The sequence below is a fragment of the Rossellomorea oryzaecorticis genome, assembly GCF_038405515.1.
GTDB lineage: Bacteria > Bacillota > Bacilli > Bacillales > Bacillaceae_B > Rossellomorea > Rossellomorea oryzaecorticis_A.
The window spans coordinates 1-51,304 of sequence record NZ_JBBYAF010000032.1; the positions used below are offsets into that span (position 1 = coordinate 1).

At 41.5% G+C, this 51,304-nt stretch carries 48 protein-coding genes, 1 rRNA gene, 2 pseudogenes and 2 riboswitches; of the genes and pseudogenes, 8 read left to right on the forward strand and 43 right to left on the reverse strand.

The features are described 5' to 3' along the window. From AAEO50_RS15165 to AAEO50_RS15210, 10 genes are all read right to left on the reverse strand, one after another. Positions 1–75, reverse strand: a 16S ribosomal RNA gene (locus AAEO50_RS15165); the annotation flags it as partial. Between the two features lie 463 nt (positions 76–538). Beyond that, entirely contained in the window at positions 539–2,617 is a 2,079-nt protein-coding gene (gene ptsG, locus AAEO50_RS15170) for a glucose-specific PTS transporter subunit IIBC (RefSeq protein WP_341985136.1), read from the reverse strand. A 306-nt stretch (positions 2,618–2,923) separates the two neighbouring features. Continuing rightward, positions 2,924–3,766: a glucose PTS transporter transcription antiterminator GlcT gene (gene glcT, locus AAEO50_RS15175; RefSeq protein WP_341985137.1), complete on the reverse strand. Its 843-nt coding sequence runs from the start codon at positions 3,764–3,766 to the stop codon at positions 2,924–2,926. A gap of 188 nt (positions 3,767–3,954) precedes the next feature. Continuing rightward, the gene (locus tag AAEO50_RS15180; protein ID WP_341985138.1) at positions 3,955–5,289 is read right to left on the reverse strand and encodes an NCS2 family permease; all 1,335 of its coding nucleotides are present in this window, start codon (positions 5,287–5,289) and stop codon (positions 3,955–3,957) included. Positions 5,290–5,406: 117 nt separating this feature from the next. Continuing rightward, a riboswitch (purine riboswitch) is annotated at positions 5,407–5,508 on the reverse strand. Positions 5,509–5,648: 140 nt separating this feature from the next. Continuing rightward, positions 5,649–7,202, reverse strand: a complete 1,554-nt coding sequence (guaA, locus tag AAEO50_RS15185; protein WP_341985139.1) for a glutamine-hydrolyzing GMP synthase — start codon at positions 7,200–7,202, stop codon at positions 5,649–5,651. Positions 7,203–7,716: 514 nt separating this feature from the next. Then, positions 7,717–7,818, reverse strand: a riboswitch (purine riboswitch). A gap of 40 nt (positions 7,819–7,858) precedes the next feature. Then, positions 7,859–10,060, reverse strand: coding sequence for a transglutaminase TgpA family protein (locus AAEO50_RS15190; protein ID WP_341985140.1), 2,202 nt, complete (start codon positions 10,058–10,060; stop codon positions 7,859–7,861). Beyond that, complete coding sequence (locus tag AAEO50_RS15195) at positions 10,057–11,274, reverse strand: DUF58 domain-containing protein (protein WP_341985141.1); 1,218 nt, start codon at positions 11,272–11,274, stop codon at positions 10,057–10,059. Before AAEO50_RS15195 ends, AAEO50_RS15190 begins: the two co-directional genes overlap by 4 nt. 1 nt (position 11,275) lies before the next feature. Further along, positions 11,276–12,232 carry a MoxR family ATPase gene (locus AAEO50_RS15200; RefSeq protein WP_341985142.1) on the reverse strand — a complete coding sequence of 319 codons (957 nt, stop codon included), beginning with the start codon at positions 12,230–12,232 and terminating at the stop codon, positions 11,276–11,278. Between the two features lie 470 nt (positions 12,233–12,702). Then, a complete protein-coding gene (gene nadE / locus AAEO50_RS15205) occupies positions 12,703–13,530 on the reverse strand; it encodes an ammonia-dependent NAD(+) synthetase (protein WP_341985143.1) in 828 nt (275 codons plus the stop codon). 72 nt (positions 13,531–13,602) lie between these two features. Further along, the gene (locus tag AAEO50_RS15210; protein WP_341985144.1) at positions 13,603–15,072 is read right to left on the reverse strand and encodes a nicotinate phosphoribosyltransferase; all 1,470 of its coding nucleotides are present in this window, start codon (positions 15,070–15,072) and stop codon (positions 13,603–13,605) included. A 981-nt stretch (positions 15,073–16,053) separates the two neighbouring features. Here AAEO50_RS15210 and AAEO50_RS15215 point away from each other — a divergent pair. Further along, positions 16,054–16,392, forward strand: a complete 339-nt coding sequence (locus AAEO50_RS15215; RefSeq protein ID WP_341985145.1) for a hypothetical protein — start codon at positions 16,054–16,056, stop codon at positions 16,390–16,392. Between the two features lie 462 nt (positions 16,393–16,854). Here AAEO50_RS15215 and AAEO50_RS15220 read toward each other — a convergent pair whose 3' ends face one another. From AAEO50_RS15220 to AAEO50_RS15320, 21 genes are all read right to left on the reverse strand, one after another. After that, positions 16,855–17,745: a sporulation protein gene (locus tag AAEO50_RS15220; RefSeq protein ID WP_341985146.1), complete on the reverse strand. Its 891-nt coding sequence runs from the start codon at positions 17,743–17,745 to the stop codon at positions 16,855–16,857. A 20-nt stretch (positions 17,746–17,765) separates the two neighbouring features. Further along, positions 17,766–18,380 (reverse strand): hypothetical protein, encoded by a 615-nt coding sequence (locus tag AAEO50_RS15225; RefSeq protein WP_341985147.1) that lies wholly within the window; start codon positions 18,378–18,380, stop codon positions 17,766–17,768. Next, a complete protein-coding gene (locus AAEO50_RS15230; RefSeq protein WP_341985148.1) occupies positions 18,377–18,955 on the reverse strand; it encodes a hypothetical protein in 579 nt (192 codons plus the stop codon). Before AAEO50_RS15230 ends, AAEO50_RS15225 begins: the two co-directional genes overlap by 4 nt. A 59-nt stretch (positions 18,956–19,014) precedes the next feature. After that, entirely contained in the window at positions 19,015–19,428 is a 414-nt protein-coding gene (locus AAEO50_RS15235; RefSeq protein ID WP_341985149.1) for a hypothetical protein, read from the reverse strand. A gap of 145 nt (positions 19,429–19,573) precedes the next feature. Then, positions 19,574–19,903, reverse strand: coding sequence for a hypothetical protein (locus tag AAEO50_RS15240; RefSeq protein ID WP_341985150.1), 330 nt, complete (start codon positions 19,901–19,903; stop codon positions 19,574–19,576). 42 nt (positions 19,904–19,945) lie between these two features. Next, positions 19,946–20,206 (reverse strand): hypothetical protein, encoded by a 261-nt coding sequence (locus AAEO50_RS15245; protein WP_341985151.1) that lies wholly within the window; start codon positions 20,204–20,206, stop codon positions 19,946–19,948. A gap of 79 nt (positions 20,207–20,285) precedes the next feature. After that, the gene (locus tag AAEO50_RS15250) at positions 20,286–20,492 is read right to left on the reverse strand and encodes a hypothetical protein (RefSeq protein ID WP_341985152.1); all 207 of its coding nucleotides are present in this window, start codon (positions 20,490–20,492) and stop codon (positions 20,286–20,288) included. 20 nt (positions 20,493–20,512) lie between these two features. Next, the gene (locus AAEO50_RS15255; protein ID WP_341985153.1) at positions 20,513–21,172 is read right to left on the reverse strand and encodes a hypothetical protein; all 660 of its coding nucleotides are present in this window, start codon (positions 21,170–21,172) and stop codon (positions 20,513–20,515) included. Next, a complete protein-coding gene (locus tag AAEO50_RS15260; protein WP_341985154.1) occupies positions 21,159–21,560 on the reverse strand; it encodes a TadE/TadG family type IV pilus assembly protein in 402 nt (133 codons plus the stop codon). The genes AAEO50_RS15255 and AAEO50_RS15260 overlap by 14 nt, the downstream gene beginning before the upstream one ends. A gap of 14 nt (positions 21,561–21,574) precedes the next feature. After that, complete coding sequence (locus AAEO50_RS15265) at positions 21,575–22,288, reverse strand: hypothetical protein (protein WP_341985155.1); 714 nt, start codon at positions 22,286–22,288, stop codon at positions 21,575–21,577. A gap of 11 nt (positions 22,289–22,299) precedes the next feature. Beyond that, complete coding sequence (locus AAEO50_RS15270; protein ID WP_341985156.1) at positions 22,300–23,136, reverse strand: hypothetical protein; 837 nt, start codon at positions 23,134–23,136, stop codon at positions 22,300–22,302. Positions 23,137–23,144: 8 nt separating this feature from the next. After that, a complete protein-coding gene (locus AAEO50_RS15275; RefSeq protein ID WP_341985157.1) occupies positions 23,145–24,404 on the reverse strand; it encodes a hypothetical protein in 1,260 nt (419 codons plus the stop codon). Between the two features lie 12 nt (positions 24,405–24,416). Further along, positions 24,417–25,802 (reverse strand): vWA domain-containing protein, encoded by a 1,386-nt coding sequence (locus tag AAEO50_RS15280; RefSeq protein WP_341985158.1) that lies wholly within the window; start codon positions 25,800–25,802, stop codon positions 24,417–24,419. Positions 25,803–25,908: 106 nt separating this feature from the next. Then, entirely contained in the window at positions 25,909–26,118 is a 210-nt protein-coding gene (locus AAEO50_RS15285; RefSeq protein WP_341985159.1) for a hypothetical protein, read from the reverse strand. 45 nt (positions 26,119–26,163) lie between these two features. Next, positions 26,164–27,099 carry a type II secretion system F family protein gene (locus AAEO50_RS15290; RefSeq protein ID WP_341985160.1) on the reverse strand — a complete coding sequence of 312 codons (936 nt, stop codon included), beginning with the start codon at positions 27,097–27,099 and terminating at the stop codon, positions 26,164–26,166. 4 nt (positions 27,100–27,103) lie between these two features. After that, entirely contained in the window at positions 27,104–28,030 is a 927-nt protein-coding gene (locus AAEO50_RS15295; protein WP_341985161.1) for a type II secretion system F family protein, read from the reverse strand. Then, entirely contained in the window at positions 28,008–29,363 is a 1,356-nt protein-coding gene (locus tag AAEO50_RS15300; protein WP_341985162.1) for a CpaF family protein, read from the reverse strand. The genes AAEO50_RS15295 and AAEO50_RS15300 overlap by 23 nt, the downstream gene beginning before the upstream one ends. 19 nt (positions 29,364–29,382) lie before the next feature. Continuing rightward, positions 29,383–30,543: an AAA family ATPase gene (locus AAEO50_RS15305; RefSeq protein WP_341985163.1), complete on the reverse strand. Its 1,161-nt coding sequence runs from the start codon at positions 30,541–30,543 to the stop codon at positions 29,383–29,385. 17 nt (positions 30,544–30,560) lie between these two features. Then, entirely contained in the window at positions 30,561–31,310 is a 750-nt protein-coding gene (locus tag AAEO50_RS15310) for a flp pilus assembly protein CpaB (protein WP_341985164.1), read from the reverse strand. A gap of 555 nt (positions 31,311–31,865) precedes the next feature. Beyond that, positions 31,866–33,068, reverse strand: a complete 1,203-nt coding sequence (locus AAEO50_RS15315) for an alanyl-tRNA editing protein (RefSeq protein ID WP_341985165.1) — start codon at positions 33,066–33,068, stop codon at positions 31,866–31,868. A gap of 337 nt (positions 33,069–33,405) precedes the next feature. After that, a complete protein-coding gene (locus tag AAEO50_RS15320) occupies positions 33,406–35,103 on the reverse strand; it encodes a transglutaminase domain-containing protein (RefSeq protein WP_341985166.1) in 1,698 nt (565 codons plus the stop codon). A gap of 258 nt (positions 35,104–35,361) precedes the next feature. Here AAEO50_RS15320 and AAEO50_RS15325 point away from each other — a divergent pair. Next, a protein-coding gene (locus AAEO50_RS15325) for an IS3 family transposase (protein ID WP_425383206.1) occupies positions 35,362–36,710 on the forward strand; the annotation gives its coding sequence in 2 pieces (ribosomal slippage) (positions 35,362–35,833 and positions 35,833–36,710; 1,350 coding nt in all). Between the two features lie 193 nt (positions 36,711–36,903). Here AAEO50_RS15325 and AAEO50_RS15330 read toward each other — a convergent pair. Both AAEO50_RS15330 and AAEO50_RS15335 read right to left on the reverse strand, forming a co-directional pair. Beyond that, positions 36,904–37,425: a DUF6143 family protein gene (locus tag AAEO50_RS15330; protein WP_341985167.1), complete on the reverse strand. Its 522-nt coding sequence runs from the start codon at positions 37,423–37,425 to the stop codon at positions 36,904–36,906. 88 nt (positions 37,426–37,513) lie between these two features. Next, positions 37,514–37,776, reverse strand: a pseudogene (locus AAEO50_RS15335) (hypothetical protein). Positions 37,777–38,025: 249 nt separating this feature from the next. Here AAEO50_RS15335 and AAEO50_RS15340 point away from each other — a divergent pair. Next, positions 38,026–38,202 (forward strand): hypothetical protein, encoded by a 177-nt coding sequence (locus AAEO50_RS15340; protein WP_341985168.1) that lies wholly within the window; start codon positions 38,026–38,028, stop codon positions 38,200–38,202. Positions 38,203–38,383: 181 nt separating this feature from the next. Continuing rightward, on the forward strand, positions 38,384–38,785 hold the full coding sequence (locus AAEO50_RS15345) for a hypothetical protein (RefSeq protein WP_341985169.1): 402 nt from the start codon (positions 38,384–38,386) through the stop codon (positions 38,783–38,785). 111 nt (positions 38,786–38,896) lie between these two features. Here the strand turns inward: AAEO50_RS15345 and groL are convergent, their stop codons facing one another. Together groL and groES are read right to left on the reverse strand one after the other, a co-directional pair. Further along, positions 38,897–40,528: a chaperonin GroEL gene (gene groL, locus AAEO50_RS15350; RefSeq protein ID WP_175986509.1), complete on the reverse strand. Its 1,632-nt coding sequence runs from the start codon at positions 40,526–40,528 to the stop codon at positions 38,897–38,899. A 54-nt stretch (positions 40,529–40,582) separates the two neighbouring features. Continuing rightward, entirely contained in the window at positions 40,583–40,870 is a 288-nt protein-coding gene (gene groES / locus AAEO50_RS15355) for a co-chaperone GroES (protein WP_175986508.1), read from the reverse strand. A gap of 456 nt (positions 40,871–41,326) precedes the next feature. Between groES and AAEO50_RS15360 the strand changes: the two are divergent. The 3 genes and pseudogenes from AAEO50_RS15360 to AAEO50_RS15370 all read left to right on the forward strand — a co-directional run bounded on the left by AAEO50_RS15360 (position 41,327) and on the right by AAEO50_RS15370 (position 42,515). Then, a pseudogene (locus tag AAEO50_RS15360) lies at positions 41,327–41,511 on the forward strand (hypothetical protein). Positions 41,512–41,568: 57 nt separating this feature from the next. Further along, a complete protein-coding gene (locus AAEO50_RS15365; protein WP_341985170.1) occupies positions 41,569–42,312 on the forward strand; it encodes a type II CAAX endopeptidase family protein in 744 nt (247 codons plus the stop codon). Beyond that, on the forward strand, positions 42,309–42,515 hold the full coding sequence (locus AAEO50_RS15370) for a YdiK family protein (protein ID WP_341985171.1): 207 nt from the start codon (positions 42,309–42,311) through the stop codon (positions 42,513–42,515). The genes AAEO50_RS15365 and AAEO50_RS15370 overlap by 4 nt, the downstream gene beginning before the upstream one ends. Positions 42,516–42,534: 19 nt before the next feature. On the opposite strand, the gene tatC is transcribed toward AAEO50_RS15370, so the two are convergent. From tatC to AAEO50_RS15385, 3 genes are read right to left on the reverse strand one after another with little or no spacing between them, the layout of a single operon-like run. Next, positions 42,535–43,311: a twin-arginine translocase subunit TatC gene (gene tatC / locus AAEO50_RS15375; protein WP_341985172.1), complete on the reverse strand. Its 777-nt coding sequence runs from the start codon at positions 43,309–43,311 to the stop codon at positions 42,535–42,537. A 20-nt stretch (positions 43,312–43,331) separates the two neighbouring features. Beyond that, on the reverse strand, positions 43,332–43,505 hold the full coding sequence (locus AAEO50_RS15380; RefSeq protein WP_175986501.1) for a twin-arginine translocase TatA/TatE family subunit: 174 nt from the start codon (positions 43,503–43,505) through the stop codon (positions 43,332–43,334). A 54-nt stretch (positions 43,506–43,559) separates the two neighbouring features. Then, complete coding sequence (locus AAEO50_RS15385; protein ID WP_341985173.1) at positions 43,560–44,237, reverse strand: redox-sensing transcriptional repressor Rex; 678 nt, start codon at positions 44,235–44,237, stop codon at positions 43,560–43,562. A gap of 222 nt (positions 44,238–44,459) precedes the next feature. Here AAEO50_RS15385 and AAEO50_RS15390 point away from each other — a divergent pair, with 222 nt between their 5' ends. Further along, complete coding sequence (locus tag AAEO50_RS15390; RefSeq protein WP_341985174.1) at positions 44,460–46,406, forward strand: ABC-F family ATP-binding cassette domain-containing protein; 1,947 nt, start codon at positions 44,460–44,462, stop codon at positions 46,404–46,406. A 243-nt stretch (positions 46,407–46,649) separates the two neighbouring features. Here AAEO50_RS15390 and AAEO50_RS15395 read toward each other — a convergent pair whose 3' ends face one another. From AAEO50_RS15395 to tsaE, 5 genes are all read right to left on the reverse strand, one after another. Next, positions 46,650–47,990, reverse strand: coding sequence for a VWA domain-containing protein (locus AAEO50_RS15395; RefSeq protein WP_341985175.1), 1,341 nt, complete (start codon positions 47,988–47,990; stop codon positions 46,650–46,652). Positions 47,991–48,214: 224 nt separating this feature from the next. Beyond that, entirely contained in the window at positions 48,215–49,231 is a 1,017-nt protein-coding gene (gene tsaD, locus AAEO50_RS15400; RefSeq protein ID WP_341985179.1) for a tRNA (adenosine(37)-N6)-threonylcarbamoyltransferase complex transferase subunit TsaD, read from the reverse strand. Continuing rightward, positions 49,228–49,665: a ribosomal protein S18-alanine N-acetyltransferase gene (gene rimI / locus AAEO50_RS15405; protein WP_341985176.1), complete on the reverse strand. Its 438-nt coding sequence runs from the start codon at positions 49,663–49,665 to the stop codon at positions 49,228–49,230. The genes tsaD and rimI overlap by 4 nt, the downstream gene beginning before the upstream one ends. A 24-nt stretch (positions 49,666–49,689) precedes the next feature. Next, a complete protein-coding gene (tsaB, locus tag AAEO50_RS15410) occupies positions 49,690–50,385 on the reverse strand; it encodes a tRNA (adenosine(37)-N6)-threonylcarbamoyltransferase complex dimerization subunit type 1 TsaB (protein ID WP_341985177.1) in 696 nt (231 codons plus the stop codon). After that, a complete protein-coding gene (gene tsaE, locus AAEO50_RS15415; protein ID WP_341985178.1) occupies positions 50,382–50,837 on the reverse strand; it encodes a tRNA (adenosine(37)-N6)-threonylcarbamoyltransferase complex ATPase subunit type 1 TsaE in 456 nt (151 codons plus the stop codon). The genes tsaB and tsaE overlap by 4 nt, the downstream gene beginning before the upstream one ends. Between the last annotated feature and the right edge of the window lie 467 nt (positions 50,838–51,304).

The window sequence follows — 51,304 nt, forward strand, 5'->3', positions numbered from 1 at the left end:
TTTGATCCGCTCGACTTGCATGTATTAGGCACGCCGCCAGCGTTCGTCCTGAGCCAGGATCAAACTCTCCGATAAAAGTTTGAATAGCTCTTTTTTGTAACGATAATCGTTACGGTAAATCTAGAATTAACGTTGACGTATTGTCTTGTTTTGTTCAGTTTTCAAGGTTCAATTTGTTGCGCGCTCCGTTTGAAGCGACCTAACCATCATAACAAGAATGCGACGCTCTTGTCAACAACTTTTTTTAGAAGTTTTTCTATCAATTCAAGTTGTTTTGCGTCTCACTTGCGACGGTTTTTAAAGTATATCAACCATTTCGAGTTCCGTCAACAGTTTTCGCTAAATTAATTTAAACTTTTTAATAGAGTCTTTTCCCATCCACATTCCTCTACTTTTACGCACTTCTCCTAATAGTGTCGACCCTCAGAAGGCCAAGCCCTTCCATTGTACATTTCCACTCTTTTTACCTTCTTTCTTCTATATAAAACAAAACCCCGCACCGATACTTTACACTCGGTGCGGGGTCTCTCATCTTTAATTAGTCGATCTTGATAATATTTTCATCGTTTCGATTCACTTTACCTGTCTTTTCAACAGTCACTTGCTGACCTTCTTTAAGGTTTGTGAAAACGATAGGCGTCATAATAGAAGGTGCGTTCTCTTTGATGTAGTCTAAGTCTACTTCTAGTAATGGTTGACCTGCTTCTACTTGGTCTCCCTCTTTTACCAGTGCTTCAAAGCCTTTACCTTCCAGTTTGACTGTATCGATTCCGACGTGGATCAGTACTTCGCGGCCGCTCTTGGATTCAAGTCCTAAAGCGTGCTTGGTAGGGAATACATTCACGACTTTACCATCTACAGGAGAAACGATTGTTCCTTCTGTTGGTACGATTGCGAACCCGTCTCCCATCATTTTGCCGGAGAATACTTGATCCGGTACTTCCGTGATTTCTTTGATTTCACCCGTGATAGGCGCTACGAATTTTTCGTTCTTTTCTTCTTCTGTCGTTTGAAGAGCATCTGGATTCACTTCTTCAATCTGTTGTTCTACTTCTTCGTTTGCACTTGTTTGTGCTTTGCGTGGAGCTTTCCCGCGCATGATGTCTTGCATTTGCGATTTCAATGTATCAGATTTAGGACCAAAGATCGCTTGAATGCTGTTACCTACTTCAAGCACCCCTGAAGCACCTAATTTCTTAAGTCTTGGTTTATCTACGCCTTTCGCATCGTTTACCGATACACGAAGACGAGTGATACAAGCATCTAAATGAGCGATGTTTTCTTCTCCGCCCAAAGCTTCAAGAACATTGTATGGAAGTTCTCCAGCTGTACCTGCACCTGCTGTTTCTCCGTCTTCATCTTCCACTTCTTCTCGACCAGGAGTCATCAGGTTCCATTTGCGGATCGCAAAACGGAATCCGAAGTAGTAGATGACTGCAAATACCAGACCTACAGGGATGACAATCCATGCATTTGTCTGCGGGTTGATGAGACCAAATAAGATATAGTCAATCAGACCGCCTGAGAATGTCATACCAATTTTAACATCCAATAGATGCATCGTTAAGAATGACAGACCTGCAAAAATCGTATGGATACCGAATAGTACCGGCGCTACGAATAAGAATGAGAATTCAATCGGTTCTGTGATACCTGTTAAGAATGATGTTAAAGCTGCAGATCCCATGATACCTGCCACTACCGCTTTACGCTCAGGGCGCGCTTCATGGTAGATTGCAAGTGCCGCAGCCGGAAGACCGAACATCATGAACGGGAATTTACCAGTCATGAAGGTACCGGCAGTAAGATCTTGCACACCATCTTGGATTTGTTTCATGAAGATGGCCTGGTCACCACGAATGATGTTACCAGCTTCTGAAGTATACGTACCAAACTCAAACCAGAATGGTGAGTAGAAAATATGGTGAAGTCCGAATGGGATAAGAGCACGTTCGATAACACCAAAGATGAATGCCGCAAACGCTCTGTTTTCACCCAGCATGAAATTCGAGAATGCATTCAGACCGTTTTGAATCGGCGGCCAGATTAAAAGCATCAATAAACCTAGAACAACTGCAGACGCAGCAGTTGCGATCGGCACGAATCGTTTACCAGCGAAGAATCCTAAGTAAGAAGGAAGTTCGATTTGGAAGAAACGATTATACATATACGCTGCCAGTATACCGACGATGATACCGCCGAATACCCCGGTTTGCAGTGTAGGGATTCCAAGAACCAGCGCATAGGCAGGGTCTACCCCTTCACCCGTTACATCGCCAATTCCTAATCCTTCCACCGTACCCATTGTTACGTTCATAATCAAGAAACCAACAATGGCAGCGAGTCCAGCAACACCTTCACCGCCAGCGAGCCCGATGGCAACACCGACTGCGAAGAGGAGTGCCAAGTTCCCGAAGATAATTCCACCAGCTTGTTCCATTACGCTAGCGACCATTTCGACACCGCCGCTTGCAAGGAATGGAGCAATTTCTAATAAAGTAGGATTCTGCAGAGCATTACCAAACGCAAGCAGAAGTCCGGCAGCCGGCAAAATCGCAACAGGAAGCATTAACGCTTTACCGACTTTTTGTAAGACGCCAAAAGCCTTTTTAAACATATGAGTTTTCCTCCTTTTGATAATTGGTTTTTTATTCAGCAGATTAGATGATAGCAAACACGAAAAGAGCAGGCGACTTGTTCAGCCCCGACAAGCGTTTTTGGGCCGACCAGTGAAGTCGTTCTTTGACTTCATTGGGCGGTCCGAAACGCCTCGAGGGGCTAGGCGCCGGATCTGGCCATGAAAAAAGGCATGAGAAAAGAGGACATTGAACGTATAAGGATAGACTACCCCAATTCATACGTTTCAATTATCTTCTTTACTCATGCCTGATCGAATCAGTAACACGTAAGATAGATAAGTACATTATTTAACTTTGGTCTGTATACGCTGCAGATGCATGGTCAAATACACTGCTTCTGCATCATAAACAGGTTTGCGTAATGTTTGCTGCATCATCTTGATCAGCTTCCAAGATAAATTATAGCAGAGAGGGTATTCCTCTTTCAACAGTTTTGCGATTTTTTCTGGTTCCTCCACACGTTCTTCACGAAGGACACGCTCGATTGTATATCGTATGTGACGGACAAGCCTCATATAATCGACGCTTTCTTTGTTAATTGTCACGTCCAGCTGCTGTTCGATCATCGAAGTCAGTCTGGCAATCAGCTGAGAATGCTGATTCACTTCAGAAAGATCTTTATTCATCATTGCACTGTGAATATGAAGGGCAATGAACCCCACTTCCCCTTCAGGCAGGTTCACATCTGTCATATCATTGATCATCCCTACAACTTCACGGGCTATTTCATATTCAAATGGATAGAGAGTCCTTGTTTCTACTAAAAAGGGGTTTCGTATTTCCATCCCTCTCATCAGTCTGTTAATGGCAAAGAGAATATGGTCTGTCAGCGCAATGTGAATATGTTCATTCAAGAAGGAATTCGTCCGCTCACGAATCAATTCGATTGCAGAAATGATGACATTCGAAATATCTTCATTCAGGAGTGGCAGCAAGTTTTTATACTGTTCCTGCTCCTTTTCTCCTTTCAGGACGAACATTTTTTCTGCGATATCGTTCTGGATCGGGTCCCCGCTTTTCCGGTTAAAGCCTATCCCTTTTCCAATCAGAACGACTTCTCCATAGGCATCATGCTGCGCGATCAGGACATTATTATTCAATGTTTTCTTCACATTTAAAGTAGACATAAGTAATTCTCCCCATTAATTCGACCATTTCCGACATTATCCGATTACATGATTTTAACGAAAATGAACATTTATTTCAATTAAATATAATTCCCTTTAGTATTACATTCTCTTCCGCCCTCCCACATCCTCTTTTTCAAAAAGAAAAAACTGACCTCAAGGTGAGATCAGTTTTGAATAATCGATAATTAAGCAATGAATACAAAATACAGTACGAAGATGCCAAACAACGCATACATGATCGGATGAATTTCTTTTGCACGGCCCTTCATGATCATGGTGATCGGGTAAAATATAAATCCGATTGCGATACCTGTAGCAATACTGTAAGTCAACGGCATAGCAACGATCGTCAAGAATGCCGGAACGGCCACTTCGAACTTCTTCCAGTCGATTTCACCTAATGACGACACCATCAGCACACCGACGATGATAAGTGCCGGAGCCGTCACCGGTGCAGTAATGACCTCAAGCAGCGGGAAAAAGAATATGGACAGCAAGAATAGCACGCCCGTAACAACGGAAGCAAATCCGGTTCTCGCTCCAGCCGCAACCCCTGCAGACGATTCAATATAAGATGTAGTCGTTGAAGTACCAAGAATGGCCCCTACTACAGTCGCACAAGAATCAGCGAATAGCGCTTTGCCTGCACGCGGAAGCTTGTTATTTTTCATTAACCCTGCCTGATTTGCCACCGCTACAAGTGTACCTGCTGTGTCAAAGAAATCGACGAATAGGAAAGTAAGGACGACAACAAGCATCTGGATTGTAAAAATGCTGCCTGCATCACCAAACAACGGTTCAAGTGCTGCACCAAAGGTCGGCGCAAGGCTAGGTGCCGCGTCCACCACACCATTTGGAGTGTCAATAAGACCGACAATCATACCAACAATCGCAGTCGCGACCATCCCAATGAAAATGCCGCCTTTAACACCTCTTGTCATCAAAATCACCGTGATGACGATCCCGAAAATCGCGAGTAATGTATTTCCATGAGTCAAATCACCAAGCCCTACAAGTACTGCATCATTGTTCACAATGATGCCCGCATTCTGAAAGCCGATAAATGTAATAAACAGTCCGATACCCGCTCCAACTGCAAATTTTAATTCAGAAGGAATGGAATTAATAATCTTTTCTCGAACACCCGTCAAGGTTAATAGGATAAAAATCAATCCTGATATCAAAACACCAGTAAGGGCAGATTGCCATGAAACGCCCATTGTCAAAACAACCGTATAAGCGAAAAATGCATTAAGCCCCATTCCCGGCGCAAGTGCAATCGGATACTTCGCGAGAAGCCCCATAATCAGTGATCCGATTGCAGCAGCCAAAGCTGTCGCTACGAATACCGCACCCGAGTCCATTCTCATACTATCCGGAAGATCCGGCACTGATTGAAGCGTCAACGTCAACGGGTTGACAACCAGTATATAAGCCATTGAAAGGAAGGTTGTCAGTCCCCCGATAAATTCTCTTCTGTAGTTCGTCCCCAGTTGTTCAAACTGAAAGAAATTCTTCATTTCTGTAGTCCTCCCTTGTGCGTCGCAGATTCCAAATAAAAAAACTCTGAACTACCAAGAGTTCAGAGCTTTGACTGTAAGATAAAAAACAGATAGGACGACAATACTGATATGAAGTCCTTCCATCAATCACCTCGTAGTCAAGCCATTTACGGTAGCTTGGTAGAAACGCTCGGGCCCTATTCCCGAAATTATACGACGTAACAATAAAATATTTAGATTTATTATGACATGACTATTGTACCAACGATCGACAGAGTGGTCAATAGAAAAACCGAACATTTTATAAAATTAATTATAAAATGTTCGGTTTGAGTTCGGGACGTGTATCATTTACCCGGATCTATTTTACCGATCGCTTATTCCCATTCAATCGTAGCAGGCGGCTTACTCGTCACATCATACACCACGCGGTTAATATGATCGACTTCGTTTACGATTCGGGTTGAGATTTTCTCAAGAACATCCCAAGGGATGCGCGCCCAATCGGAAGTCATGCCGTCAATTGACGTAACGGCGCGGATCCCGATTGTATAGTCATATGTTCTGGCATCTCCCATGACGCCGACACTGCGGATATCAGGAAGGACGGTAAAGTACTGCCATATATCACGGTCAAGGCCGGCTTTCTTGATTTCTTCGCGAAGGATGTAGTCTGATTCGCGCACGATTTCAAGTTTCTCTTCTGAAATTTCCCCAAGGACACGGATACCAAGACCAGGACCCGGGAACGGCTGTCTCCAAACGATTTCATCCGGAATGCCAAGCTCAGAACCCAGGACACGTACTTCATCTTTAAATAACGTGTTTAAAGGTTCGATCAAGGTGAACTGCATATCTTCAGGCAGTCCGCCGACGTTATGGTGGGACTTGATCGTCTGTGCAGTCGCTGTCCCGCTCTCAATGATATCCGTGTACAGAGTACCTTGAGCAAGATAATCGATACCTTCCAGTTTCGTCGCTTCGTCATCAAACACATAAATAAATTCGTTGCCGATGATTTTACGCTTTTGTTCCGGATCGGATACACCTTTCAGCTTGTCGAGGAATCTGTCCTGCGCATCCACTTTGATTACGTTCATGTTAAAGCCATCAGCGAATGTTTTCATGACGCTGTCCGCTTCCCCTTTACGAAGAAGTCCATGGTCAACGAAGATACACGTTAACTGATCGCCTATCGCTTTATGAATAAGAACCGCTACGACAGAAGAATCCACACCGCCGCTAAGGGCACAAAGGACTTTTTTGTCTCCGACTGTCTGACGGATTTTCTCCATTTCCATATCGATGAAGCTTTCCATCGTCCAGTCACCTTCACAGCCGCACACTTCGAATACGAAGTTCTTAAGCATCTCATTACCATGAACAGAGTGGCGGACTTCCGGATGGAATTGCACGGCATAAAGACCTTTTTCTTCATTGCTCATCGATGCAATCGGACATGATGGATTCGTAGCATTCACATCAAAGCCTTCAGGCGCTTCCATAACAAGATCCCCGTGACTCATCCATACAACCTGTTCATCTTCCAGGCCGGAGAAGAGCTTCGACGTTTTCTCGATTTGTATAGCCGCTTTACCGTATTCGCGGTGTTTGGCACGTTCCACTTTACCGCCGAAATGCATCGTCATCAGTTGCATGCCATAGCAAATACCCAGGATCGGAATATCCAAGTCGAAGATGCGCTCATCACAACGGAATGAATTCTCTCCATATACGCTGTTCGGTCCGCCTGAGAAGATGATTCCAGTCGGGTTCATTTCCTGGATTTCTTCCAGCGTGATTGTATGAGGGTGAAGTTCACTGTACACCCCGAACTCACGGATTCTTCGTGTGATCAATTGATTATATTGACTTCCAAAGTCTAAAACGACGATCATTTCCTGATTATGCAATTCTTCTTTTCCTAGCATTCAGTTCACCTCATCCAGTTATTATCTCTCTTTTGTGTATGATTCCCTTACCATCCACAATTACATCCTTTTTGTTAGCATTCTTTTAAAAATTGTTCTGTTTACGATCGAGACCGTTCCTTTCCGCTGCAGGCACTTGCTTTCCGCGGGGAGGAAGTCGAGCCTCCTCGGCGTTCCGCCTGCGGGGTCTCGACCTTTCCTCTATATCCCGTCGGAGTCAAATGTCTTCCGCTCCAATCCACTCTTGGTTACTTTAAGAGAATGGAATTCTGGAAACAAACAGTTGTTTTAACCTGTCCCAGCTGTTGATTGGAGTGCAAGACGAAGACTCCTGCGGGAGAAGTGGCCAATGTGAGACCCCGGAGGCGATAGCCGAGGAGGCTCACAGGTCACCCGCGGAAAGCGAAGTCTTGCACGGAAATCAACAGCGGCAATTAATGGCCAAAAAAGCAAAAAAACTAGACTCCGCCTGTGAAAAAGGCAGGATTCTAGTTTTTTGGCATGCAGAGATGTCTAAATAGAACACTGCCTTCATAGTCCAGTCATTTACGGTGACCGGGTAGAAACTTTCGAACCATATTATCGAGGATATACGAAGGATGCTAACGAACTCTATTATTAATTTGACATCATTTTAAACCTTGTTGATGAAGCGGTCAACCTGTTGTCCTTTTAATTAAATTTTCCCATAATTCTCTCATCTTCACCCAATCCTCCCGATCAGGCTTGTGACCGTACAATGTTCGTTCATAACGGTTGGTCAAACTCGTCATTTCATAGGTTCCAAAGAAGGAATCGATATAACGGGAAAAACTTCTGAGGGTCTGTCCGTCTTCCATTTTCAACCCATATCTTCCTAATTGTTTCACCAATGAAATATATGCTTCAGAATAAACATCGTCAGACTTTCTTCTTCTGTAATAGATAATCAGGAAGTAAGGGAGCCAGCGTCTTCTCAAAATATAGGCCATCACCGCTGCAAAAACCAGAAGCAAGAAACCGACCATGAGTTTACCCCAGTTCTCTGCAAAGAACGTTTTTATATTGTCCCAAAGGTCTTTAAAAGAAAAACCAGTGCTTGCCGCACCCTCTTCTTGAGGCTCCAACGGCTTTTTAGGCGTTTCTTCCTTTTCTGGTACCGGCGCCTGATCTTCATCGGAATCTTCAAGGTCTAGATCATACTCATATGCAATGTTATTGCTGAACCCGACAGTCGGTTCAAACGGAACCCATCCCACTTCCGGGAAAAATACCTCTACCCAGGAATGGGCGTTATTATTAGACACTTCATAGAGCCTGTACTCCGAATCAAGTTGACGGCTGTACTCCCCTTCTGTATACCCTTTTACCCAGCGGGCAGGAATACCAAGGGATCTGACCATGACGACCATCGAAGTCGAGAAGTTGTCACAATATCCCCGTTGAGTCTCAAACAGGAACTGATCCACGTAGTCCTGTCCCTCTTCTGGAACAGGGACATCAAATTGATCATATACGTACGCTTCTTTCTCAAAATACCCTTCAATGGCACGGACTTTATCATACCAATCTTCTTCGTCTAGAGTAATTTCAGCAGCTAAATCTTTTACCCGCTGCGGAGTGGAAGGAGGTATTTGGGTGTATCTGTCCACAAACTCAGGAACCTGCATGGCTTCCTGATCTGCATTCGCCGCCCTCATTCCTTTTTGTGAATAAGAGGGTGAACGATAGGTGACGGCATACTCTTCTAATTTAACAGCGTCTCCTTCTCCATCAAGACTTCTGATCTTCTCGTTGACGGGCATAAATTCAAAGGAACCTTCTTCATTACCTGTCACCTTTTCAATCCCGTAAGGATACACCACATGAGAATACGCTTCTTCTATCATGACTTTTTCAGTTTGAAGGTCGCGGTCTTCGTTTTTAGGGGTGAGTGTATACGGAAGCTCTTCATCCGACCGGAAAGGCATTCCGGAATCCTCGTCCATTGATTGCTCCCACCCTTTTCCGGTATACAAATCTTTGGTTTCGATTCTCCAGTAATGTTCCTTGGTCACCTCAGCTGTGAAGACCACGGTCGGATCACCGATGAACGGACCTCCAAGCTTCGAGTCGTCAGAATCATACCCAAGCTTACTCACGCCCTGCAGCCCGCCTGAGCCTTCTGCAAAGGATTGAATATATGGAACAGGGTCCGGCCAGATCGGGTCGGCTTTCGGTGCGGCAAAAGCCACAATCGAGCTGACTCCGAGCATCACCGTAAGCGGCACAATCCACCGGTGCCTGCTCATGTTCGACCCAAGCATTTTTTCACTCTGAATCAACCTCTCAAGAGCGAGCAGTCCCATGAGCAGGAAGCCAAACACAACGACACGGATGATCGCTTTGTCGCCTTCATACACCGTAAACGTATCCATGACACTGATATACGTTACTGTCATCACATAGAAAAGCAGGATCGCCTTCCTGATCGACAGCCAGTAATAAATCAGATACGTCATAAGCCATAACAAGATGAAGAACAATAAACTTCGAAAGACAAAGGATAAATTCGACCAATCCCTGCCCAGCGTTAAACCTGCGTTATGCCATAGATCTTTAAGGAATACTCCCAGCCATGTGAGATCGAACAAGCTTCCTTCAAAATAGAGGGCATGCAAAGAAATCATGATAAAGATGGCTTTCACTGTTCCTGACAGCAAATAATGGACCCTAAAATAAGATAATGCGAGCGCAAGTGCACTAAACATGATAAAGAATGTCAAATCCCCTGTATCGGTTACGACCTTCAATGGTTTCAACCATTCCCATAGGAGCAGGAATCCGAACAGATAGATCAAGATAGAATAAAATTCATTGGTTGATGCTCTTCCCCTCATGCGCGCTTCACCTCCGAAAAGGCAGATGAGAATTCCCCGTCGTAACATACCTTCAGCCAGATACCGCGTGAGGATGCATATGCTTTCAATGCTTTTTCCTCTGAAGTGTAAGATTCCCCTTTCGCCTTGACCAGGAAAATAACCACTGAACTGTTTCGCTTGGAATAATTATTGACACTCATGATCATTTTTTTCGAAACGGAAGCCGTAACAAAAAAGACCGCTGCAGATTGAGAGTAGTTCAATCCTTCGCCCTGCAGGATTTTTCCCAGCGCAAACTGGCTGTCAGGCTGTACTTTTGCCAAGTGATGGTAGAGCTGCCCTTGATGCTCCTCTCCTCCTCTGATCGCAAATGAGTGATGCTCTTTCCCTATTGAAATCAACCCGACCTGCGCCCCTTTTTTAATAATGGAACGTATGACGGAAGCGGTGAAGGTGACCATCGGCTCAAAAGCGGCAGAATACTCACGGTCGAGAACGATGAGTACATCGTGGGACTGCCGTTCTTCAAATTCCTTTGTCATCAATTCATTGGTCCGGGCAAAGGACTTCCAATGGATCCAGGAAAAGCGGTCTCCCGGCTGATACGAACGGACACCCGTTGCCATCGTTGTATCCTTTTGTATTTTCACATTGGATGAAGTCATCCCTTGGTCGTAACGATTCTCGAGCGGTCTGTATTGAACCTCGACGAAAGAAGGATAGACCAGCAGCTGGTCCTTGCAATCAATGACAGTGTCTTTCTCAAATACCCCGAAGAAGTCTCCCGTTTTAAGACGGACCGCAGAGTAGATATGCTCGCCTCGCGGAAGCTCGTCTATGTAATAGGACAGCTTCATTTCCCTTCTGAACCCTGGATAGATCATTGATTTTGCTTTTTGAAAGGAAGACTGCTGGAAAAGTGACTCTGTTACGACATCTTCGAGCACCATATAAAACAGCGGAAAAGGAACCTTCCTTCTCAGCGTCAAAGTCACCTTAAGCTCATCCCCCGCTTTGTATTCAGCAGATTCAAACGTCCTATCCACATAAAAATCGGAAAGCGGATAAATGAATACGAGCAGCGAATACAACGCAAAGGGAAGAAAGCTGTAAAACAAAAACCAGCTGACAAATCCACCCTGAAACATGGCATATATAAAGGTGATGGCGATTAAAAGAAGAAGAAGCAAAAACTTGCCTATTTGCTTGAAAAACTGAAGTTTGGTATTCATGCTATCTCACAAGCCTTTGAACCGGAACAGGAATACGTGCCATCACTCTCTCGACTACTTCCTCCGGCGTAATCCCCTCATAACGTGCTTCCGATTTCATGATGATTCGATGTGCAAACACATAAGGCGCAAGGAATTGCACGTCATCAGGTACCACATAATCTCTTCCTCTTAAAAACGCATACGCCTGACACGCCTTCATCAATGCAATCGACCCGCGGGGACTTGCTCCAAGATACACATTCGCATGGATCCTCGTACGGCCCGCTATATCCACGATGTATTTTTTTATGGTGTCATCCACCAATACTTCTTTCACTTCTTCCTGAAGATAACGCAGCTCTTCGAGGGTCATGACCGCCTCCAATTCATCGATGGGAGGATTCTTCTGCGCACGGTGCAGCACTTCCATCTCTTCCGCAGGCTCCGGATATCCCATTTTCATTTTTAAAAGAAAACGGTCAAGCTGGGCTTCAGGCAATGGATACGTCCCTTCATACTCAATCGGGTTCTGTGTAGCCATAACGAAGAACGGCTTATCAAGCCTGCGCGTATTTCCGTCGATGGTCACACTCCCTTCTTCCATCCCTTCAAGCAGCGCTGATTGCGTTTTAGGAGACGTACGGTTGATTTCATCCGCTAAAATGATATTCCCCATGAGCGGGCCCGGCCTGAAATTGAATTCCATCTCTTTCGGATTATAGATCGACACCCCGATCACATCCGACGGCAGAAGATCCGGCGTAAACTGGATTCGCTTAAAGCTTGCCCCGACAGATTTCGCAAGCGCCCTTACCATCATCGTTTTCCCGACGCCGGGAACATCTTCAAGCAGCACATGACCGCCGGCCAGTAAAGACACCACGCTCAGTTCCGCTACCTTTCTCTTTCCAATCATAACCTTCTCTATATTTTCAACGACATTTTGCAGCTTCGGATTTACATCCTCAAGTGACATATGACCCCTCCTGTATCCCTTTTAAGTTGATTGATTTTCTCTCTTTAACTATTAATACTTTCGTTTCAAATTTCAAAAATCCTCCATTTCGGGGTAAAATAAAAAGAAATTTTAGGAAATTTGTCATATTACCTGTTATTCAGCGTTGATTTGAGTTAAATTACTTGCAAGGAGTATGCTTTTTGTGGAGTTTCATTTTGAATGGTCATTTTAACTGGCTGTCCTTGCCCCCGGGAGGTTCTTGATTGAAGAAATCTTCGAGTTTTGTGCGGTAATCTTTGAGTTTCACCTGATAATCTTCGAGTTTTACCCAATAATCTTCGAGTTTCCATCGATAATCTTTTAATTTTCATTAAAAATCTTTCATTTTTGTTTTAACGTGCGACTGCGCCACACCCTCACTTCACCTTCATGAATGCACAATAAAAAAGCCAACTCTCATTCATATGAGAACCGGCTTTTCTTTAGGCTTATTTCCAGAAGTCATCAAACACTGTAACTGCAAGATGACGCTTATGCTGTGATTTCAGGTAGTGTTTCCCGATCGTTTCCCTTGCTTCCTGCGGGACTTCTTTTCCTTCGAGGAAATCATCGATCTGGTCGTAAGTCACACCCAGCGCTTTCTCGTCCGGAATCAGCGGCTTATCATCTTCCAAATCTGCTGTAGGGATTTTATTGTATAGATGCTCGGGACAGCCAAGCTCTTTCAGCAGTGATTTCCCCTGGCGTTTATTAAGGCGGAAGAGAGGCACAAGGTCGGCCGCTCCATCACCGTACTTCGTATAGAAGCCGGTGACCGCTTCTGCTGAATGATCTGTTCCAAGCACGACACCATTTTTCATCGCGGCAATCGCGAATTGTACCTTCATCCGCTCACGCGCTTTCTCATTCCCTTTAACAAAATCAGACATCTCGATGCCTTCTTTTTTCAAAGAGGAGAAGCTGGCATCCACTGCAGGTTTGACATTGACGGTCATGGATACAGACGGACCTATGAACTCCACTGCATCGATAGCGTCCTGAGCATCCCCTTGTTCACCATAAGGAAGACGGACTCCGTAAAATTCATATTCAGGCGAGCCTGCTTCTTCGTTTAATTCATCGACCGCCATCTGAGCAAGTTTCCCTAGAAGAGTAGAGTCCTGCCCTCCGGAAATACCAAGCACCATACTTTTTAAAAATGAGTGCTTCTTTAAGTATTCTTTCATGAAATCTATACTGCGGCGTATCTCTTTCTTAGGGTCAATATCGGGGGTTACCATCATTTCTTCTACAATCTGTTTCTGAAGAGAATCCATACTTTCACACTCCATGTTAGGTTTTATTACATCATAGTATACCTGTTTATCTTACCCAATCACAAATCTTAACTACCTGCCGGAATGAAACCTTTCCTTCACTTCGGCTTTCACCTGCTGGATGAGGTTCATCTTGTTCGTCCAGCACTCATCACTAAGATCCACCGGGTATTCCTCCGGGTTCATCGAACGCTTGTATTCATCCCAAAGCAAATCAAGGTTCTCGTTGACAAACTCCCTCATATCCTGAAGGGGCGGTGTTTCATATACCAGTTCCCCATTTCTGAATACATCGACATGAAGCTCTCTCGCCTCAAAGTTCGTCACAAACTTACTGATATACGTGTGAACGGGATGGAACATCTTTAAACGGTCCTCGTTTTGGGGATCTTCATGCTCAAGAGTAATATAATCCCCCTCTGATTTATGATTAACCTTATTGACGATGCGATAAACCTTTTTCAAACCGGGAGTAGAAACTTTTTCCGCATTACTGGATATCTTGATGGAGTCCTCCATCTCGCCTTGTTCGTTTTCAATCGAAGCGAGCTTGTACACCGCACCGAGCGCAGGCTGTTCGTACGCCGTGATCAGCTTTGTACCTACGCCCCATACATCAATTTGGGCTCCCTGTGCCTTCAAGTTTAGGATGGTGTATTCATCCAAGTCGTTGGAGGCAATGATCTTTGTTTCGGTAAAACCAGCTTCATCAAGCATTTTACGGGCTTTCTTGGATAAGTAAGCCATGTCACCGCTGTCGAGGCGGATGCCTTTAAAGTTGATCTTATCCCCAAGCTCTTTCGCCACCTTGATCGCAGCAGGCACACCGGACTTCAACGTGTCATACGTATCCACGAGGAACACGCAATCCTTATGGCTCTCCGCATACTTATGGAAGGCAGTGTAATCATCCTGATACGCTTGGACTAATGAGTGTGCGTGTGTACCTGAAACAGGCATTCCGAAAATTTTCCCTGCACGCACGTTGCTGGTGGCATCGAATCCGCCGATGAAAGCTGCCCGTGTTCCCCAAACCGCTGCATCCAGCTCATGCGCACGGCGGGTACCGAATTCCATCACCACTTCATCATGGACCACCTGCTTGATCCGGTTCGCTTTTGTCGCGATCAATGTTTGATAGTTAACGATATTCAGAATTGCCGTCTCTAGAAGCTGTGCCTGGGCAAGTGGCGCTTCGATCCTCAAGAGAGGCTCATTCGCAAAAGCAAGCTCCCCTTCCCGCATCGACCGGATTGTCCCGGTGAAGCTGAGATCACTTAAATAATTGAGGAACTCTTCCTCATATCCAAGCTCACTTAAATACTCGATATCACTCTTACTGAAATGAAAATTCTTCACAAATTCAATCACACGTTCCAACCCGGCAAATACCGCATATCCATTCCCAAAAGGCAGCTTTCGAAAGAACACCTCAAAAACCGCCTTTCGATTATGGAAGTCATCATCCCAATAAGCCTTCGTCATATTGATCTGATACAAATCTGTATGTAAAGCTAAGCTATCATCTGTAAAATGTGTCATGATTTCTCTCCTTCTACATTCCAACCGTTAGTCAATAAAACCATTGTTTCTATTCTACCCAATTATAGCGGTTTTTCCGAATGTTTTGGTTGGGGAAGGATTTCGAAAGTGTAATACTTCTTTTAACTTGCATGGGTCTACTGAACACCGCAGTTGATTTCCGTGCAAGACTTCGCTTTCCGCGGGTGACCCGTGAGCCTCCTCGGCAAGCCTGGTGGGGTCTCACATTGGCCACTTCTCCCTCACGAGTCTTCGTCTCGCACTCCAATCAACTGCTGGAACGAGTTAAAACAAAAAATCTTGAAGGCATTCTTCAAAAATTTAAACAAACGTTTGATTAAAAATACGAGTAGTAGAAACCGTAACTCTTGCTGTTTTTTGCTAACGGTCATTGAAAGAAGGTTTGATGTTAAATATTAGAGAAATCACCCCATAATTTTGAACTGTTTCTTCGAATCTTTTTTATAGACATTTATCCCGATAGTTCTTATTCTATTGAATTTGGTTGCATTTTCCATTTAATAGAACTTGTTGTCCAGCTTTATAAAGTTATAATTTTATATAGAAGTAATTGTATGGTTTTTCATACTTTTACAATAAAACGAAAAAATCTTTGCTGTTTAGGAGGTTGAAATGAGAGAAATCACGCCTGGATCTATACTATCATCTACTCAGTACGGTTACTTAAAAGTCCCCAAAAAGGTCCGGACACAGTGCCCGAATTGCCGGAAACAAGGAGAATTTGCATTAAAAGCTAACTTTTATCAGATAAAAACCGGGGTCTTCTCAGATGGAATTTGTTCTGCGTGCAAAAAACCCTCTACTTTTATTTTAATGATCAAGGAAAATTCAACGAACCAGACGAAAGAAGTCACCGTCCACGTCTACGATCCACATGTAACAAATGGTCCTCTCGATAAAATACAAGATAACAAGCGAATTTCGCAGGATCTTGTGAGGTCTTATCGATCCGCTCTAAATGTGAACCAGTCCAATGATCACTCAGCTACAGCGGTCATGACAAAGCGGGTTCTTGAAAGTTTAGTGAAAAACCTGAACGCGGAAAAAGCTAAAAGCCAGACTTTAGCAGAGCAATTTGAGCAGCTGCCAAAGAATGTTGATTTATCATCACCCATTCAAACATTAAGCCAACTCACCCGCCCGGAAAGCCCATTTTTCCAGATGCTTGAGCTGGAAAAGGAGATTGATGATAAAACAGCAGAACTGCTGATAGAATTGTTGGAGGCTTTGATAGACTATTTGTATGTAGTTCCTGAAAAAATCGAAACGATAAAGCAAAAGATTGAAAAAAATTATTGATAGTTGATTAGCTTTGGAGAAAATTAAAGTGTGGGCTCTTAATACCGCTATTGATTTCCGTGCAAGACTTCGCTTTCCGCGGGTGACCCGCGAGCCTCCTCGGCAAGCCTGCGGGCCGAAAAGCGGAGGGCTTTGCTCAGAGGCGGGCGGCATAAGGCGAACCGGACACGAAGGCGTTCTTTGCCTTCTTGGTCGGTTTGACTTATGACATGTGCCTCTAAGCCCCAGAGCTGGACACGTCTCACATTGGCCACTTCTCCCGCAGGAGTCTTCGTCTTGCACTCCAATCAACCGCTGGAATGAGCGCATACTTTAGAAAAAAAGAATCCGAACTATTTTGAATCCTAGAATTCAACATAATAGTTCGGAGTTTTCTTCGACTAAAAACAGTTTTGTCCCAACCTCTTTCGAAGTTTTGCAGTTCACTTACAAAGGCTTCAATCTTTTTAAACAAACGTTTGATTAAACTCTTAATTCTTTCGGTATTTCTGTATTTTCCATGAGTGCCATCAGCTTATTTTTGATGTTCTCTGGATCCTGAAGTTCTTCTTTAGTGAAAGACAGCCTATGGATTCTTTCATCCCGGTCGCTTTCACTTATGGCAGCACGCTTGAAGTATCCCCCAATTTCTTTCGGAATGATAAATTGAAGCTCCACATACAGATCCAAGCTATCTTCTTTTATATCGTAAATAAATTCAATTTCACGGTATTTGTCCCGGTATTCTTCTGGAGGAAAATATTCGATCTCATGAGCTACCGGCACTTTCCTGCTTGAAAGCATCGGGTAAAGTGGATGATTCAACACCTTTTGATCAATGACCCACTTAGGCTGGAATTGCGGGTAATGAATGACTTCTTCTCTATTTGTTTTAAGAAAACCCAACTCTTCCGTCACGATTTTATTCACATACGGAAGAAGCGGATGTTCATTTACCTCGATGAAATCCATGTCTCTCGGATCCAGCTTATAAGGAAGATCGATGTCCGTCTGAATCCAGCATTTTCTGTTCACGGCACTCTTCGGTGTAAAATAAGGGACTTTCAATTCAAATGGCAACGCCAACTCATTGAGCTCTTTCTGCTCCTCTGACAGTCTCATTTCGGCAGTGATCAAGGAAAGATTGGCCACCGTATCATCCGAAAAGAGGAACTGCTGCATAAGAGAAACACTTACCTTCTCTATCTCTTTAAACCCTTTCTTGCTCGACAGCTGAACTTCACCGATAAGTGTATCACCAGGCGTAACTTGCTCTTCAGTAAGCACAGTGTCCACCTTGACGTGTCCGATTGTCCTGGTGATCAGCTTTTTGAATTTGGCGTTGCGCATGGCTTTTTTGTGTTTGTTGAACATTGGGGAATCTCTCCTTCTAATCAATTAGTAGATTCATATATTTTGATCTCTTCTGGTCTTTTAAGAAAGGCCGGAAGTGTCACAAGTAGGATAATAGACAGCACATAGAGCACCATTCCATACCCTATATTGATATTCAGTTCATTAACTGTAATAATGGTAACGATTATTGGAACCAACAGCAAAAAGCTAAATACAACTATGTGGTAGCCAATGCTAAACTTGCTTTCATAAATTTTTGAAAAAGCCTGAAATAGACCTTCCCTGAAAAAATGCAATATGATAAAGCCGACAATCCAACAAGACGCAAAATAAATCCAGGCACTATTACCCTCCTGCCAGAAATATTTAATGATTGGCTGAGCAGATAAGTGGGACAAACAGAAGATCAGGCAGTAACTCTGAATGGAAAAATACCTTACTTTAAGTTCTACTGCCTTCCAAGATACAACAATGACCATCATTAATAAGAAAGAGATAACCGCATTTACTTTAAACTGAGGTGCAGACCATTCAGGTAAAGCACTGAATAGAAAAGTAACAATCACAATGGAAAGAGCCACATGAAGTATCCGGCTTTCTTTAAAGGATAGGTCGTTTTTCTCTAACAAGCGCGATTCGTCATTCTGAATCATTTCTCCAGCTCCTCTACCCGACTTGGCTTAATCCACATTATTGGGGCTATAAACAGGAATAACAGAGCAAAAATGAAAAAGAAAGACGAAAGGGCAATTGCATTAGGATTCTCGGAGAAGTTTATGGTAGAAAAGAAAATTACTCCAAACCCGAAGATCAAGCTGAAAACGGTATAAAAGTACTTTCCAACGGGATTTTTAGAAGGATTTACAAACCCTGTTGCTATCGATTCCCTATTAAGAAAGGGCAAAACAATCATAATGATAATCAATACCATTCCAAGCCAAGAGATAAGTTGACCAGCGAACACCCTGAAAAATGGAATGACAAAGTAGATGGCCAAAGTAATAATCATTACATACGACAATAAAGAAAAATATCGTTTACTCTCATGTTTGGTCTTTAACCAAAAAACAAAAAATAGTAAGCAGCATAATCCAGCTATGCCCATATTCATCGCTAGAAGGGACCAGTTCTCGTCTGGTATAAAGCTGAATAGAAAGCCCATTAAAACCAGCAGGAACGTTGTTTGGATAATTCTGCTTTCTTTGAAGGGGACTGGTTTGTTTGTCATACAATCACTTCCTAATACGCAAATAAAATTTATACTAGTAAAGTTTTATATATTAAGAATTAAGAAGATATGGATTCGTTTGTACTAGCCATGTCTTTTTTGTTATTCAGGCGATGGTAAACAAATGCTGCATGCACACCACGAGAGTATACAGTAATGAATAAAGCCATCATAATTAACCTACCTGTCCAGAAGCCCACTGTTGTATTTTCTAATGAAAATAGCATAAGAATCTGTGCTAATAAATACATAAGGAGAAGACCGACCGCTGCTGTCCTGCTTTTCTTAGCAAACAGCCAAATGACTAATATGAGCCCGATTGCCAAATCAATAAAGCTCCAAATATTCAATCCAGGAATTATCGACTGCCCAACCCCTATGGTAATAACAACAATCAATAGCTGTATTCCCAGACTAATTGAAGCAATGATCCCCATTAAGTTTACTCGTTTCTTTGCATCTAATGAGTTCACCTAAATCACTCCTTATTAATTTCAATTTACACCACTTATGGGTATTTTGAATCTTAAACATTACTTAAAATGGAAGTTTTGTTCTATAGAAAAAGCTTGAAAATAGTATCAAGCTTTTATTTCTATGAGAATACTGGGATTTAAACTATTGCAGCGACAACTCTTCCCCATCAATCGTTTCAATCTTAAATGTCTTACCATCTAATATTCCTTTTTCAACGAGAAGATATTGTCTTGGGAATTTCCCTTCAGGATCTGTTTCTCCATAATAGAAATTAACCTTAATCGTAATCTCATTCTCATTGAGCATAAGGCTATCAGTCTTATAAGACTTTCCTTTCATTTCTTCATCCGAAATCTGCCACAAGAGCATGTCGTATTTATCCCAATCATACTGCTCGTCATCGAACATTTCTGGATGATCTTCCTTTGTATAAATCCAAATTCCTGGTTTTGGCTGACGGTCTGGTGCCATATAATCGTGGAAGAAGCTAATCCGAGTAAAGCGAAGTTGTTCCTATGGAGTCGTTTGATTAGGTTCAACACCAGTACTCTCATTTTTTTCTTCTTTTTCTTGATTATCTTCTTCCTTCTCTTCAACTATTTTTTCCTCATCATCTTTTTTGCTCTCTTCAGATTCCTTTTTTACTTCTTCGGTTTTCTTTTTTTGATCTTTTTCACTTTTGGATTCAGAACTTGCTTCTTCTGAACTGCATGCTGCAAGTAATCCAACCACGAATACGAGGAGCAGCGTAAATAATTTGTTTTTAGTATTCATAATAAATCTCCTTGTCTTCTATAATTATTCCTTAAAATGGAAGTATCATCTTGTGAAAAAGAGCTTGAACATATATTTTTCAAGCTCCCGTATTTTCCCTCATTTGTATCTGGTGAATATGATTCTTTCTCATATATGGCATTGCTATTCCCACTACTACTGCCGTCAGAGGGAGTCCGCCATCTCCAGCCAGCCATTCTATTACTGATACCGGTACATAAATTGCATAGAAAAAAATCATCAGGAATAAGTAAAATCTTCTCCAGCGTTTTTCTTTTTTGGACATTCTGCAACCCCCTTAAAATATTAGTAAGATGAAATCATTCGATTTTCAAAATCTAGTTCATCAATAAATGGAATTCTAGGACCTTTTGAAACCTGTTTTATATTTTTTGTAAAACTACCAATAAAATTGTCAGCTTCAACTGAGTTGAATTCCCCGGTCCCTTCTATTACAACCCGTTGATCACTATCAAAAAGTTTAACTTTATAGTTAGTAGAACTAACATTATTAGAATAAAGTTTATTTGAGACTCTACTAGGAATTTCATCTACAGCGTTGTTGACTTCATTCTTCACGGCATCTCTTAACTTGTCGTTACCTGGAATCTCCTCTCTGAGTATCTCATTTACCGAAAGCCTTAATGCTTTGTTTTCAGAAATATCCCTTGTCCACATATATTCTTCTTTTCGGTCTTTAATTTTCTTCTCAATGGATTTCCCTTCAATCATTCCTTCTCCAATACCTATTAACGTCTCATCGTATTTCTTTACCCCCAGCAGAGTATAGTCATATATGATATCCGTTGCGGTTAAAGCAGCTTGTTGAGAGGCGGTCGATGTTTGTTGTTTTACCGCAAAGGCCCCCATGATATTAACCGAAAAAACAATGACCAACCCAGTTAATAGGAGCAGCCAAATCATCAATATACTGATATGTCCTCTATCATTCTTAATTAAATTCACTGTCGATCACCCTACTGCTGGCAGACTGGTTAAATGTAATGGAAGAAATATTTTTCCACTTATCAGGTATAAACATTAAGTCAATAGACACATTTGCTCTAACTTCAAAATCCCCATCACTGCCTTGAGAAGGAATGGTTAAACTATTTAGGGTTAAATATGAGCTATTCCCAACAATTTTCTGCGCTGCTTCTCTACTTTCAATAAGTGTATCTCCTTCTGCGTACACCTTGGCCGCTTCATTAACTGCAGACTGTGATGTGATTAAGGCATATCCTAAAACAAAGCCCTGAAAGACCAGCATCATAAACAGGAAGAAAAAAGGTAAGACTCCTATAAACTCAAGACTGATAGAGCCCTTATTATCTTTTAAAAGTCCTTTAAGCATGATTTCATCTCCTGTTATACAGGTACTTCACGACTTTGTAATTTTCCTGAATAAAAATCAGCCATGTCGTACCATTTTTTTATATTTGCTGAAATGATAATGATTAGCAGTGGGAATAACAATAGATTAATAAGCATGTTGCAAATGACAAAAGCCAATGTGTTTTGTGTAATAAAAGAAATTCCTATATTTACTGCGTAACCCAGGAGCATTTCAATAAGAGAGATTGATACAAGTAACATCAATAATTTAAAGAAATGCTTCTTAGCTAATAAGAAGGCAGTTCTCCATACTTTCCTTATCGGCTGATCCTTTAAAACAGTGATATAAGGTAAAGGAAATAAAAACACCATGATTAAGATACCTGGTATCACGAAAGCCAGAAGTCCTAAAATGCTTAAAACTGTATAAAGGATCGCAAATAAAAATACAGAAAACCCAAATTTCAAAAAGACGCCAAAGGATTTTTTCAGCTTATTTTCTTCATCTTCCATTTCACTAAACGTAAAAGCTATGAAAGGAATTTGACAAATCATGAATAACAGTAATAGAAACAATATATTGGTCATGTCTCCAAAGAAAGGGTTATCGTAGATCGCTGCGATATAATAACTTACACTTGTGACATAGTTATGGAAGAGTAAGGCAGGTAACAGCACTATAATAGAAATCAGTAGAACTGATTCAATATTTTTAAAATAGATTCTGAGTGGTAATTTGAACTCCATAGTTCATCCCCTTAGTTTCTAATATCTGGAGCAAGGTTTGTCTCAAACCTTTGATATCCTTCTTTAATCTTCAGTTGTCTAAAAGCTTCAAGGTCTTCTGGAGAGTAGGACAAATTACTAATATCCCCTACCTCCTTGTGAATAACGCCTTCTAAAAAGTTAACAAACGATTTTCTTCTTTTTTCCGTATGCATATTTTCCAATGTTTTATTTAATTTCTTTCCCTTTTCACTCCTGTCCACATGTTGCTGGATTAAAGGGATATCATTGAAATTTAGTAGCTGCATACGCTGCTCTTTATATAAAAGCACATGCCATTCAATAAAGATTTCATGTAGCCTATCAAATGTCTCCGCATTTAATACTTTTTTTACTTCTTGAGACTCCAAAATCGCGAATATTTCTTTAAACATTTGTTCAAATTTCGGTTGGTTATCCTGCATAGTGTGACACAAGCTAATTAACAAGGTTAATTCTTTATAGAGTGGATGTTCTAAAGGAATCACCTCACCAAAATATTCTTTAACCTGTTTCTCAACCGTATTCATTGTTTTAATTGGCCGCTTGACAATATCTTTCATCCCATCTTTAGCCTGACCAGCAAAACGCATAATATTATTATAGGAACTTACTTTAAAAACAACTTTTTTTGCAATGCTTCTTTCAGGCATATAACCATCATTTCTAATTGCTACTGCTCCTTGAGGGATACCAAATAAATTTAAGAATAGAACATAGTAATATAATTCTCCATTTATTTCTGCAATATGACGAGAAACTTCTATACGTTCATTCCATTTTTTCTTTTCTTTTATTGCATTTTTTGACTTTTTGTTTAATTTACTCATTGATTAGCCTATCCTCCGAAAAAAGTTTTCTTAGTCCAATCCCAAGCTTTTTTACCGGCTTCTTTAACTTTTTTTACAGGTTCAGAGTCTAAGATTTTATTTCCTAATTCAGTACTTCTAATGAATTCCGAGATTTTTTTTCGGTATTTATACGCTGTTGCTCCTAGCCACATGATTCCACCTACCGCTGCCATTCCAGCACCAATTACTTGTGCTCCAGGGATCGGTGTAGCAGCAACCAGTACACTAGCATTCATTAACGTTTCACCCATAGATCCGATTGTTTCACCCATCAACTTATTTCTTTCTGTATCTGAGCTTGCATTGTATGCTGCATACCATTTTGATCCTGTATCTATACCAGATGTTACAGTTCCTATTGCTGCAACCCCGATATTTAATCTGCTTATAGGTTTCCAATTAGGTAATGGAATATCTCGTCCAAACCTTTTTGCAAGTTCACTGTAACCAGCTTTACCAACATTGTACATGTTTTGTGCTGTTGTATGACCATTGACTCCCGTATCATAGACATCACCAGTCCACTCAAGGCCAGTCCCTTTGGTAGCCATCTTATATAGACCAGTAGTCATATTCCACTTAAAACTGCCTACTGTTCTCCAGCTTTGCCTATTCAAAGCTGCGGTATCTACAGTATTTGCAGGGTTTAGAGCGTCTGCGTAGGAATTACTAATAGCAGTCATCTCTCCTGCAAAACTCACTGTCGTTCCACCGATATCATTAGCCACAAACTTCATGGCATCCTGCCATGAAACCTTCGGCTCGTCATCGGTGACTCCACCCGGCTTACCTGGCTGGTTTCTAACTTCTAACCTAGTCATGAGGTCTTGATTATCATTTATGTATACAGTTAGATCGTTATTAAAGTCAGGGTTATTTTTCAATGGAGGCCCATTTTCTGGTTGAACAGGTGTGAAGGTGCCATCCCCGTTCGGTTTCAATTTCACTCCATTCGGTAGTTCAATTGGTTTTACAGGGCCTACAGGTGATAGAATTGGAGTTTTACCAATATTCGACCATGGGTCGCCAGCTTCACCGACCCTGCTTTCAAGGGAAAAAGGGTCTACTTCCAAATCAAAGCCTTCAACTTCTAAGTTAAACCCTTCCTGTTCTAAATTGAATCCCTCAATATCTAAATTGAATCCTTCAATTGCGTTAGCAGGTGTGAGAAAGGGCACCAAGTTTAAAGAAAGCAGAAAAACAACTGCTAAAAGGGCCAAAACTTTTTTTAACCTTCTTTTGAACATCTTTTCCTCCCCTTAATCTTGATTTGAATTAAATTTTTCATTGATTAATTTTTTCGCTTCTTCGTAAGTAGCTTTATTTACCTTATGGAGTTCATTAGCAATTTCCTTAGAGTAATTTACTATAGTTGATTGTCTTTCATTGGCTTTATCAGATAAAAATTTATGGGCTTCATTAGTTAATTTACCTTCTGCTTTAAGGTAGAGAATCGCTCCCAAAAGGTTGTTGTTTTCTTTAATGTGCTTAGTAGACCAATCACCTTTATATTCAAATATCTCACTTGTATTTAGATATTCTTGAAGATCGTTTTCATTAAGTGCTTTCTTTTTCCACTGTTCCCATTGCTCAGCAATTTCTTCTGCTCGATTAAACTCATCGTTTAATTCATCTAGATCGTATACGTTGGCATAAGAACCTGAGGCACTTTCAGCCACATCCTGCAACTGTCTTTGGCCTGCAGCATCAACGTCGAATCCAATAATATTTACAATTGGACTTACGTTAGAATCTTTTAATGACTTTGCTACATCAACAGGATTTCCATCGCATGTTTCTATTCCATCACTCACAAGGAAAATGATATTGGTGTTTTGTTCTGCTGGAAATTGAGACAGATCTTTTTGAGCTTCCTCCAGCGAAGCTGCAACCGGGGTCCATCCTTTTGCGTTGACACCATTCAGAGCTTGATTTAATTTGCTTTTATCGTAGCTTTGAAAATCATAAATCTTTTCGTTTGCCTTACAGGACATTTCTTTGTCTGCGTCGCTCCCTGTTCCCCTATGACCATACACCCTAAGTGCAACTTTTGCCTCTTCGGGAAGGGAAGACGCAAAAGTATCAATGGCTTCTTTTGCTAAATCGATTTTGGTTCTTCCGTTTACTTGCCCCTTCATGCTGCCGCTTGCGTCAAGTATGATTTCTACATTGAGATTATCTTTGAATTGATAACGTGGATCTTCTATATCTGGACTCCCAAATGACTTAACCTTCAGTTTTTCTAATATGACTTGAGGATCCTTGTAATCTAAAGCGAATAGAGAAAGTAGTTGATTCCAATAAGCTTCGAGGAACTCTTCCTCTACCTTCCCCTTAATTACAGGAAGTTCATTTACAGCGTCTATGACTTCTTTGTTTTCTTCATCAAAATCCGCATTTGCAAACGGACCCGCTGGATAATCAATTACTTCTTCCAATGTTTCAGGGGCCTCCGGCGCTGATGTCAAATCAGGATACACAGAGAGTGAATCTTTTTCTTCTTCATCTTGTTTTTTCTTTGTAGGCTCTTCGGATACCTTATCTGTTTTATTATTACCGTCAGATTTCTCACTCTTTGATTCACAACCTATGAACACTAAGGATAAACATAAAATAACTATTGAAATAATATATTTCTTACTCAAGTAATACGTCTCCTTTATACAGTAATAATAGTAGTTTTCTTGTTGAAATATAGAGTAGGCCCAGAAACACTTCTGGGCCTGTAATTAGTAAGGAGATTACTCCTCATTAACTACCAATCATGTCTTGAATTTTCTGGAAAATAGATCCTACCATACCTTCTACGCCATCCCCGTTACTACTAACTGCAGCAGACAACAAAGTCACAATCGTAATAATAACAGCTGCAACCCCGATCCACTCTAGAGCCTGCGAACCTCTTTCATTTCCTGTATAAGTTTGTACCTTGGAATATAATTTTGCGCATAAGTTTTTCATGTTTGTTCCTCCTAGAAATGTTTTTAATATGTTCACCCATTCGGGTTATTTCACTAGATCAAAAATATTATTATCTCCGAATAGGAGATTCATCACCATCAATCCACCGACGAGAAGCATTGCTGTAGGGGCGATGATAAATGTTGTAATTAATGTTATCTTTGGCGAAGCTTTAGCCGCCTTTTCTTTTACTTGTTCTTTTCTGATTTCCCTCATGTCATCTGCCTGTATTTTAAAGGTAGTGGCTATCGGGACCCCGAGTTTTAATCCCTGAATCAATGACTTTATTAAGTTTTGAAACTCAGGATTGCTGTTTCTTTCCATCAACTGCCGATATGCTTCTTCCCTGGGGACTCCTAGATTAATTTCATGCAGGAACCTTGAAAACTCTTCTCTAAGCGGGCCATCAAAGAATTGAATCACCTCCCGAAGTGCCTTATCCAAATCAATTCCCGCCTGCAGGCTGACACTCACAGTATCCAGAAAATCCGGTAAATCATAACGAAGTTCCTCTTGCCTCTTTTTCGCCTGATTTTTTAATAGGATAATAGGGATGAAATAACCTGCCACCGGAAATAACGCTACTGCGAATTGAGATAATGGGAATTGAATGATAAAAAGAATGATTCCACTTACCAACCCAATAAATGCTAGATAAATCTTGATTCCTTGAAACCTCTCAACAGTCAATTCGAGACTGTTTCCAGATTTACGAAGCCAATCTTCCACGTCTTTTTCTTCACTGAAGAAGTTAACCCTTTGACCAATAGACGAAAAATCATCACCGTATTTTAGTACTTTCTTTAGAATCTTTGACGTCAACGTTTCTTTTTTTCTAAGTGACTGTTCAAAGTTTGCAACAGACTCATTAAGATGTACTTGCAGTTCTTGTTTCTTTTGCAGATAGACATATAAATGCCTCATGCCGAGAATAAACATAAACCAAAAAAGTATAATGCAAACAAGAATTAAGGCATCCATCTTCTCACACCCTTATATTGGAGACTTTTCTTATTAATACAAATGAGAGGACAGTTCCTGCTATAAACATGAATCCAAGAATTGCCCCTGGTATAGTAAACAGATTATCCAGAAAACCGTCTACCATCTGGTTCATCATCAAGAGAATAAAGACTGGCATGGCTGGAAGGATATAAGACACAAACCGTTGCTCGGCAGTCATTGTCTTGATTGTTTGTCCCAGTATCTTTCTTTCTTCCAATGTCTTGGACATCTCATCCAGGACCGCATGAAGGTTACCACCTGCATTTTTCTGTATCAGGAGGGTAGCTATAAAAAGCTTAAAATCCCTCGAAACATTTCGGTTTTGCATTTCCCTCAGAGCCTGTTCGAAATCAACCCCCAGTGCTAATTCGTGAGATAATTTTTTGAATTCTTCTTTTGCCGGAGAATTTACCTCATGACTTACTAATGCTAACCCTTGCTGGATTGTCATCCCTGCCCGGACGGAGTTACCGAGCAGCCGGCATACTTCAGAAAGCTGCTCATTCAGTCTCTCTTGATGTTTATTCTTTCTTAGTGCAAACAATAAATAGTAGATGATCACTACCAACACAACCGCAATAATTAAATTAAAGGGAAATGAAATGCCGAAAAGACTGTTTGAAAAAACGGCGATTGCCATACCTCCGACGATTAACATCCCGTAAAACTCTGAAGGAGTCAGGGGGACATTTGCTTCCCGTAACTTTTTTTGCATTGGCTGTGCCAGCTTAGTTTGATCAAACCGATCCCCTAAAAGAACGATAAAGCTTTTTCTTTTTTCACTTCCTTCGAACCACTTACCGACTTTCTGGTTCCACTTCCTTTTTTCAGAACGATAGCCGAGATAGCTGTATACGCCGAAAATCCCTACTAAGACAGCCAGGCTATATAAGATTGCTGGAAGCATAGCTCTCCCCCTCTTCAAACAGTTTAGGAGACAGGTCCTGACCGAAAATCTGCAGTCTTTCCAAGCACCTAGGTTTATAACCTGTAGCAACGAAATCCCCTAACACTTTGCCAGAATCATTAAGTCCGTATTTCTGAAACTTAAAGATTTCATGTACATGGATTTTACCGTTTTCATCTACAACTACTTCTGAGATTGAGGTGATTTTACGGGAACCATCTGTTAAGCGTTCTCCTTGTACGATAATGTCTAGTGCACCTACAATATACTCTCTTACTATATGAGTAGGCAGGTCCATCCCGGCCATCACAACCATACCTTCAATACGCCTTAATGCATCTGATGGGGTATTCGCATGGACTGTTGTTATTGAACCTTCATGCCCTGTGTTCATAGCTTGGAGCATATCAAAGGCTTCAGGTCCCCGGACTTCCCCTACAATGATTCTGTCCGGTCTCATTCTAAGCGCATTTTTAACCAATTGCCTTATGGAAACCTCTCCTTTTCCTTCTACGTTTGGAGGCCTGGCTTCCATTCCAACTACATTAGATTTATCAAGTTTCAGCTCAGCAGAATCCTCTATGGTAATAACCCTCTCACGAACAGGAATTGAATTACCAAGAACATTTAGCAGAGTGGTTTTCCCACTGCCTGTTCCTCCTGAAATTAAGATGTTCATCTTGGACTTTACAACCGCTTGAATGAATTCACTCATAGCTTCGTTTAAAGAATTGAACTCTAGTAAGTCATACATCTTAAAGGGATCTTGGCGGAACTTACGTATTGAGATAAGTGTCCCATTTAAACTGACAGGAGGAATAACCGCATTCACACGGCTGCCATCCGGTAATCTTGCATCAACCATTGGAGAGCTTTCATCAATTCTTCTGCCAAGAGGAGCGACGACTCTGTCAATAATATGCCTGACGTGCTTTTCATCCCTAAAAGTTATATTTGTAAGTTCGAGTGTACCGCCCCTTTCAATGAATACCTCTTGACTGCCATTGATTAATATCTCTGTGATCGACTCATCATTCAGCAACGGTTCTAAAGGTCCGTAACCCACGGATTCATCTATCAGTCTAGTTAATAAGAGCTCTTTATCGTGACGGGGAATGACAACCTTTTCTTCGGTCATAAATTGACTGACAAGCTGTTCAATTCTGAGCCTCATTTCTCCTTGAGATAAATTAGTAAGCGCCTCTAAGTTCGCTTCTCTAAGTAACCTTGCTTTATAGTGGCTTACCAATTCATCAACATACGGATTATCCAGACTGGACACTCTATGATTTTCTTGTTCTTTTTGTGTTCTGCTGTTTTTAAATAGAGCCATTAGAATCACCTATCTTTAGTTATCCCAGCTTAGAAATTACCCATTTGTGAATATCTTTTGCAAACGGAGGCAATTTCTTTTCATTGGCTTCCTTCCTTACAATCTCACCTTTATTGACATAGGATTGAAGTGCACGGGAATCATTTTTTATCTTTACTTCTATAGGATAGCTGGTGAGGTTTTTGACATCTCCTGGTTGGATTTCATTGTCCTTACTAACCTTATTTATAACCAGTCCCATTCTTTCTTTAGCGTCGATGCCCAATCTATTAAATAAGAGTTCTACCTGCCTTAATACTTGCAAGGAAGGTGTATCCAAATTCAGTACATAGCAGATACGGTCAGATTCTTCTAAAGCCCGATAAGTTTGTTCATTGATTTGAACAGGAAGGTCTACCACAACAAAGTCGTAATTCCTTCTGCATGTTCTTAATAGCGTTGAAATAAAATCTTCAGTCACGCTTTCCCCAACTTCTGCATCCCGTGGACTCAGCAGTACTTCGAGCTTTGAATGCTTCTCTTTCTCAGATACATTCCGGATATGGTTTTCGTTTAATTCATCGATGACTGGAGAAAGGTCAGCCAGTGATCGATTGCTCTCAATTGATAAAAATGTTTCGCTTCCCCCAAACTGAAGATTCAAATCAATGAATATGACTTGTGCGGTAGACTCGAGTTTCAACGTTTGTGCAAATGTGGAAGATACAAGCGTTCTCCCTGAACCTCCCTTGCCACTGTAAAAGGAATAAATCATTCCTCTTCCCTTTTTAAAAGACTTTGTGTTTGTTGCAGCTGCTTCATCAGTTGAAGCCCTTTTTTCCTTCGCTAGGTGATCAATTTTATCCAGTTTGCTTGCTAACGAATTAAGTTCATCAGGTATCACAAAAAAGTCTGCAACCCCAGCCCTCGTAGCGGCCCTTAACGTCTCGAATTCTGTATTTATAGCTATATAGATTAAGAGATGATCGCTATTTATACTCTGCATATACTGAATTAAGTCTATTCCGCTATCTTCTTCACTTTGAATCAAGAAAACTACATCTGGTGCAAGCCGGTCAAAATCTGATTTCACGTCATCGTATTTGATGGCCTCTACACTAGTAAAACCGGCAAGTAAACTTATAAATTGCTTTGTAACAGACTCATTGTTACTAATAATTAAGTACTTGTTTTCATTCATTATGTGTGCCTCCAACATTACTGCTGTTTCTTCTTATCAGCATCTTCTTTCTTGGGTTCTTGTTTTGGCTGTTCTTCTTTTTCAGGTTCTTGCTGTGTTGTTTCAGCAGTTTTAGATTCTTCTTGTTTTTCTTGGGGCTCCTCTTCAGCTGAAGCTTTCCCTACGTTGGCCTTAAGAATTCTTATACTGTCAGCATAGTTTTGCATATGAATTAAATTTGGTGCTTCATCAGCTGCTATCTCCAACTTCACACCAGCGAACTTCTCTTCTTTATTTGAAAGGATATTCGCCACTCTTACATCCTTCATGAAGAGTTCTGTTTTTGGCTTCCCCTCGAGTGTTTGAGAAACAATAATATCAACACGATCGAGGTTTTCTAACTTCTCATCAAAATAAACCTTATCTGAACTGACCATCGTTACCAATCGATTGTTTGCGTCACTAACGTTGGAATATGGCTTGATCATATTCTTAGTGATGATGTCCCCTTCTTTCAGGGCCACAACGGAAACACTGTTTTTGAGATCTTTTCCCTTAGTTATATGGGACCCTGTTACAAACTTATTTGGAATACTCATGGTTGTAACTTGGTTAGGTTCTAGCAATGTACGAGAATTAATATTTTCACCCGCTACGATAACTTCAGTCATCCCGCCTAGCTGTGTATTTAGAGCTCTGACTTTTTGTAAAACGAAAAAACCTGCTGTAAGAGCTAGCAATAGTGATAAAACAATAAAAATAATGGCCTTCCTCTTCGATTCAAGCATTCACAATGTTCCTTTCTTTCTATAAATACGAAAAATAGATTTTAGATTGTTACATAGCTAAGTACCTTGGAAGCTGCTCTCCTCCCTCTTGTTGTATTTACGATTTAGAAACTCTTTCGATGTCAATTCCACCCATAAATGATACAAATGTATTACTTTTCAATATTTTGGAATTAATTCAACTCTTATTTACCACAGATTTCAGGTTTAAAAACCTGAATGTCTTATTTTGTTCATAATTTTTTCCTATATATTAATTATCACCCCATCCTACTAACGTCAATGACTGCAGGAATTTGTCGAATATTGTCTGTTATTTTAGAACTATACGAAGGGAAATTAATCATGAAAAAACAGGTATTAAGGTGTGTGCCAAAAGTTTATTATCCGTTAATTCAATAGAGTGTTTTCTTTTAAATATGGTAAGTTTTAGGTGAATTATTACAAATGTTAAATTTAGTGGGTAATTGGAATTATTTATGAAAGTGGAATTTTACTAATACCCCAGGACATATTGAAAGCTCCCCATCATTGAAGAGGAGCTTTCCTACCTGTTTATAAAAGAAGCTTTTGGATGTGATTGATTAGTTCTTCAGGGGAAAGAGCCGCTTCTCCCCCTCCTTGGATAAAGTCTTCTTTGCCTCCGCCTTTTCCGTTGATCATGGAGAAGATCTTGGGGGCAAGCTCCTTTAAGTGGACGTCTGGCTGCTTGCCTTTAGCTCCGACCAGCTGAAGCTTGTCACCGTTTTGGACTGCCAGGAAAACTACAGCTTCATCATGATCTGAAATGATCTGGCGGGCAAGCTTTTGAAGTTCCTGGATAGGACGATTTTGATAGGCTTTTTGCATGAAGGTTGAACCTTCTGCGAATGCAATCGCTGTTAGAGAAAGTTCCTTTGCTTCATATGTTAAAAGTTTCTGTTTCATTTCTTCCATCTCTTTGTCCTGTGTTTTCATTTTTTCCAGCAGCTGCTGAGCAGCCTCTTCCATCTTATCCTGGGGTGCTTGGAGAATTCCGGTGAGTTCCTTTATCACTTGGTGTTTTTGATGTAATTGAGCCAGCACCCGGCTGCCGCACACAAACTGTAAACGGATATGTCCTTTATGCTTTTCCCAATCCAGAATCTTGATTGCCCCTACTTCAGAAGTGAAGCGGGGATGCGTTCCGCCGCAGCCGTTATAATCAAATCCCGGGATGATGACCAGCCGGACATCTTCAGCTACAGAAAGCTGCTTCCGAAGAGGATAAGTAGCTGCTTCATCCGCTGTCATCCACTTCGTTTCGATCGGCCTTGCTTCACCGATGATTTTATTCGCGAGGTCTTCTGCTTGAAGAGCTTCTTCCTCTGTCATTCCCGCTACATCGAGGTCGATCGTCAAGATTTCTTTTCCGAGATGAAAGCTGATCGTTTCATAGCCATGGGCTTCAGCAAATGCAGCTGATAATATATGCTGCCCTGAATGCTGCCGCATATGATCATAGCGTCTGTTCCAATCGATTTCCCCTTTTATATTGGCAGAAGGATTTTCAAAAGGATTATCAATATAATGACGGACCTGGCCGTCCACCTCTTCTACATTGTTCACTGGTATTCCATTAAGGACACCCTCATCAAACGGCTGGCCCCCGCCTGTCGGGTAAAAAGCCGTCTGTTCCAACAGGACGAACCAGCGCCCGTCTTCCTCCTGTCCCTGATGACTGATGGTCGTTTCAAATGTGGTTAGGTAAGCATCTTCATAATAGTACTTCTTCGTCATATAAATCCCTTTCCTCTCCTTTTTCTATTACTTTATCATATCCACTTGCAGGGCCTGCACACAACCACCCAGGCCGCCGTTCCTGATTTCACCCCTGTAGCTCCCGACAACACCCCTGCCCTGGGCTGGCAGACAGTACGGCATCGTTTCTCACGCTTGTCATATCGAAACGAATTTATTAGATGGGTATCTGCTCAATTTCCTTTACTATGAATTCTTTAGCTTAGCATAAAAATAAATGCAGCTAACCCTTAATAGAAGGCTGGCTGCATTTTATTTTTTCAACGTTTCCATGATTGGTTTCTGAATCTTTCTATCATTCTTCTAATCTCCGATATTAATAAGCCACTCCTGTCCGGGTATGTGTCTTTTCAAACTCGGCCGGATCCGGGTCGAAATATTTCTCATTGAAATCCGCTACAAACTTATCATCCTTGATGTAGCCGGATCCCCACGTCGGATCCATCGTCAGCCACTTGCCGTTCACTTTCGCCTCGACCCAGGCATGCCGCTGCGGCCACCAGCCGCCCCTTGCCATCCCTTCAACGAATCTCGCCTCAATATCGCTTGCCCTTAAAAGTGCGATGGCGAGATAAGCATAGTCCTGGCAGACGCCCGTTTCCTCGTCGAGTGTTTTCATGGCACTGTCATCCCACTCGAAATCTTCATTTTCAAGCTTTTCTACATCATAGCTGACATTCTTCGCTGTGTAATCATAGATTGCCTTCACTTTTTCACGGTCTGTCTTCTTACCGGCTGTCAGCTTTTGAGCTAATTCTTCAATCGCTGGATGATCGGATTCCACACCTCTTGAAGGCAGGAGGTCCCTTTTATCCTCACCAGTCGACTCCACTTCGAACTTGGCAAAGCCGTAGAACCTGAAGGAATCACTATTTTCTTCCTTGATTTCCGGTACACTCAAGGTCACCTCGTATGTACCTGGACCAAATCGGAGGTAGAAGGAATCATCGAATGTGAAATCTTCCACAGGAATGACATCAAGCGCTTCATCCTCTCCTTTTTTCGTCTTGATATAGATATGATCGGTTTCCGGACCGAACTCGTCTCTCCGATCGATTGTCCCTTTTACCGTGTACAATCCATCTGTCTCTTCCCCTCCATATTGCGGGGATTCCAAGGTGACCCCACGCTCCATGTAAGTCTCGGAGTACTCAATCGGACTCATCGTTCGATCAGACTCGTTATCGATTAGAATCGTTGTTGCTGTCTGATAGTAATTCTCCCTTTCCTCATCAGGAACAAGCACTTCAAGCTCATGAACCCCTTTTCCATAAAATAGAGGCACGTCATAGGAGAATGTTCCACCTTTAACCGGAATGACATGCGTCCAAGTTTCACTATCCTTTTTCAACTTTAGCATGATAGTATCGCTATCCGTCAACTGGCCCGCTTTACCTTGCAGGGCGAACACTTCATTTTCCTTCGTATAGCTGGAATCGACACTAACTTCCAAATCGGCGCCGCGGCCAAACGGAGTATACGTCACATCCCGCTTCTTGTTAGGATTGACATTATGTACAGTGAAAGATGCCGTATCATAAAAATAGTTCTCTTGATCCTTACTAGGCAGCTGTATCTTCACGCTGTATTCTCCCTCACCGTTGAAGAAATGCATCGATTGCTTGAACTTCCCGTCCTCGATAGGTGTATAATACTCAAGCTGATCCCCGGCCGGACCTTCCTCCTTCGACCGAACCTTGATCCAGGCATAGCCCGATTTCAAATCGTTGTGCTTCTCGATCTCTCCTTCCACGACGACCTTTCCATTTGCGGCAAACTCTTTATATTCAGGGTCCGCCAGCGTCACACCGATTTCTTCACTATAGGAAGTCAATTCAATCGGTGCAAGCTCCAATTCTTTATTTTTTTCCTTCACGAGCTTTTCATATTTATCTTCTTCTTTCGCTTCTTCCTTCTCGGCTTTGGTATCAGCAGAACTGCTGCAGGCTGAAAGAAACATCAGACTTACTGCGAAACACAACAGAATGACGGCAATGGGATTCTTCCGGTTCATACGGTTCTCCTCCAGATTGTTTTGTATTTTTTGCATCCTCACTTATGTACGAATTAGACAATATTTGGTTTCTGATGCTTTTTTCCCATTCTACCTTATTCTTCAAACCTGTGAGTGGAATTTTTTAGAAAAAACCTTGATCACCGCAGTTGATTTCCGTGCAAGACTTCGCTTTCCGCGGGTAGCCCGTGAGCCTCCTCGGCTTTTGCGCCGCCCCCCTATTGTTGGACACCCACCAACAATAGGAGGCGTGCACTTATGGCCAAATTTAGTAATAAAGAAAAACTTAAAGCTGCCAAACGTTATATTCATGAATTGTTTAGCTATCGAGAATTAGCCACTCATGTAGGAGTTGACGAAGCCGTACTTAGGTATTGGGTGATGTTATACCGTCATCATGGAGAACAAGCATTCTCCTTTCCCTATACAAACTATCCATCAGCCTTTAAACTGAGGGTAATTCAATTTATACAGGAAACGAATTACTCTATTCGAGAGGCATCGGCCATATTTCATATCCCGGATCCATGTATGGTTCGTAGATGGATTAAGAAATGGGAGCTTGGTGGATTAGATGCCCTTAAATCCACTAAAAAGGGGACATCCATTATGACATCTCGCAATCAAAAGAATCGTACCGATACCGAATCTTCTAACCAATCCATAGAAGAGATGAAAAAAGAGTTGGAACACCTTCGTATGGAGAATGCGTATTTAAAAAAGCTGAAAGCCTTAGTTCAGGAAAAGGAATCACCCAAGAAATCAAAGCGAAAGTAGTTTATGAGCTAAGGCATGAATTTCCGGTCAACCAATTGGTGAAGGTAGCGAAGCTACCAAGAAGTACTTATTACCATGTGATTCAATCCTGGGAAAAGCCAGATACCGATCGTAAATGGAAAAGAAGAATTCAATTCATTTACCGTAGGCATGGTGGACGTTTAGGGTATCGTCGTATCACCGATACTCTACAGGAAAAAGGACACGTGATTAAAGTGTACCGAATCATGAAAGAACTTGGTCTCCAATGCATTGTTAGGATGAAAAAATATAACTCTTATAAAGGAGAGGTCGGCAAGGTAGCTCCAAACATCCTAAACCGTAACTTTCGGGCAGATAAACCAAACCAAAAGTGGGTGACGGATATTACTGAATTTAAATTGTTTGACCAGAAATTATATCTTTCGCCCATTTTAGATCTATTCAACGGGGAAATCATCTCCTATACGCTTCAATCAAGACCTACCTTTGACTTAGTGGCGAAGATGTTGAGACAAGGACTCGTTAACGTATCGAAAGATGACGAACTCTTGATTCATTCGGATCAGGGATGGCATTACAGAATTCCACGATATCAACGAATACTTCAAGAAAACAACATTACACAAAGTATGTCTCGAAAAGGAAACTGTTACGATAACGCAGTGATGGAGAATTTCTTTGGCATTCTTAAATCAGAATTTCTTTACTTACAATCATTTGAAAATATCGAGCATTTTAAAGACGAACTTGAAAAATACATTTACTACTACAATCATTTAAGAATTAAATCTAGATTAAAACGTAAAACACCGGTAAGTTATCGATCTGCATTCGAATTAGCTGCATAGAAAAATAGTGTCCAACTTTAAGGGGTCAGTTCACTTTTGCCTGCGGGGTCTCACATAAGCTACTTTTCCCGCAGGAGTCTTCGTCTTGCACTCCAATCAACTGCTAGAACGGGTTAAATCCAACATTAAGCTCACTAAAGCCAATAAAATAGATCTCTCATATCTTTATGATGAGAGACCACTTATAAATACGCTACTTCCCTGCTTTCTTTTCAAACCAGCCGAAAGCTACTTCTGCATTCACAATTTCATTATTCGGTGAGACTAAAAAAATCACGAATGACCCGTCTGATGGAAAGATGAATTTTCCATCTTCATCACTCGTTAACGTGCTTTGCGGGGGTACAATTCGCTTAAATGCATTGATCCCTTTTCTTGGGGACTTACCGACAAGCTCAGCAGATAAGATTTTTACTTCCGGCTTCGGAAGTGGAGAAAGGGATGTGTTTGCAGGGGTCACCAAATCTGAGACTTCCGGTTTCCCAGGAAGTTTAGGATTGAAACAAATTTCAGCTATAATCGGTTGATTGGAATAGTTCGTGACAGTAAATGCATTGACGAATAAATCCACATCTGAATCAGCAGGGTTAAACAACCCTCCCCAGGCATTCTTTCCTTTTCCCAACCGAAGAATTTCAGTCTGTCCAACAAAATAACGTCCCTGTAAAGATTGATATAAAGGGTTGGGAAAGTTGACAGACTTAGTATTGCTCATGATTAGACTTTCCCATGAGATCACTTCACTCCTTTCTGTAGTTAAGTAGATTGAGGGAACTCATAGAGAGGTCAGTGGAATAAGCAGCTTAAATCATAATGGTTTTATGTGGCTTGCTGAAGTGAGTGGTTCCCTCGCCTCCGACTTTCACCGTGCCTTTTTCGGGAAAATGACCAGCCTGCTTGAGCCATCGTTTAGTAAAACTTCCATTTGAGAACGTTCAGCCAATGCAACATAGATCACATAGCCTTCGGGGGAAGTAGTTGTTTTCCAGTTATCATCAAACTCTGCTCGTTCCACAGGATTTGAAAAGGTTTGATTGGTTAGAACTTTGGTTTTTGATTTTTTCATTTACTTACCTCCCTTCGTTTTACGGAAAACTCTCTATATAGTATTCATGATTTGAAATTTCGTATGAACAAGTATACCTGCAGACGAACCATACTTGGGTTGACTTAAGTAGTTTCAATCTATTTAAAAATTGGACAGCCCTTTTTTGATTCTTGTTATGTTCGCTCATACCTTCTTTCTTTTATTTCATAGTATGTACAATATAAGAGGCCTCTTATAAAAATAAATTTAAGAGGGAGGTGAAGTTAAATGGATGCTTCTGTTCAACAAACAGATACTCTAGGTACTTTACTTTGTCTTCTTGGAAGATTCTTAGTCTATCTTCTGTTGATTGTTGTAGCTCTGCTTGCAGACTTATTAATCAACACAGCTACTGGAGATGCGATTAGAGAACTTGCCAATACTATTGCTAGTGAAGGTTGTTAATTTTAAAAAACCTTTGTAGCAATAAAACCTAGAAGATTAGCAAATGATCTTCTAGGTTTTTTAATCTATAAAGAAAAATACTTCCTTACATATGATAGATACACACTACTTTTTTATAAACGAGCATAAGATATAAGGAAGTTCCAGCATGCTTATTATCAACTAAAGAGGTGGTTATATGATGAATGAAAATAACGAGGAAAAGAGTGTCGTAAAAAACGACGTTTCTTTAGAGAATGAAGCTTTCAAGAACCTGGCCGGCAATTTATTAAAGAATGAAAAATCTATGGGTTCTCTTATGAATCTGGCAACAACTTTTCTTAAGAATGACTCTCTCTTAAATTCCCTAGAAACCAAGGGAAGTCTAAAAAATCCAGCAACTGAAAATGGAGAAGAACAAGAAGATAAATTTACTTCCCTAATCAAGATGCAAGAGAATTTAGCTAAGGAGATCTCTTCTTTATCTCAGAAACTTGATACAATTACTAATGATATTGCAGAGTTTAAAAAAGAATGGCAATCCTTAAAAGAAAACAACCGGAAATTATTTAAAAAAAGCAAGGGAAAGGTAGAGAAAGAATAGAAGTTAGATTTTTATATTCAAGTAAATTAAGAAACAAAAAAGAAGCTTCCCATTAGTTTGGTTACTAATGAGAAGCTTCTTTTGTTTCGCATTAAAGATTGAGGGGGCAGATTACATCATGCCGCCCATGCCACCCATGCCGCCCATATCAGGCATGCCTCCGCCAGCATTCTCTTCAGGAATGTCTGCAACTACTGCTTCAGTAGTCAGGAACATTGCTGCAACGGATGCTGCGTTTTGAAGTGCGGAACGAGTAACTTTGGTTGGGTCTACGATACCTTTTTCGATCATGTTCACCCATTCGCCAGTTGCTGCGTTGAATCCTACACCCACTTCTTCTTTCTTCAGGCGTTCTACGATGATAGAACCTTCAAGTCCTGCGTTGTGAGCGATTTGACGGATTGGCTCTTCAAGTGCGCGAAGCACGATGTTGATACCAGTCGCAACGTCTGCGTCAGCTTCGATTGAAGCGACTTTGTTGTATACGTTCACCAGTGCAGTACCACCACCGGAAACGATACCTTCTTCTACTGCTGCGCGAGTAGAGTTCAATGCGTCTTCGATGCGCAGTTTGCGCTCTTTAAGCTCAGTTTCAGTTGCAGCACCGACTTTAACGACTGCTACACCGCCTGCAAGCTTAGCAAGACGCTCTTGTAATTTTTCTTTATCGAATTCAGAAGTAGACTCTTCGTGTTGAGCACGGATTTGGTTCACACGTGCTGCAATCTTTTCTGGATCTCCAGAACCTTCTACAACTGTTGTGTTTTCTTTTGTTACGACAACTTTCGCCGCGCGGCCAAGTTGAGTAATGTTTGCAGATTTAAGGTCAAGACCTAAATCTTCAGTGATGACTTCACCGCCAGTAAGGATGGCAAGGTCTTCAAGCATTGCTTTACGACGGTCACCGAATCCAGGAGCTTTAACAGCCACTGCATTGAATGTTCCGCGAAGTTTGTTTACTACTAATGTTGCAAGTGCTTCACCTTCAACATCTTCAGCAACGATCAACAATGGCTTGCCTTGTTGTACAACTTGCTCAAGAACAGGAAGTACTTCCTGGATGTTTCCGATTTTCTTATCAGTGATCAAGATGTATGGATTTTCAAGAACCGCTTCCATCTTGTCAGAGTCTGTCACCATGTATGGAGAAGCATATCCACGGTCGAATTGCATACCTTCCACCACATCAAGCTCAGTTGTGAATCCTTTAGATTCTTCGATAGTGATGACACCATCATTTCCAACGCGCTCCATTGCTTCAGCGATCAATTGACCGACTTCTTCGTCAGCAGCTGAAATCGCAGCAACTTGAGCGATTGAATCTTTTCCTTCGATCGGCTTGGAAATTGCTTTTAATTCTTCAACCGCAGTTTGAACCGCTTTTTCAATCCCTTTACGTACGCCTACAGGATTAGCACCCGCAGTTACGTTTTTAAGACCTTCACGGATCATCGCCTGTGCAAGAACCGTTGCAGTTGTTGTACCATCACCGGCAATTTCATTTGTTTTGCTTGCTACTTCAGCAACAAGCTTTGCACCCATGTTTTCGAATGCATCTTCAAGTTCGATTTCTTTTGCAATTGTTACACCGTCATTTGTGATAAGTGGTGAACCGTATTTCTTCTCAAGTACCACGTTACGTCCTTTTGGTCCAAGAGTTACTTTAACTGCATTTGCTAATTGATCTACCCCGCGAAGCATGGAACGGCGTGCTTCTTCGCTAAATTTAATATCCTTAGCCATATTCAAAGTCCTCCTCTTATTGTTTAAAGTAATGTTTTATAATCGATTCGTTAATTATTCGCCAACAACAGCCAGAATGTCACTGTCACGAAGGATCAGATATTCTGCGCCTTGGTATTTCACTTCTGTACCAGCATATTTAGAGAAGATGATTCGATCGCCGACAGACACCTCAAGAGCAACGCGCTCACCGCTGTCAAGAACGCGACCTGTACCTACAGCAACAACTTTACCTTCCTGCGGCTTTTCCTTTGCGGAATCCGGAAGAACGATACCGCTTGCTGTTTTTTCTTCTGATTCGACTAGCTCGATAACGACGCGATCACCTAGTGGTTTTAACAAGTGAAACAACCTCCTTGAAATTATGTAAATAGTTTTTTATTAGCACTCGTTCACTGTGAGTGCTAACACAACTATTATAATAATTAATTCGTTTTCATTTTGCAAGAGTCCTGCTTAAAATTTTTTTCGTCATTTTCCTCCTTTTTTCACACTTCTCTATACTATGTCCGGGTTTGTCTTTGTATTCCTTTTTCTTCTTCTAATATGGTCCGTTGATTTGACGCAATCATGAAAGTTTAAAATAGACCGTTCCTTTTCGCTGCAGGCACTTGCTTTCCGCGGGGAGGAAGTCGAGCCTCCTCGGCGTTCCGCCTGTGGGGTCTCGACTTTTCCTCTATTTCCCGTCGGAGTCAAGTGCCTTCCGCTACAATCCACTATGGTTTTTATATGAGTTCGAAAATTTAACAGCTTGACTTTACTTAAAAGCTTATCGTTGTTACGAACTAGTTCTAGCTGTTGGTTGGAGTGCAAGACGAATACTCCTGCGGGAAAAGCGAGACAGGTGAGACCCCGCAGAAGCGAAGCGACGAGGAGGCTCACCGGCCGCCCGCGGAAAGCGAAGTCTTGCACGGAAACCAACAGCGGAATTAAATCCACTAACAATAATCTTAAGAAAGCCGGTAAAAAAACCTACCATTTGAACACTCCACGATTTCTTAGTAGAATTGAACAAGATGACGATTAAAGGAGACGAAACGTTGAAAAAACATTTTGGATATATATTGATCGCATATATTGTGATGCAGCTTTCGAGTATTGTAGGAGTTCCTCTTCTATATAAAATCGGGGTGGACGTACTTGGCGAGCCTGCTAATCAGGTAAAGCAGCTTGTTCCGGGATATTGGCTCATGATCAGCTTTACGTTGACGCTGATCGTGGTGTGGGCGATTCTCCGAAAAAGTGAAACAAGCACGAATCTTGAACGAAGTGCCCCCCTCAATGCCGGAAGCTCCATAGGCTGGGCGGTAGCAGGTATTTTCATTGCCTTCTTTGCACAGTCGATTGCGATCCAAATCGAATATGCACTGGGAATCGAAATGGGTTCTGAAAATACGCAGATGATCATCGGAATCATCGAGAAGGTACCATTGACGATGCTCGTGGCTGCTGTGATTGGACCTATCCTGGAAGAAATCGTGTTCAGGAAGATCATCTTCGGCGTACTGTATGAAAAGATGAATTTCTTCTTTGCCGCGCTGGTAAGTTCAATCATATTCGCACTTGCCCACTTTGAACCGGAGCATGTCATCTTGTATTCGGCAATGGGCTTTACATTCGCGTTCCTATACGTAAAAACAAAGAGAATACTCGTGCCAATTTTTGCTCATGTGGCGATGAATACATCTGTCGTGCTGATACAATCTATCTATAAGGACGAAATTCAGAAAATCATGAAAGAAGCAGAACAAATTCAAGGATTTATTGGAGGATTATTTCTATGAGAAGATCACCGCTTTTCTCTGGAGTGATCTATCTCCTGCTCGGAATACTTTTCACATACTTTGCAGTTCAGAGTGTAAGAGATGATGGTTGGGGATTTTTCACTTATATGCTTGTCTTTCTGGCTACCCTTGACTTCGGGTCAGGACTCAGAATGATTATGATTCATTTCAAAATCAGAAAACAGCTTCATAATAAAAAATAAGGATTGGTCCCAAAAGGGATCAATCCTTATTTCTTTCTTCTTCATATTGTTCCATCTCAAGCTTCTGTTCCGCTTCAAGTACCTTTTTATAACCGATCTTTGAAATCCAGATACTGATTTCGTAAAGGATGAATAAAGGTACGGTCACCATCAAGTGAGAGACGATGTCCGGCGGTGTGATGAAGGCTGCGATGACCAGCAAAATAAAGTATGCAACCTTACGTACTTTCGCCATCACCATCGGGGTGATGATCCCCAGTCTCGTTAAGAACAGCATCGCGACAGGCAATTGGAATAATAGACCGAATGGAATGGTTAATTGAAACAAGAAATGAAAGTATTCATTTATCCCTATTACTTGTTGAATTTCAAGACTATCAGACAACGTCATCATGAATTCCACGATATACGGAAATAGGATGAAGTAAGAAAAGGACAGTCCGCCTAGAAATAATAACAGCGAGATAGGAATATAGCTGAGGGTCACCTTACGCTCCGTTTCATATAATCCAGGGCTGATAAATGACCAGACTTGGAATAAAATGAGCGGTGCAGTGAGAATCAGCGAAATGAATACCATCATTTCCATATAGATCTTAAGCGGATCTGTCAGACGAAAAGCATTCATCGTAAGCTCTTTCGCTTCGTCTGCATGCTGCAGATAACGAATCAGCGGTTCTGCGAGAAAGAAGCTTGCTACAAACGCTAACAAGAAGAAAACGACTACAATCATGAGTCGTTTTTGCAGTTCTCCTATATGTTCATACATTGTCATGTCTTTTTGACTTTGACTCATGGCATTCATCCTACTCTACTCTACTTAGCACTTTTGTTTTTATCGTCGTCGTCATCTGCTAAGCCTTTTGTTGCGTTTTTAAACTCACGTAATGTATTACCGAAAGCTTTCCCTAATTCAGGCAATTTCTTTGGACCAAAAACTAGTAAAGCGACAATTAAAATGATTATGAGGCTACCTGGACCTACTGGCATAATGAGACACCTCCTCTTGTACTCTTCTATCATAACGTAAAGCAACAGAATTTTCTATTCCGTAATAATTCCATCTTGTGACATTTCCGTGTCATCTTCAGAATAATGCTTCAAAAAGTAAACCAGTGATTGAAGTTCTACAGCCAAGTCTATATGGTGAACCCGGATATGATCCGGTACAGTCAGCCTGGCCGGCGTAAAATTGAGGATTCCCTTGATTTTTGAAGAAACCAATCTGTCTGTGATATTTTGAGCAGAAGAAGCCGGCACAGTAAGGATTGCCACTTCTATATTCTGACCCTCAAGCTTTTCTTCCAGATCATCAAGGTTAAATACCGGTACATCCCCGACCTGAGTGCCAACTTTTGACTCATCCACCTCGAACGCCATCTCGATTTTCGTATTATTGTTTTTTATAAAATTATAATTAAGAAAAGCGGTTCCCAGATTTCCGACCCCGATCAGCACTACCTTGGTCAATGCATCCTGATCCAGCGTCTTTCTGAAAAAAGAGAGAAGATAGTTAACATTATAGCCATAACCCTTTTTCCCTAATGCCCCGAAATAGGAAAAATCCCTGCGGATGGTTGCCGAATCTACCTTCACTGCTTCGCTTAATTCCTTCGATGACACCCTCTGCTTTCCAGATGAGTATAAATTCTTGATAAAACGGTAATAAAGCGGCAGCCGCTTAGCCGTTGCCTGTGGAATTTTCGTTGTATCCTGATTCATATTGCATTCCCCCACATCTATTCAAAAGCCTGTTGCTTTGACCGCCCGCATAACTGTGAACGCTTCCAAAATAACAGATAAACATTTTTAAGTCTCTCTACCCATCATACACTATATTCTATCCTATATGTGTGAAGATTAATAGTCATTCATAGACATGTATGATTGCCGTTTTCCTCTAATATACGGTACACTAGCACTATGAAATAGAGGTGAAACGTCATGATTCTACTACAAGTGAATCAACTTAGCAAAAACTTTGGTGCAGATACTATTTTATCGAATATTAAACTTGAAATACAGACTAGGGACCGTGTCGCACTTGTTGGCCGAAACGGTGCAGGAAAATCGACCCTTTTAAAAATAATCGCAGGCCAGTTATCCCATGATGGCGGGGAAATCACAAAACCTAAAGGTGTAACGATCGGCTACCTGGCCCAAAACACCGGACTCGAATCAGACCTGTCCATTTGGGCTGAAATGCTGACCGTATTCGAAGGGCTTCGTGCTCAGGAGAAGCAGCTCCGTGTCCTGGAAAAACAAATGGCCGACCCGTCTGTCTATGAGAATGACGAGGTGTATCAGCGTGTATTAAAAGAATACGACGAACTGCAGGTAAGCTTCAAAGAATCCGGTGGCTACCAATACGAAGCAGATATCCGCTCAGTGCTTCACGGCCTGAATTTCGCTGATTTTGACTATGAGACGAAAATCTCTGCGTTAAGCGGCGGTCAGAAGACCCGCCTCGCACTGGGTAAGCTTCTCTTGACCAAGCCTGATATATTAATCCTTGATGAACCGACCAACCATCTTGATATCGACACCTTATCCTGGCTAGAAACCTATTTGCAAAGCTATGAAGGAGCCGTTCTCATTGTTTCCCATGACCGTTACTTCCTAGACAACGTCGTCAACCAGGTGTATGAAATCTCCCGGAAACGGAGCAAGAAATTCATCGGAAACTATAGTAAATATCTTCAGCAAAAAGCTGAAGACTACGAAAAAGATGTTAAGCTCTTTGAACGTCAGCAGCAGGAAGTAGCCAAGCTTGAAGATTTCATCCAGCGGAACATCGCCCGTGCCTCAACAACCAAGATGGCACAAAGCCGCCGAAAAAAACTGGAGCGAATGGAACTGATGGACAGGCCGCTCGGCGATGAGAAATCAGCCTCCTTCTCATTCCAGATCGATCGTCAAAGCGGAAATGATGTACTGAAAGTAAACGATCTTTCAATCGGGTATGAGAAAAATGATGAAATATCCAGCCATATCGATTTTTCAGTAAAAAAAGGCGACAGCATCGCGCTCGTCGGTCCAAACGGTATTGGAAAATCCACTTTGCTTAAAACGCTTGTAAATAAGCTTGCACCTCTCTCAGGTGATTTTAAATTCGGATCGAATGTATCAATCAGCTATTACGATCAGGAGCAAGCAGATCTTTCATCAAACAAAAGCGTCCTCAATGAACTGTGGGATGAATATCCGATAAAAAACGAAAAGGAAATCAGGACAGTCCTCGGGAACTTCCTGTTTTCAGGGGAAGACGTACTGAAGCCGGTGTCTACATTAAGCGGTGGAGAAAAAGCGAGGCTTGCCCTTTCGAAATTGATGATGGAGAAAGGAAACGTACTCATCCTTGATGAGCCTACCAACCATCTCGACCTGGATAGCAAAGAAGTGCTTGAGAATGCCCTTATCGATTATCCAGGCACCATCTTATTTGTCTCGCACGATCGTTATTTCATCAACAGAATCGCGACCAAAGTGCTTGAACTCTCTAAAAATGGGTCCACCGAATACCTCGGAGATTATAACTATTATATGGAAAAGCTGCGACAGCAAGAAGAGCTGGCCGCCTTGGAATTAATGGAAAAAGGTCAGACTGGCCCAGGGTCGGCAACTCCGCAGAAGCAAAACCAAAAAATCGATAAAGAAGCAAAAAAGCTTGAGCGACAGCGTAAAAGAAGAGTAGAAGAAATTGAAGCTCAAATGGAAGTCCTTGAAGCTGTCATCGAAGAACAAGAAGAACTGCTTTGCGACCCGGACATCTTCCAGGATCACGAAAAGGTTCAGGATATCAATGACAAACTGAATTCTTCCAAGGAAGAACTTGATGAATTATTAGAAGAATGGACAGAATTAGAAGAACTTCTCCAAGAAGAACAGTAATCCACAGGTTTGGATAACACCACGTTATCCAAACCTTCTTTATTCCACATGATTATCCACATTATAAATGTTGATTATTCGTTATTCACAGGAGTTTTCCACACTATCCACAGAAAAAGTTGTGGTTATACACAATCTTCCACTCAACTACCCATACTTTTTTCACAGGGTGTGCACATTTATCCTTAAGTTATTAACAACTTATCCACAAACTGTTGATAAAACATATGTTCGTTCGTACATTTACTCCTCGTTTCTCAATTTCTCACGTTCTTCATAACCCTTATCACGTGCTTTCTCTCGATTTTCATAGCCTTTCTCTCTTAATTCTTCGCGGTATCCATAAGCAGTATCCCTAGCATATTCCCGCAGTGAATATCCCCTGTCTCGAATTAATTCCCTTACTTCATAGAAGTTTCCATCAATCTTACTTTCAAGATACTCCGATAGCCCAAGTAATCGGTTCTCTTCGTCTTGAGCCAAATCCACCATCTTCGCTTCTTGGTCGAAGAGTTCATCCACACGTTCTGTCTGGCTCTTAAAATATTTATCCACATTTTCATTTTCCCAATTAAACCATTCATGTATTAACCGGTTTTTTTCTTTCTCAAAAAAATCATCAAAATCTTGTTTGGTTTTTACAGTCTGATACTTACCTTTGCCAGCCTCCGCTACTTGCTTCAAGGCTTTTTGTCCCTCATTATCCACATTAAACCCAATGATATTAACAACGGCTGAAATATCCGATTCATTTAGCTCTTTAGCTTTTTCGACCGGGTCTCCATCACAAGTCTCCACACCATCACTTACGACATATACGATATTTTCCACATTGTCGCCGGTTTGCTTCTTTAAATCCTCCCCAGCCGATTGAATCGACGCTGCAAGAGGAGTCCAGCCTGCAGGCGAAAACTTTGAAAGTGCATCATTGAAACCACTCTGGTCATACACAGAAAGGGGATACACCACTTCTGAGCTGCCGCAAGAAAGCTCTTTATCGCTGTCATCACCTGTTCCTTTATGTCCATACACTCGCAGTGATACATTGACTTGTTCAGGCAGGCTCGAAACGAAAGTCTGAATTGATTCTTTTGCCAGTTCCATTTTAGTCTTACTTCCAATTTTCCCATTCATACTGCCGCTGGAATCAAAGAGAATAGCTACATTTACTTTCTTTCCAGCAGGTTTCTTTGCATCGGATTCCCCCGGGGCTGCGCTTGCCTCTTCATAACTGGTATCCACTCCATCGAAGAACTCCTTAAATCCTTGATAGTCTTCCGAAGTCAACGCCAAAAGACTCTGAAAATACTCTTCTTTGGTTAGATCCTTAGGCAGTTTATCGAGTTGTGCTTTTACCTTGTCTTCATCATATTTTTCCCCAGAATATTTACCTGGAGGCTGAACTAATACATCTTCAACCTTTGTTGATGCATATTCCTCCCTATTAAGCTCCACATTCTTTTCCTCCGACTGCTTTTGTTCTGCAGCCTTCTCGGAATTTGTTTCCCCTACAGGTTCATTACCTGAACAAGCTGTTAATAAAAAAAATACTGATACCAATACAAACAAGATACGTTTACCCATATTTTCCTCCTAAACCATTTTTATTTAATTATCTGTTTAACAACTACCCCTTGTTCTCATGATTTATTCTAAATTCAAAGGTAAATTTTTACTATCATTAAGAATATACAACGTTTGTTTACTTGAAACTTGAATTTATCCACAATTATTCCACAATAAAAAAGAGGCCATCTCTAGAAGGTTAATTTGCATTTAACCTTTTGAAACGACCTCTTTTGAATTTCTCAGAAATTCTCTATATCCAATCCGGGATTAGCATTCATCGCCATATCTCCCCTTTTTCCCTGTTCAAACAATATCGTGCCTGCAGCAGCAATCATTGCTGCATTGTCTGTGCATAGGGACAATGGAGGGATGATCAGTTCTGTATCCAACTCTTTAAACACTTCTTCTAAAGCAGCACGCAGTCCTTTATTGGCAGCAACTCCCCCAGCCAATAATAACTGTTCTACCTTATATTCCTTTACTGCTTTCACCGTTTTAGTTACTAACACATCAATCACGCTCGCCTGGAAGCTTGCGGCAAGATCTTGTGGATAAATCGTTTGGCCTTTTTGCTTCGCATTGTGTAAAGTGTTGATAACCGCTGATTTCAACCCGCTGAAACTGAAGTCATACGAGCCTTCTTCCAGCCACGCCCGAGGAAGGTCCAGTGTCGCCTCCCCTTCATGTGCAAGCCGGTCAATATGGGGACCTCCCGGATAAGGAAGACTCAAGGTCCTTGCTACCTTATCATAGGCCTCACCTGCAGCATCGTCCCGCGTTTCACCGATGACCTCGAATGAACCGTGCTCCTTCATCAGCACAAGCTCTGTGTGCCCCCCTGAAACGACGAGAGACAAGAGAGGGAACTTCATTTCTTTCACCAGACGATTCGCGTAAATATGTCCGGCAATATGATGAACACCGACCAACGGCTTGTTATGAGCAAACGCAAGGGCCTTGGCAGCATTCACACCAATCAGCAGCGCGCCTACCAACCCGGGACCTTCCGTAACAGCAATGCAATCAATCTCTTCCATTGTCATGTCTGCCTGTTCCAATGCCTCTTCCAATACAAACGTCACTTGCTCGACGTGGTGACGGGAAGCTATTTCCGGAACAACTCCGCCAAAACGTTTATGACTTTCAATTTGAGAAGAAACAATATTCGTTACAATCTCCGTACCATTTTTAATAATGGCTACCGCTGTTTCATCACAGCTCGTTTCTATTCCTAACACATACGTATCTTTTATCATAAATTCACCCACATCACTAAAGCATCTTCTTGATTATCTGAATAATACCTTTTCCGGATTCCGCCATCTTGAAAACCCATCTTTCTATATAACCCTTGTGCTGCCTTATTGCTTACTCTGACTTCAAGTGTCATCACACGAGCACCCACCTCTTTAGCAATCTTCATGATCCTCTGCATAAGAGCTTCACCGAGACCCTGTCCTCTGTAATCAGGAAGCACCGCCACATTGGTGATATGCGCTTCATCGACGACAAGCCAAACACCGCAATAACCGGCTACTCGTTCCCCGTCTTCCACCACGAGATAAGTAGACAAGTGATTCTGTTCAATTTCATTATAAAAAGCTTCCCGACTCCACGGAATACTGAATGAACGATGCTCAATCTCCATCACAGCATCCAAATCATCAACCGTCATAAAACGAATTTCCATATTTCAAACGATCCTTCTTCTCATTTAAGAGTTTTTTTGAGACTCTAACCAATTCACTTCCGCCTCAGCTAAGCGAATATAATTAGGCAAGACTTCATGAGCCGTATTTTCTTCTAAATCCGCCCCTATGAAAGCGAGCTCGGATGGTCTGGGATTGTTACTGACAAAAGGAGCAACCCTTGCCTGATCTCCCAGCACTTCTTTTATCGTTTCCTCATGAATGTTTACATCATTTCCGATAAACAAAATATCACCATCATACTCTTTCAGCTTATTCGCCCAATCTGTCATTAACACATTCCGGTCCTCTCCCACTTGAATGATCCGGTCACCCTCGAACTTATACAGTCCCGTATAAACCTGGCCCCTTCTCGCATCAAAAATCGGAGCGATATATCCGCTGAAATTCCTGCCGGATGCAGCAAGTACAGCCAAGCTCGATACGGGGATAAGTGGGATATTCAACGACCAGGCAAGCGTCTTGGCCAGCGTCACTCCGATGCGGACACCTGTGTAAGAACCAGGACCATTCGCCACCACAATCTTGGTCAACTCTTTCGGATCTGTATCACAGTCTTTCAGAAGCTGCTCTATGGCAGTCATCGCCCGTACAGAATGATTCTTCTTCAGATTGGTGATATATTCACCAATCACCTTACCCTCTTCAATCAACGCAATCCCTAACGGATAATTGGAGGTATCAATCGATAATAGTTTCATGAAACAATCTCCTTACATAACTCATTATACCTTTCCCCGTAAGGCTTTAACACAATCCTGCGTGTCGTATCGCCCTCTCTGTAAATCGACAGACTCAATAAGTCCTTAGGAAGCTGGTCTTCTATCAAGTGGGCCCACTCGACAACCGTCACTCCCTCCCCTTCAAAATACTCATCAAATCCCAAGTCTTCAAAGGAATCATCCATGCGGTACACATCCATATGATAAAAAGGCAAGCGTCCTTTATATTCTTTAATAATTGTGAACGTAGGGCTGTTCACCGTCTTCTTTACTTCAAGACCCTTCGCAAGCCCCTTCGTAAACGTCGTCTTCCCTGCACCCAAGTCACCTTCCAATGTTATCACATCCCCAGGTTGAAGGTAATTTGCCAATCTCTCTGCAAATACACCCGTCTCCTCAGGGGTTCTCGTTATTATTTCAAACTGATCCATATTTATCTCCTCAGCTTAAGTAGAGTATAAAAAACCCTTAGGAGAGCACCTAAGGGACAATGTATATATGTAGTTTACCCTTTTTGGGGTATTTGAGTAAAGTGCAGGTGCCGGGATGTTGGGTAAAAAGTGTATCTATACGGTCCTTTTGGATTTCGTTGGATTGATAAAAGATTTTTTTGGGTAAATCGTAATTTAGTTTGGCTAATGAGTGTGAAATATTGTGAAAATGCATTACCTTTGATTTTGGAGGAGTTCTTTTAAGGAGGGATAAGCTAGTTAACAGAGGTATCAGGTTTTTATGATCCATTTTAAGGATTTATGATCCATTCTGGAATTTTATGATCCATTTTCCAGATTTATAATCCATTCCTCTACGACCCCCTAATTCCTTTGGACATATTTGTACCGAAAAAAGTACACTAGAAACATAAATATGTCAGGAATTAGGGAGGGATATTTTCAAT

Bases quoted from the DNA above. Each gene is read 5' to 3' on its own strand.
- ptsG (WP_341985136.1), bottom strand. From the start codon at position 2,617: ATGTTTAAAAAGGCTTTTGGCGTCTTACAAAAAGTCGGTAAAGCGTTA.
- AAEO50_RS15285 (WP_341985159.1), bottom strand. From the start codon at position 26,118: ATGAAAAACTTATGCGCAAAATTATATTCCAAGGTACAAACTTATACA.
- glcT (WP_341985137.1), bottom strand. From the start codon at position 3,766: ATGTCTACTTTAAATGTGAAGAAAACATTGAATAATAATGTCCTGATC.
- AAEO50_RS15330 (WP_341985167.1), bottom strand. From the start codon at position 37,425: ATGAGCAATACTAAGTCTGTCAACTTTCCCAACCCTTTATATCAATCT.
- AAEO50_RS15265 (WP_341985155.1), bottom strand. From the start codon at position 22,288: ATGGAGTTCAAATTACCACTCAGAATCTATTTTAAAAATATTGAATCA.
- AAEO50_RS15240 (WP_341985150.1), bottom strand. From the start codon at position 19,903: ATGGCACCAGACCGTCAGCCAAAACCAGGAATTTGGATTTATACAAAG.
- AAEO50_RS15190 (WP_341985140.1), bottom strand. From the start codon at position 10,060: ATGAGGGGAAGAGCATCAACCAATGAATTTTATTCTATCTTGATCTAT.
- AAEO50_RS15245 (WP_341985151.1), bottom strand. From the start codon at position 20,206: ATGAATACTAAAAACAAATTATTTACGCTGCTCCTCGTATTCGTGGTT.
- AAEO50_RS15260 (WP_341985154.1), bottom strand. From the start codon at position 21,560: ATGCTTAAAGGACTTTTAAAAGATAATAAGGGCTCTATCAGTCTTGAG.
- tatC (WP_341985172.1), bottom strand. From the start codon at position 43,311: ATGAGTCAAAGTCAAAAAGACATGACAATGTATGAACATATAGGAGAA.
- AAEO50_RS15340 (WP_341985168.1), top strand. From the start codon at position 38,026: ATGGATGCTTCTGTTCAACAAACAGATACTCTAGGTACTTTACTTTGT.
- AAEO50_RS15180 (WP_341985138.1), bottom strand. From the start codon at position 5,289: ATGAAGAATTTCTTTCAGTTTGAACAACTGGGGACGAACTACAGAAGA.
- AAEO50_RS15370 (WP_341985171.1), top strand. From the start codon at position 42,309: ATGAGAAGATCACCGCTTTTCTCTGGAGTGATCTATCTCCTGCTCGGA.
- AAEO50_RS15395 (WP_341985175.1), bottom strand. From the start codon at position 47,990: ATGGGTAAACGTATCTTGTTTGTATTGGTATCAGTATTTTTTTTATTA.
- AAEO50_RS15200 (WP_341985142.1), bottom strand. From the start codon at position 12,232: ATGTCACTTGAGGATGTAAATCCGAAGCTGCAAAATGTCGTTGAAAAT.
- tsaD (WP_341985179.1), bottom strand. From the start codon at position 49,231: ATGATAAAAGATACGTATGTGTTAGGAATAGAAACGAGCTGTGATGAA.
- rimI (WP_341985176.1), bottom strand. From the start codon at position 49,665: ATGGAAATTCGTTTTATGACGGTTGATGATTTGGATGCTGTGATGGAG.
- AAEO50_RS15195 (WP_341985141.1), bottom strand. From the start codon at position 11,274: ATGAATACCAAACTTCAGTTTTTCAAGCAAATAGGCAAGTTTTTGCTT.
- AAEO50_RS15310 (WP_341985164.1), bottom strand. From the start codon at position 31,310: ATGCTTGAATCGAAGAGGAAGGCCATTATTTTTATTGTTTTATCACTA.
- AAEO50_RS15300 (WP_341985162.1), bottom strand. From the start codon at position 29,363: ATGGCTCTATTTAAAAACAGCAGAACACAAAAAGAACAAGAAAATCAT.
- AAEO50_RS15270 (WP_341985156.1), bottom strand. From the start codon at position 23,136: ATGAGTAAATTAAACAAAAAGTCAAAAAATGCAATAAAAGAAAAGAAA.
- AAEO50_RS15220 (WP_341985146.1), bottom strand. From the start codon at position 17,745: ATGTTCAACAAACACAAAAAAGCCATGCGCAACGCCAAATTCAAAAAG.
- nadE (WP_341985143.1), bottom strand. From the start codon at position 13,530: ATGGATTCTCTTCAGAAACAGATTGTAGAAGAAATGATGGTAACCCCC.
- AAEO50_RS15230 (WP_341985148.1), bottom strand. From the start codon at position 18,955: ATGACAAACAAACCAGTCCCCTTCAAAGAAAGCAGAATTATCCAAACA.
- tsaB (WP_341985177.1), bottom strand. From the start codon at position 50,385: ATGAAACTATTATCGATTGATACCTCCAATTATCCGTTAGGGATTGCG.
- AAEO50_RS15385 (WP_341985173.1), bottom strand. From the start codon at position 44,237: ATGAATCAGGATACAACGAAAATTCCACAGGCAACGGCTAAGCGGCTG.
- AAEO50_RS15320 (WP_341985166.1), bottom strand. From the start codon at position 35,103: ATGAACCGGAAGAATCCCATTGCCGTCATTCTGTTGTGTTTCGCAGTA.
- AAEO50_RS15275 (WP_341985157.1), bottom strand. From the start codon at position 24,404: ATGTTCAAAAGAAGGTTAAAAAAAGTTTTGGCCCTTTTAGCAGTTGTT.
- groL (WP_175986509.1), bottom strand. From the start codon at position 40,528: ATGGCTAAGGATATTAAATTTAGCGAAGAAGCACGCCGTTCCATGCTT.
- AAEO50_RS15305 (WP_341985163.1), bottom strand. From the start codon at position 30,543: ATGAATGAAAACAAGTACTTAATTATTAGTAACAATGAGTCTGTTACA.
- AAEO50_RS15295 (WP_341985161.1), bottom strand. From the start codon at position 28,030: ATGCTTCCAGCAATCTTATATAGCCTGGCTGTCTTAGTAGGGATTTTC.
- AAEO50_RS15210 (WP_341985144.1), bottom strand. From the start codon at position 15,072: ATGACACATTTTACAGATGATAGCTTAGCTTTACATACAGATTTGTAT.
- AAEO50_RS15345 (WP_341985169.1), top strand. From the start codon at position 38,384: ATGAATGAAAATAACGAGGAAAAGAGTGTCGTAAAAAACGACGTTTCT.
- AAEO50_RS15380 (WP_175986501.1), bottom strand. From the start codon at position 43,505: ATGCCAGTAGGTCCAGGTAGCCTCATAATCATTTTAATTGTCGCTTTA.
- AAEO50_RS15225 (WP_341985147.1), bottom strand. From the start codon at position 18,380: ATGATTCAGAATGACGAATCGCGCTTGTTAGAGAAAAACGACCTATCC.
- AAEO50_RS15250 (WP_341985152.1), bottom strand. From the start codon at position 20,492: ATGTCCAAAAAAGAAAAACGCTGGAGAAGATTTTACTTATTCCTGATG.
- AAEO50_RS15290 (WP_341985160.1), bottom strand. From the start codon at position 27,099: ATGGATGCCTTAATTCTTGTTTGCATTATACTTTTTTGGTTTATGTTT.
- AAEO50_RS15315 (WP_341985165.1), bottom strand. From the start codon at position 33,068: ATGACGAAGAAGTACTATTATGAAGATGCTTACCTAACCACATTTGAA.
- tsaE (WP_341985178.1), bottom strand. From the start codon at position 50,837: ATGGATCAGTTTGAAATAATAACGAGAACCCCTGAGGAGACGGGTGTA.
- AAEO50_RS15390 (WP_341985174.1), top strand. From the start codon at position 44,460: ATGATTCTACTACAAGTGAATCAACTTAGCAAAAACTTTGGTGCAGAT.
- guaA (WP_341985139.1), bottom strand. From the start codon at position 7,202: ATGCTAGGAAAAGAAGAATTGCATAATCAGGAAATGATCGTCGTTTTA.